A 57,671-nucleotide genomic window follows, 5' to 3' on the forward strand; every position below is an offset into this window, starting at 1 on the left:
TACCGGCCTGTCACGCCGGGGGTCGCGGGTTCGAGTCCCGTCCGCTCCGCCATTTTCGGGAAAGCATTTACTTTGGCAGGTTTTACTGCTCACTGATAAAACTTCTTTATCAACTTCATACTGTTGCAGGCATTCTGTTTGCGTTTCATCTATTATTCTTTCTACTTCTACTTCTACTTCTACTTTTCATTTACTTAGTTTTCCCTTGTTTTTCTTATAGTACTATAATCCATAGCTCTTTCATCTATAGTTATTGCACCTATGTTTTTCTCTCCTATAGTTTGTCGTTACCACATGAAAGCCTTTCCCCATATTAGGTATTACTATCCCTTAATGGCGCCTTACTGTTAGGCAACTGACTAATTCGTCAAAGCAGCAAACCACACGCTTTGTATAATATTGTGGCTGCGTGTCATCTGGACGTTAGATAATTTTATTCCCTTCACTTCATTGACTTAACTTAATCTTCTGCAATGCTTAAATTCATCTAAAGTATTATTCTAATAGTCAATTTTTCGACTACTTTCATGTGTATACGCACAACAAGACGCCTTAATTTTATGTGGTACAAATGAGCAATAATGAGCATAGACAATATCTACTCGCTGACAATCTCAGAGCAATCGCCGTTTCGTTTCTAACGGTTGTACTTGTTAGCGTTGTGCTCGGCCTACTGATGTTCTCAGTCATAAAAGAACACGAAGAGGCTCGTGCCGAAGATATCTTATCCAATGTGCGGATGGTATTTAAAGACGCTGAAGCGTCACTAGACTATTTAATCGCCAATTCTTATTATTCCTGTAGTGATGATAATCTAAACGAAATGCGACGCACGTTGTTTCGCTCTCGTTTCGTGAAAGAAATTGGTTTCTTTGGTGATGGGAAGTTATTGTGCAGCACCTATCTTGGGGTATTAAAGCAACCCATAGATGAAGCTGTTCCAGATTTTGTTACGGCATTGGGGGATGCATTTTGGATAAATACACCTTTAGAGTTGTTCGATAATCAATCTAAAGGCACCATTGCAAAGCGGGGGCGTTATAACGCCGTATTAGATTTAGATGGGGTTATCGGTCTGAATTTCGGTCGAGATTGGGCGCTTTTTTATAACGGTGAGCAACTTTACCATATGGCAGGCAGCCCCCGATTAACGCCTTCTATAACGGGGCGCGAGGGACGCAGTCTTAGTACCGACTATTTTTCCCTCAGAATAATTAAATGTGAAAAATATTACTCCGAAGTATGTCTAACCGTAGTACCTGATGAAGCCAGAATATTTAAAATTCACAAGGGCAAATTAGTGCTCTTTATCTGCATCATGTTAATGGCAGCTGCTTTATCCCATATGCTCACCTTCAATTACTTGCGACGCATACGTTCCTTAGAATCGCGGATAAACCGTGGGCTGAAATCAGGGAAGTTTTATTGTTTGTACCAACCGTTTGTAAACTTAGACACGGAAGAAGTCGTAGGCTGTGAGGTTTTGAGTCGGTTTGAAGATGAATATGGCCCTATCTATCCTGATGACTTTATTTCCCAAGTAAGAGATATTGGCAAAACATGGGAATTTACTACTGTGATGATAAAATCGGCAATGGATGAATTAAATCGATGCGCCAACATTCCTGAAGGTTTCAAGGTGTCGTTTAATTTATTCCCGTCAGATTTTATGCAAGATGAATTAATCGATTTGGATTGGGTGCTAGATTTAAATAACAAAAATTTTAAGCTTGTGCTGGAAATCATCGAAGATGAACAGCTTGCGACAAGCAGTGCAGCAAAACATATTAAAGCCCTTCGAAGTCGGGGGTTTTGGGTTGCCATCGATGACTTTGGCGTAGGTTACTCAAACCTTAGCCAACTGAAATCTCTAAGATGTGAGTTTTTAAAAATAGACCGTAGTTTCGTGATGGACATGGAAGATCACAGTATTCGTTCATCGTTGATACCCCATATCGTTAATATTGCTGACGAGCTGAAAGTGACCTTGATTGCTGAGGGAGTTGAGAACAATGAGCAGCGACGAGAACTTGTGAACATGAATGTGGAGTATGGGCAAGGTTGGTTATTTGGTAAACCGCAAACGGTTGGGAACTTAGCAAATACGATTGAGCTGTCTTTCAAAACCCATTAATCGGTTGGCGTGTCTGTCGTTCCGCGATACCATGCAGTTATTGTTAAAAGACGAAGAACGGCTGCATGCAGGACGTATTACATTGCCGCAAAATTTGTAAAATTTATCAAGAAGGCGACAACAGCACGCCTGTTTTAAATAACATTTCACTTTCTATCAATGCGGGAGAGCATGTTGCCATTTTAGGTAGCTCTGGCTCTGGAAAAAGTACCTTGCTGCATTTGCTTGGGGGCTTAGACACACCCACAAGTGGTGAGGTGTGGTTTAAAGGCGAGTCGCTTACTCATCTAAATGCTAAACAACTTGCCGCCTTGCGAAACAAAGAAATGGGTTTTATTTACCAATTCCATCATTTGCTAGGTGAATTTACTGCACTTGAAAATGTTGCTATGCCCCTTCGCATTGGCGGCGAAAGTGCGAGTAACGCTAATGCGAAAGCAAACGCCCTACTTAACGATGTAGGGCTTTCTCATCGTGCAGATCACTTGCCTAGCGCGCTCTCAGGCGGCGAACGCCAACGGGTCGCCATCGCCCGGGCATTGGTCACATCTCCTTCAGTTGTGCTTGCTGATGAACCAACCGGTAATTTAGATGCCACTACAGGGGAGCAGGTTTATCAGCTGTTAAAACGTTTAAGTGAGCAAAAACAAACTGCCTTTGTGATAGTAACGCACGATATTACCCTTGCTAACCGTATGGACAGAGTACTTCGCATTAAAGATGGTGAATTACTTAACGCAGTCACTAAGGAACAATCCTAGTGGCGCTGGCATGGCAACTTGCTAAACGATTTCGTCAAGCCAAGGTCCAAAATCGTTTCATCTCATTTATTTCTATGTCGTCTACCGTAGGTATAGGGCTTGGTTGTTTCGTGTTAATTACCTTGTTAAGTGTAATGAATGGTTTTGAGCGAGAGCTAACGCAGCGAATTTTAACCGTTATTCCTCACGGTGAGTTATATAGCACCGACAAGACCGGTATTGAGAACTTAGATGCGCAGCTTTACCGCCTGAACCAAGACCTCAGAATTGCCAAGGTTGAACCTTACACCCCTCTTACCGGCATGTTGCAATTCAAAGGTGAGTTAAAGGCGATTTCATTGACGGGCATTGCGGCAGACGCACAAAACACGTTTAGCCGGCAAGTAACGGACGAGCACTGGCAAAACTTCGCGCTAAACAGTGACAGTGTACTGATAGGTAAGGGAATTGCCAACAAGCTTAATATCGTGGTGGGCGATACCGTACAGGCACTTATTCCCGTCACTACGAAAGATTTACGCTTTAGTGCACCCACATCAATAACCTTAACCGTTGCTGGCTTTATGCATGTCGGAGGGGAGCTTGATAACCAATTGGGGCTGATGCACCTTGCAAAAGCTACCGCGGCCGCTGGCATAGAGGGCCAAGCATTGGGTATGCGCTTCACATTACACGATCCGTTTTCGGCCTATATCACCATGCGAGACATAGGTTATAGCTACCCTCAAGCGGTCTATATGTCTGACTGGACGCGAACCCAAGGTCATTTGTACAACGACATTCAGCTCGTTCGCACTGTTGTGTATATTGCATTGGTGCTGGTGATTGCCGTGGCCTGTTTTAATATTGTGTCTTCATTAGTAATGGCGGTACGAGAAAAACAACCTGCCATTGCGATCTTAAAAACCATGGGCGCAACCGATACACTAATCCGGCGCACGTTTATGTTTCAAGGTGTGCTAAACGGACTCATTGGCATAGTGGTAGGGGTAACTCTTGCAATTATTATTGCCCCTAATCTTTCTACTATTGTGAAGTTTTTAGAAGGTGTTTTTGGGGTGGAAGTGTTATCGGGCGATATTTATTTTATCGATTTCTTACCTTCTGCACTTATGTGGCAAGACGTGGTAGTCACCTGCGTGGTCGCCATTATTATGTCTGTATTAGCAACCTGGTACCCAGCCCATAAAGCGACAAAAGTGTCTCCTTCTCAATCCCTTCATTAACTGTATTACAGCATTAATATGCTTGGTCATTCACGTATAAATATGTATTGAGATTGTCAGTATAATGCAATTGTACAGTGTATTTGCGTTGGGTGATGGCAAGACCTATAAGCAATAAAAAAAGGGTTAGCGATGCTAACCCTTTTGTGTAGTTCGAAAGCGATGAAGGAATTAAGCGTTCTTGTCAAACTCGCTAAAATTCACATCTTCTTCTTTTTCACCAGCATGTTCATTGTAATAAATATCTTCATCAAGCCCACCTTCGCTTTTCGCAACAACACACGACACCATACAGTCACCTGTAATGTTAACTGCAGTACGGGTCATATCAAGTAAGCGGTCGACACCAATAATCAGGGCGATACCTTCAACTGGCAGGTTAACTTGCTGTAGTACCATGGCTAGCATGATTAAGCCCACACCTGGCACACCCGCCGTACCGATAGAAGCTAGGGTAGCGGTTAACACCACCATCATGTAGTCGCCCAAACTCAAATCAACACCATAAACTTGAGCGATAAATACGGTAGCCACACCCTGCATAATAGCGGTGCCATCCATATTGATGGTTGCACCTAAAGGAAGGGTAAAAGACGCGACTGAATTGTTAATACCCAATTTATTTCGCGCCGTTTCCATGGTGACTGGCAGCGTAGCGCTACTGCTTGAAGTACTAAATGCAAATAAAGCTGCATCGCGCATTTTCTTTAGTAGAACAACGGGGCTCAAGCCGCTTAAAAGTTTAAGCAATATTGAATAGGTCACTAAACCATGGATGATAAGCACGCCAAATACTAAGAAGAAGTATTTGGCCAAGCTAAAGATAGTGTCGCCACCAATGGTAGAGAACAGTTTAGCCATCAATACAAACACGCCGTAAGGCGCAAGATTCATGATGATGGTGACAAGGCGCATGATAACCGTGTTGATGTCTTCAAAAAACGCACTGACGCGTTTGCCTGCTTCGCCAGTCATCGCCATAGAAATACCGAATAACACTGCAAACACGATGATTTGAAGCATGTTGCCTTGCGCCATCGAGTTAATAGGGTTACTTGGAAACATATTAACGATAACGTCACCCAAACTTGGTGCAGTTTTCGCTTCAAATGACGTTTCAGTGGTTAGATTTAACCCTTCTCCTGGCGAAATAAGTAAAGCCATACTCATAGCCAGTGTGATTGCTATTGCAGTCGTGACAACATAAAGACCAACAGACTTAGCGCCTAACCGACCTAATTTACTCGGGTCGGACAGGGTACTGGTACCGCATATAAGCGAAACAAATACTAGTGGTACCACCAACATCTTTAAACTAGCGATAAAAATCTGCCCAAGGGTAGAAAATATACCATCTACAAAAATGCTATACGCAGAGAACTGGAAACCAAATACCGAAAACGTGAAATCTCCGCTATCATCGAACAATAGTTGAAGAAGCACACCTATCACGATACCGGCAATCATGCCGATAAAGATTCTGGTGGTTAAACTAAATTTATGTGCAGATTGAGACATTAAAATTCCCTGTACATTTTTATATTTTTATTTAGTGTGACAGATTCTATTGATTTTAAAACATAAAAAACGACCCAATTGTCATTTATAAAGGTTCAGGAACGAATTATGCGACAAATTACGCGCGTCTTGTCTAAGACACTCTGGCTATTTAGTACAATTTTCATACTAGCAGCATGTGGCGGAGGCGATTCAGTCTCTAGAGATGATAGCGATGGCTCCGATGATGGTGGTGATTCCTCCGCTACTGTTAATGTTGTATTAACCGTTCAAAACGCCAGCGGCGAAACCGACCGCAACCTAACCGCCGACAATTCTCTTACCGTTATTGCCACTGTTACCGATACCGACGGCGTTGCCCAAGCCGACCAACTTGTCACGTTTGCATTAAGTAATACCGACCTTGCGGTGTTCGGAAACGACACCGGTACAGCGCGAACTGACGTGAGCGGGGTAGCAAGAATTACCATTAATGCCAGCACTGCCTCAGGTGATGGTGAGATAACAGGTAGCTTGAGCAGCGGTGAAACTGGCTCTACTACTTTTTCGGCAGTAGGTAGCGCAACGGTTGACCCAGCAACCACGGTATCGTTGGCATTGCAAAATGCCGCAGGTGAATCAGACAGTGACTTGTCTTCAGAAAATAGCTTAACCGCAGTTGCTACGGTATTGAACAGTGAAGGTGAGCCACAAGAAGACTTAATTGTTACCTTCACACTAAGCAATGACGAATTAGCTGTTTTTGGAAATGATACAGGGACTGCCCGTACTAACGAGAGCGGTATTGCGAGTATCAGCTTAGCAGTTGGCACTGCATCGGGAGATGGGGAATTAACAGCGACACTTTCAACCCTTGAAAGTGACACGACTACCTTCAGTTCTACTGGAAGTGTTACCGTTAGCGAAGACCCTGCATCTTTACAATTATATGCAAGTGCGGTTCAGTTGGCCTCTAGTGGCTCTGACGATATCGAACTTATCGCATTAATTAAAAACGAACAAAGCGTGTTGATGGAAGGTGTTGAGGTTAACTTTTCTGCTAGCAATGAAGCCGGTGTCGAATTGCAATTAACCCAATCTACCACCACCGCCGATGGTACTGCCAGAGCGTTAGTGTCTACTCAGAATGATGCGTCGAATCGTACGGTAACGCTAACGGCTCAAACCGGCGCATTAGTTGAAACCGTTGATATTTTGATCACCGGCACCGAAGTTACTATTAATGGTGCAAATTCAGTTATATTGAATGACACCGCCGAATATACGTTGCGTGTTCAAGATTCTGATGGGGTAGCCATTGTTAATCAAACTATCCTATTAGAAGCAGCGAATGGTTCACTAAGTGAAACCTCGGTTAATACGGGGGCCGATGGTCAAGCGACTATCACTTACACAGCAACTACTTCGGGTGAAGATACGATCACTGCTTCGTCACTTAATGCCTCAGTAGAATTTGAATTAGAGGTTCAACAAGACGAATTTAGTTTTGTGGTACTGCCAGATGAAGAAATATCATTGAACGCCGCGGCCACAATCAGTGTTCAATGGCTACAAGATGGTACTCCAGCTGTGGGTAATAACGTGACATTTAGTGCTTCTCGCGGAGAGATTATTGGCGCAGCGCTTGTCACCACCGATGCTGAAGGTATTGCCTCTATCTCAATTGAGTCTGACAACGCCGGTTTTGCTTCAATTACTGCCACAGGTAGTGAGACTGGTAATGAGTCTACGGTGAATGCGGTTGCGCAAGTAGAATTTATCGCGGTTGAACCGTTCACCTTGATAGCTGATGCGACACCTGACCTGATTGGCCCTGATGGGCAAACCAGTACTATTACCGCAGTTGTCAGAGACCCTTCAGGTAACCTAGTTAAAAATACCGTGGTTAACTTCAACGTTGATGATGTATCTACTGGTTCTATTTCACCTTCTCAATCTACTACTGACAGTAGCGGTATAGCATCTACGGTATTTACCTCAGGTGCGCCTTCAAGTGAAGATGCCGTGATTATTCGCGCTTCTGTAGCAAGCGATGAAACGATTACTGACGAAGTGTATATGACCGTAGGGGATAGAGCATTTGATATCTCAATTGGTACTGGCAATGAAATTGAAGAGCCTGACTCCACCACTTACCTAAAACGCTTTGCTGTGTTTGTGTCTGATTCAGCCGGCCAGCCTGTTAGTGGCGTTGAGTTAACAGCTTCAGGTACGCCTGTTAAGTACAGCGAGAATGGCACATATTTTAAGGGCTTTTCGGAATGGGATGAGGACGAATCTATCCATGTTCTGTATGTCACTGCGACCTGCTTAAACGAAGACATCGACGGTGATGGGATTTTAGATACAGGTGAAGATAATAATAGTGACGGGTTCTTAACCCCCGGTATTGTAGGCACCTTAACGTTTGCTGATACAAGCGTAACTGATGAAAATGGTCAGGCCGAATTGGAGTATCGCTATCCGGCAAGTTACGGTGGTTGGTATAATATTGTGATTACTATTTTCGGTCAGTCTACAGGGAGTGAAGCAAGCCAAAATCACTATTACAGTTTAGGGATTTCTTCAGACGATTTGACCAATGAAGGGGCAGGTCTACCTGCGAACCCATTTGGATCTGAAGCAGACTGCAGTACTATTAATTAGTACTAATTCAACTATCACAAAAAAGCCGGCATAAGCCGGCTTTTTCATATGCAAAACAATAACTAATCTTGCTGGAATGGATACACAGAACCAAGCTTTAATAGCTGAGTAAGTTCATCCAGTGCAGTGCGTGATTCAATCAGTAACTGCGGGTCACGTAAATCGTCTTCAGTAAGTTCATCACGGTAGTGTTTATCTACCCATTTGTTAAGACGCGCAAACTGCATGTCGTTAATTAAGGTCGCTGGGTTTACCGCATCAAGTTCTTGGTCGTTCATGGCTACACGTAAACGCAAGCACGCAGGGCCGCCACCATTGCGCATACTTTGCTTTACATCAAAATAGTTCACCGATTTTATCGGCGTGCCCAAAGTAACTAGTTTGTCTAAATAACGCTTAACCGCATCGTTTTCTTCGCAGTCTGTGGGGGCAATAATCGTCATGTCACCGCTTGGCAGCGTGATGATTTGGGTATTGAAAAGATACGTTTTAATTGCATCTTGTACCGACACTTCATCAGTAGGCACTTCAATAAGATGAAGGGGGGAATCACCAAACTTAGTTTGTAGTTCTTTTAGCCCGGCGTCCTTTTTATAAAAGGCTTGGTCGTGGTAGAACAGTACGTTTTGGTTGCCCACTGCAATCACATCGTTATGGAAAACCCCTTGGTCGATAACATCAGGGTTTTGCTGCATGTATACCACGCCTTCTTCGCTTAACCCATGCAAGCGAGCAACAGCTTGGCATGCTTCTAGTGTTTGGCGGGCAGGGAATTTAGTGGGGGCGGGTTTACCAGGGTCGAAAGCGTGACGGCCATATACAAAAAGCTCTACTCCAGCGTGGCTGTAATCGGAACACAAGCGAGTATGGTTTGCTGCGCCTTCGTCACCAAAATGTTCATTATCTGGCAAATGTAAGTGGTGGGCAAAGTGCTTTTCGTTTGCGAAGGTCGCTTTTAAAATATTACCTGTCACTTGCGGCTCTAATGAACGATGAAACTTGTTTGTTAAGTTTGCAGGTGTAAAATGCACGCGACCATCCGCCGTATCAGCGCTTGGAGAGACTGTGGCAGCGTTTGCTGTCCACATGCTTGATGCAGAGCAACATGCTAAGAAAATCTCTCTAGATTGCTTTGCAGCGCTTTCTAGCACTCTGGCATCTGAACCAGAAAAGCCGAGTCGACGTAATGCTGCTATGTCTGGGCGTTCTTGAGGGGCAAGTACACCTTGCATCATGCCCATGTCAGACAAGGCTTTCATTTTTAGTAAACCTTGTTTAGCGGCTTGCTTGGGGCTGCTAACTGCATTGGCATTGTTCAGAGAAGCAACATTACCAAACGAGAGTCCGGCATAGTTGTGGGTTGGGCCAACAAGCCCATCAAAGTTAACTTCAAATTGCTTCATACTTTCCCTCTATTTGGTGTTTGAGCGTTTGACCGCTACCCTATAAATGCATAACCCATGATTTGGGGAGTATTTACAGTGAAGCTAACGTCTCTTTTTTTGTTAGCCGCGAATTAATAAGCATAATAAATGCCTGTTAATTACTAGGCGCAAAGGCATAATGGCTGGCATTATACGGTTTTTATGCGCCTTGCCAATCAAGGTGGTTGAAAAGTGAACAGGAATTGCACGCGATTGAAGCAATGGGAAGAATAACTATTAAGAAGATCTTGTTTTCCATTCACTTTGTCGATATATGTTAAAAAAGCACGGACACCCTAATGGCACAGTCTAGGGGTCCTTTATCTTTGAGAATGACTAAAATAGTCCTTTAGAATCAATAGGTTTAATTCAATTATATGGCAAAATCTCTAGTCATAGTCGAGTCGCCAGCCAAAGCGAAAACGATAAATAAATATCTTGGTAAAGATTTTATCGTAAAAAGTTCTGTCGGCCATGTTCGCGATCTGCCTACGAAGGCATTGGGCAAAGTTGAGCCCAAAAAGCCAGCGAAAGAACTAAAAACTTATAGCGAAGAAGACAAGCAAGAATACCTTCGCAGACACGAATATTTAAAACTTGTTGATCGAATGGGAGTGGATCCAGAACAGAACTGGAAAGCTCACTATCAGGTTTTGCAGGGTAAAGAAAAAGTGGTTAACGAGCTTAAACGCTTGGCCAAAGACGCTGACACTATCTATCTCGCAACGGATTTGGATAGAGAAGGGGAAGCTATTGCGTGGCACTTACAAGAGTTGCTGGGCAGTAAAGGCAAAACCTATCAGCGTGTGGTGTTTAACGAAATTACTAAAAATGCCATTCAAGAAGCCTTCTCAGATCCAGGTGAAGTAAACGTTGCTCGTGTGAATGCACAGCAAGCTAGACGTTTCCTCGACCGCGTTGTGGGCTTCATGGTGTCACCGCTACTTTGGAAAAAAATAGCACGTGGTTTATCAGCTGGCCGTGTTCAATCGGTAGCTGTTCGTCTAGTAGTTGACCGTGAACGTGAGATTAAAGCGTTTGTTCCAGAAGAGTTTTGGGATATTCATGCCGACTTAACCAGTGAGCAAAAAGCAGCGCTGCGTATGTTGGTAGCCAAGCATGAAGGTAAAGCGTTTAAACCGGTTAATAAAGCACAAGCAGACAAAGCATTAGAAGACTTAAATGGCGCTAAGTACTTAGTTGAAAGCCGTGAGTCTAAGCCTACGTCTAGCCGACCTTCAGCACCGTTTATTACGTCAACGTTGCAACAGGCCGCGAGTACCCGTTTAGGTTTTGGTGTTAAGAAAACCATGATGATGGCGCAGCGCTTGTATGAAGCGGGTTACATCACTTATATGCGTACCGACTCAACAAACTTGAGCCAAGAAGCACTCGATAATTGCCGCGCCTATATCGATGATAATTTTGGTAGCCAATACCTACCAGAATCGCCTAATCGTTATGGTAGCAAAGAGGGCGCACAAGAAGCGCATGAAGCGATTCGTCCTTCAAGTGTTAAGGTAAATGCTGCACATTTAGGCGATATGGAGCGTGACGCTCAGCGCCTTTACGAGCTTATTTGGCGCCAGTTTGTTGCGTGTCAAATGACGCCGGCTAAATACGATGCCACCACCATTAGAGTGGGTGCAGGTAATTACGAGTTAACGGCGAAAGGTCGTGTGTTGAAGTTTGACGGCTGGACACGTGTTCAACCACAGCTTCGCAAAAAAGGTGAAGAAGAGTTAATGCTGCCTGATGTTCAAAAAGGTGATGTATTAAACTTAAATGCGCTTGATCCCAAGCAGCACTTTACCAAACCAGTGGCGCGTTTTAACGAAGCGTCTTTGGTAAAAGAGTTAGAGAAACGCGGCATTGGCCGACCTTCCACATACGCAAGTATCATTTCTACCATTCAAGATCGCGGTTACGTTCGCCTTGAAAATAAGCGTTTTTATGCTGAAAAAATGGGTGAAATCGTTAACGACCGTTTGATGGAAAACTTTGATGACCTTATGAGTTTCGACTTCACCGCCAACATGGAGCAACAGCTTGATGATATAGCGGAAGGTAACAAAGATTGGAAAGACGTACTTAACCTTTTCTACAGCGATTTTTATGGCAAGTTGCTTAATGCCGAGAAAGCCCCTGAAGAAGGCGGAATGCGCCTTAATCAAGCTATTCCTGCTGGCATTACGTGTGACAAGTGCGGGCGTGAAATGAACGTGCGTACGGCATCTACCGGTGTATTCCTTGGATGCTCTGGTTATAACTTACCGCCAAAAGAACGCTGCACCAACACCATGAACCTGACACCAGGTGATGAAGTGGTGAAAGTAGATGACGAAGAAGAGTTAGAAACCGAAGCGTTACGTGCTAAGAAGCGCTGTCCAATATGCAGTACTGCTATGGACAGTTACTTAGTAGACGAAACCCGTAAGCTGCATGTGTGTGGTAATACACCAACCTGCGAAGGTACCTTAGTGGAAACCGGTACGTTCAAGATTAAAGGTTACGACGGCCCCATTATCGAATGTGATAAGTGTGGCAGTGACATGGAACTGAAAAACGGTCGCTTTGGTAAATACTTCGGTTGTACCAATGAAGAATGTAAGAATACGCGTAAGTTGTTACGTAACGGTGAGGCAGCTCCACCTAAAGAAGATCCGGTAGATTTACCAGAACTTCCTTGTGAAAAATCGGATGCGCACTTTGTATTACGTGATGGTGCTTCTGGTATTTTCATGGCGGCGCATAACTTCCCTAAATCTCGGGAAACGCGTGCACCAAAAGTGGAAGAACTGGCGCGCTTTAGAGATAGAATTTCTGAAAAATTCTATTATCTGGCCGATGCACCGCAAAAAGATCCGGAAGGTAACCTTGCTATCGTTCGCTACAGTCGTAAGACCAAGCAGCAATATGTGATGTCGGAAAATGAAGCGGGTAAAGCTACGGGTTGGTCTGCATGGTATAACGACGGTAAGTGGGAAACACAAGCCGCCAGTAAACCTGCTGCTAAAACCAAAGCGAAAGCCAAAAAGAAATAAAGAGATTTAGTATATGGCCTCGTTACAGGAACAGTTATTAAAAGCCGGCATAGCAGACAAAGGTTCTGCTAAGCAGGCGCGTGCTGAAAAGCGCAAAAAGAATAAGCAAAAGACAAAGAAAAATCAGGGTGTGGTGGACGAAGCAACTATTGCTGCTCAGAAAGCCGCTGAAGAAAAGAAAGCCCGTTCACGTGAGTTGAATCAGTTGCAACAGCAAGAGCGTGAGAAGCGCTCTGTCATTGCACAGGTGAAGCAACTCATTGATGTGAATAAACAGCCGCGAAAAGGCGATACCGTACTGAATTTCACGCATGACAATGTAGTGAAGCGTATGTACGTGAGCGCTGAAATGCACAAGCAAGTGACTAAAGGCCGCTTAACCGTGGTGATTTTAGGTGATGCTTATGAGCTAGTGCCTACGCCTGTAGCGGATAAAATTGCGCAGCGTGACGATAGCTTTATTATTTACCGTGCCGACTTAGACACCAGCGACAATGACGGTAAAGAAGAAGCACAAGATGATTGGTATGCCGACTACGACATTCCAGATGATCTGACCTGGTAACGAAATCCTTGCCTTGTATCCAAATAAAATGACGTGAAATTCTTTTTCACGTCATTTTTCTTTTTCCTTCTCACATTCCCCTTCAATTTTTATTTCACTGTTTTCGCCGTTAGTTTGTCATGGCGGTATTCTCGGGGCTGATTGTTACATCGGTGCTTGCGCTTTACCTGCACGGTTAACAATCTATTGAATTAAGCGCACTTAGCTAAATAATCATTAAGCCCAGCTAAATATTGATCTTTTTCGGTAGATGTTAGCCAGCTTGCTTTAAAGCTGTTTGCCACTAACGTACTTAGTTCCTCTTGACTAAATCCACCCTCTTGCTGCAGCGCAATAAGGTTTTCATTTAAATATGCACGAAAATAGGAAGGATCGTCTGAATTAATCGTTGGCATTAATCCACGTTCAAGCATGGTTTTTATTTCGGTTGAGGTTAGTGATTGCACCACGAATTGATTCGACACTGGGCAAATGGTTAAGCCAATATTTTTTTGTTTCACTAAGTCGCATAATGCGTCTGATGCTAAAATATTTACGCCGTGATCTATTCTGTCTACATCGATATCTTCTAATACTTGGCGAATGTGCTCTAGGGTATTGTGTTGGTTAACATCGCAATGCATAGTGAGTTTTAATCCCCACTCACGGGCTTTAGCAAACACCTCTGCAAATTTAGATGGTGGGTTATTGTGTTCATCTGAATCTAATCCCACACCAATAAGTTTACTCAAATGAGGTTCAGCCATGAGTAAGTGTTTCATAGCCGAGTCGGCCGACATATCACGAAGGAAACACAGTATAAGATTGCTTTGTACACCTAGCTTGGTATTAGCATCCTGTTGTGCGCGATAGATACCTTCAATTACAGTATCGAATGCTACGCCTCGGGACGTATGAGCTTGTGGGTCGAAAAAGAGTTCCACATACACAATGTGCTGCGCCGCCGCTTTTTCAAAATAAGCCATGGTAAGCGCGTAAAAGTCTTCTTCTTCAATTAATACACTCATCCCTGCGTAATAAATATCTAAAAAAGAGGGTAGATCATGAAAGTTATAAGCGGCTATCATTTGCTCTGGGGTTTCTGCACTCAGGCTTACGCCATTCTTCTGTGCTAATGCAAAGCTTAGCTCAGGCTCTAATGTGCCTTCAATATGAACATGGAGTTCGGCTTTTGGCATTTTTTGTATGAATTCTTGCATGTGGCCTCTGTGTTATTTTTAGAAAAACGCGCACAAAACGACGCATTAAGGCTGAAATACAGCTAGTTTAAGACGCTGTGTCATCTAGGTTTATGTGTAAATTCACATAAAAAGCAAAGCCAAACGATGCAAAAAACAAGCCTTAGTTAAAAAGTATTATAATCTATTGATTAGCTTAAGTTATTAATAGTAAAAGATAAATGACGATTTTAGTTTGAATTCATGACTAAGTGGTTAGTGGCCAATGATGAGTAAACATGTGCCTGAAGTGGTGCGAAGGGCACTAACGTTAATGGCGTCACGCGACAATAAGTGGCAGGTGCATCGAGTTAGTGCAAGGTTTTCATTTGCAATTATGCAAGAAGGCCTGCGACAAAGCAGACCTTCTCTTGTGAAATTCGCTATTGTATTTCTATATCAACATAGCCCGTTTTAAAATACTCTGGGCCGTGCAGTTCTACACAAGAAAGTTCATCGGCTGCTTTTTGCGCCATTAGATAAGCATCAGAGTGAGTGCTATTTTTTATAAGACCACTATGCGTGCGCGATGGCGGGCCAAATATGGGCCTACCAGAACATGTAATCGTATACTTCCAATCAGCTAATTGCGACGAAAAAGAAGTGCTTTTGGTTTCGGTTGAGTAAGTGTAACTGCTTGTTGTTTCTGTTGCTTCCCAGCTTTTTGATAAAGTCGAAGCGCTAAAATCAGCATAGTAAGGTAGGTCATGTAATAGCTTTTTGACCGATGTAAGTTCATTTCGACCAAGTTTACAATTGAAAACGTCATAGGTGTAAGCCACTTTATCGTCACCATTTAAGGTCACTAACGATTCCAAGAAACCTCTATTTCGTACGCCATTTTTGGTTTCTTTAAAATCGCAATTAGCATCTTCTTTTATCCTGATATTAATGTCAGGATAAGTTAAGTCCAAGTTCAGATACTTGTGATGGTAGTTAACGTTTAATTGAGGTGTGAAGTATTGCAAAATGTATTGATATTCTATTGATTCTAAATAGTTATCGGTTCTGAAGCTTGTGTTAATCCCCGATAATTTCAACAATTTTTTTGAGTAGTCGTTTATGCTTACATCGTTTATTTTATCAAGTAGGCCAGCAAACTCAGATATAGAATTTTTATGTTTGATTTGCGCTTCGAAATACGTATCTAGAAGTTGTCGATTTACATGCACACTTTCATTAGAATTCACAATTGCGTTTTTCGCTAACGCTAGAAAGCTGCGTTTTTTTGTTAGTGCAAATGCATTCATATATCCATCAAATGACGCTTGGCTGACAAAAATTGCTTTTTTGGCGAGTACTGCCTCGTTTCGGTACGCCCCCTTTTTATGTTGTGCGAGGTAGCGATCGAATCCTGCTACAGTATTTTTCTGTTTAGCCGCTTTGAAGTCAGCCTTATCAATGAGCGCATATCGTTTTGCCTTAAGCTTGTTTATTTTGTCTTGGGGAATACCAGCAAGATGTTCTTTGTTATTCAAAACTTTATTAATTGAGGTCACGGATGAACCTGACACTAGGCCAGCGTAGCGCTGATTTAGCCTTACGTTATTTTCTCGATGTGAAATAGCTTTTTGTGCATCAGCAAGCCGCGACAACAGTATCTTTTTGTAAATCCAACCTTCGCCGTTATAAACCCATCCGTCTTCTATTTTTTCGGAAATTATAAGCGTCCCCTTATTGTGCTTATTAATGATTTTTCCTCGAGTAGACGGTCTATTTCGTTGGTTGACGACAGGTGATTTCACTACAAACCCATAGTAATTATCTTCGCTTAACAATCGCTTTATGCTTTCAAGCTTTTCTATACTTTGAGCGTTGTTTATTGCTTTTATCAAAATGTCATGATCGATCAAGCTTATGTACGGCTTTACGTTTTTACTAAAGGTAGTGACGGCGTTGTTGGTTAATACGTCATGAATTTCATTCTTTGTGGTGAATATGTCACTTTTTATTGTTGCGCCAACGCGGTTTAACAAATCACTATCAATTTTGTTATTCACATAAAAGTCGCCGTCAGAAGCAGCCCCTACAACTATATAGGGAACAAGCACTGTCATCAGCACCATGCCGCCAGAGACTTCTGAATCGTGAAATACCGAGTTTTCAGGTATGTTCTTTTTGGCATCGGTAAAGCAAGGTTTTGAACGGTTAGTATGTGTTAGCACTACGCAATCAATAAACGTATCCCCATTCGTTATATTTTTTCCTTCATTTTGCTTTAGTAGCTTTATTAGTGCTTGCCGACTTATTTTCTTAGCTGATATATCGACAACGTCGATTTTATCCTTCGTAAGTTGAAAGATAACTTGCAGCTCTTTATGAGGAAGTTCTTCGTTAGCATATTGAGATTGAGTTTTTGCGCTAAGTGATGAAAGATTTTTCATTTGTGATGCATTGTTCGACGAACAAGACGCTATCAAAATGGTTGTGATAGTTACTATTGCTTTGCGAAAAATACTGCTGTTTTTCATAAAGTGGTTCTTGATGATGTTTTAGTTATCCACTTATTTAAACAAAATAGAAAAACACTGTCCTTCCTCAAATCGCGCATAATTGGGTTGTTTCAGCGTCCAAAATTAATCTAGCTGACTAGGTGTCGTGTAGGTGTGGTGACACTGGAAGTATCACCACACGCCGGTATGCTCAGTGTGAATTGACCTTTCAATGATAGGGTGCTTGAAGGGGTAAATACTAAAAACCCGGGTAACGTCTTGAATGGATACTTGTACAAACCGCTCCGCGCCAGCAAACCCTTCCAGTTTTGGGTGAGACCACAAGATGGATGCTTTGCCATTAACGAACAAGATATCCCCATTGCTATCATCAACAAAGCATAAACCAACACGTCCATCTGATTCGATGTTACCAAGGGTATTAAAAAACTTATTCCCACTAAAGTCAGGAAACAACAAGCTACTTTCATCTACGTCAATGAAGCCAGGCTTGCCGCCTCGATGCGATACATCGAGTCCGTGGCGAGGGTCGTCGGTAAAGTCATGGTGCCTTGAGGCAATGTAAAATGTATCCGCCCGAGCGATTAGCAAAGCATCTTTACTGGTTAGCGCACTGGAACGTGCATATTGAGTATTTGAATTTGTGCTTAAGCTGGCTTCCAGTGTAGGTGCCACATCACGGTGCAAGGTACCTCGAGGGTGAATATACTGAGGGCAGTTTCCATAACTTTGCTCTACTTGCACGCGTATAACACCACCCCGATTGTGCATTATTAGTCCGTTGAGCCTATTACGGCGGCGAGTGCTGAGTTGCAACCCAAGTAGCGCAATTTTACTGCCAGTATTACCATCTAACAATGCGACATCATTAATTAACCAAGTTACATTATCGTCTAAGGCAAGTGAAAGCTGAGTGGGTGATGGCGACTGAATATAGTGGTGGTCGTCAACAGTGGTATGGTCACCCCAAAGTGGTATAGCCCAGGGATGCCCCTGACTATCCACAAGGCCAGCCATCATGAATGGGCTATTGCAAAAAAAAGCGCGGTGCTGCGCTGGCATAAAAGGGCGTATGAAGCCTTTCATCTGCTCATCCATACGCTCAGCAACGCCTAAACGTTGCTGAATGCGATATTCCTCAGTATGAAAGACACTCGCATTACTTGAATTAACGCTGCTCATAACAGATCCTACAGCCTACATTCCACTATGGGAGAACTGGCCATAGGAATGAAATTAGCGAGCGATTCAATGCGGTTAACCCAAGCGCGAATAGCGGGGTAGGGTTGCAACGAAACACCCCCTTCAGGTGCATGGGCTATGTAACTGTACATGGCAATATCCCCAAGCGTCAGCGAGTCGGTAGCCAAGTATGATTTGGTGTCGGTTAAAGTATCTTCCATCACTTTTAGCAAGTTTTCAGTTATTGCTAATGCGCTGGCTACATCAATATTGGCACCAAATACATACTCAAGACGAAGTGCTGCTGGGCCTTTGGCAAGTTCACCTGAAGCCACTGAAAGCCAGCGTTGTACACGGGCCTTTTCAATAGGTGTCGCCCCCATCCAAGGATAAATACTGCCGTAAGTATCTGCTAAATAGACAATAATGGCGTTGGAGTCTGACACTGTGTGTTCACCATCAACAATCACTGGTACCTGCCCGAAAGGGTTCTTGGTAATAAAGTCTGTCGATTTGTGTGCGCCGTTAACCATATCAAGTTCGTGATTAATGTAGCTAATACCGAGCAGCGACATAAACAATTCCACTTTATGACAATGCCCAGATTTTGGGTTTCGATAATGAATAATAGGTGCGTCTTTCATTGTGCTATTTGGGGCATTTTTCGGTAATGAAGTCATCAACATTCTCCTTATAAATCAAGTTCTGTAAGGCTTGGAAAGTCATCGGGACGGCTATCGCCTTCCCAAGTCAGTTTTCGTTCATTGTCACTAATAGGGTGGTCATTAATACTGGCAATGCGGCGCTGCATTAAGCCTTCTGGGTTGAACTCCCAGTTTTCGTTGCCATAAGCCCTAAACCATTGTGCTGAGGCATCTTGATATTCATAAGCAAAGCGAACAGCAATACGATTATCAGTATGCGCCCACAGCGCTTTTACCAATTTATAGTTAAGTTCTCTGGCCCATTTTCGTGTTAAAAAAGCCTCGATTTGAGCCGTTCCGGTAATAAACTCAGCACGATTTCGCCACTGACAATCAGCCGTGTACGCTGCAGCTACTCGCACAGGAGAACGACTATTCCAAGCATCTTCAGCCAGGCGAATTTTTTCAATAGCAGTTTCTTTGGTAAAAGGGGGAAGTGGAGGTCTCATAAGCTCATCCTGTTTATTTATATTGCAGTGAGTATGATTGCTTGCTAAAAATAAATAATTACTCAATTTTGAAATTTATAATTTCATTATTTGAAATAATAAAAGTGTAGAATAGTTGGTAAACCCCATTAGGAATGAGTAAAGCGACTCGGTATGGATAGAATACAAGCAATGTCAGTGTTTGCGGAAGCAGCTAAGCTTGGCAGTTTTGTGAGCGCTGCCGAGCAATTGTCGATGTCGGCTCCGGCGGTAACGCGGGCTATCGCTACTTTAGAAGCACAGTTGAACACGCGATTGTTCCATCGTACAACTCGTCGTATTCGATTAACCGAAGCGGGCATACAATACCTTAATGACGTACAGAGAATATTGGCAGACATAGCACAAAGTGAAGCTGCAATTGCGGGTGTTCAGTTATTGCCAAAGGGTACGCTGAGTGTAACGGCGCCCGTGTTATTTGGTGAGCTTTACATTACACCTATCATTGCTCAGTTTTTACGAGACTTTCCTGAAGTAAATGTGCATGGCTATATGTACGACAACATTGTTGATCTACTCGACACAAAAATTGATGTGGCAATAAGAATTAGTCAGCCGAAAGACTCTGGTTTATATGCCACTACTGTGGGGTACGTAAGAAAGGTAACGGTAGCATCGCCAGACTATTTAGCTAATGCACCAAACCTAAAAACACCGGAAGATTTAAAACATCATACTTTGCTGTACCCGAGTGACTTCAAGGAGCCGCCGGTGTGGAATTTCAAACGTAATGGTAAAACGGTAGCCATCCGTTTACAGCCTAGATTTGAATGCAATCAAAATCGTTCGACAATTAGCGCCGCAAAATCTGGGCTAGGCATCACGCGCTTGATGTCTTATCAAGTAGCGGATGCAATAGAGAAGGGGGAACTAGTGAGTGTGTTAGATGAATTTAACGATGAAAAGTTACCTATACAAGTAGTCAGTCTTGAAGGGCGTCATAACCTAGAAAAAGTGAAGAAATTCGTAGAATATGTCAAAAGTGCCTTAGCAAAAGATGTGTACTTGAATTCTTAATCTCACGCTAATATTCAACAAGCTGATAAACAATCCGTTTAACAAGTTGTTCATTCGAGCTGTTCATAAGAGCTCGGCACAACCCTTTTTAAAAGCGCTGTACTTAAACGTTGAATTGCGATTGATACGTTACTTCTACTTACCCTGGTTAATACCCTCATTAATGACTTCGTTTCTTTCTCGTTCGTAGGTGTCATAGCTTTTTTGATACTGAGCTTCGCACTCTTCTCGTTGTGCGCCATAAAGTTTACGGCACTCTTGAAGACGGTTCTCTTGCGTAGCTTCGTACAAATCTTGCGACGTGCAAGCGAATAAAAACGGCGATACCGTTGCCACTACCGCGAGGGATGCGAGTTTGCGATTAAACATAAATTACCTTTGAGAAGAGAACTGCCACACTCGTGGCTAACAGGTATTTGTTATGACGGTTCAAATTCCATTTGGTTCATTGATTCACCCGTGCATTTTTTAGTGCTATCTTCATGCAGGTTTGATAAAAATAGCCCCATAAATAAAGAGTAAATAACCAGTCTTATGATTTCTTGGAAAGTATTAACATTTACTCAGCTCAATACCCATCAGTTGTTCGAGCTTATGAAGCTGCGAGTTGATGTATTTGTGGTAGAACAAACATGCCCATACCCTGAGCTTGATGAAAAAGACAGACATAGCGATACGCGGCATTTATTGGGCTTTACTAACAACAAATTAGTCGCTTATGCCCGTTTGATCCCTGCGGGGGTGAGTTATCCTGGGGTAAGTATTGGCAGAGTGGCTACCCATGCTGACTTCAGAGGCAATGGTGCGGGTATAAGCTTGTTAACTGAGGCGATAAAACAGTGTGAAAACCTGTGGCCGAATAAAGATATTGAAATTGGTGCACAAGAATATTTGTTAGCGTTTTATCGTAAGTTTGGTTTTGTGCAAACATCACAAATGTATCTGGAAGATGATATACCTCATGTGGACATGAAGCGTAAAGCCGTAGTTTGATTCAAGTATCGCCTGGGTATTTAGGGGGGGAGATAATTAGGGCTGGTAGTTAATTAGGGCGGGTAAACGCCCGCCCTAAAAAAAACGGTAATTATTGTTGCTTAGGTAGCATGTCTACCAATTCGTTAAGGTCATTTACTTTGTAATCGGGTGCAATAGCCAGTGGATACAATACCTTGCCTGGGCGGGCAATAAAGGCGGCTTGCCAACCGGCTTGTTTAGCGCCAGCAATATCCCAACCATGTGCAGCAACTAGCATCGCATCTTCGGGTTTAACCCCCATTTTTTCAGCGGCCCATGCATAAGTGCGAAGATCAGGTTTGTATAGGTTGATATCTTCAACACTTAAGCGGTGTTCAAAAAAATCCAGTAAGTCAGCGTTTTTAAACTGGGTATACACGCCTTTGTTTGAAGAGTTGGTCAAGCTTACCAGTGTATAGCCTTTGTCTTTTAACGCTTGTAAACCACTACGCACATCTGGGTGTGGTGGCAAACTACGAAGTGGGGTAACAATGGCCGTTTTCGCTTGTTCTTGAGTAAGCGAGATGCCTTCTATCTCAGCCACCATTAGCAATGACGCCACACCAATTTCACCGAAAGTGTGAAAACGTTGGGTGGTAGAGTCTACCAATGAGTGATGCAACATGGTTGAAAACCACAAAGGGAGTAGTTCATTACGCCCGCCTAATGCTTCTCCCACTGAGCTTCGCATTGCAGTCAGATCTAGCAGGGTTTCGTTCACATCGAAGAATATAACTTTTGGGGCTGATGGCTTACCCGTTTCCATGTTGCTGTCTGCAGGTTGTTGAGCATAGCTTGAAAATAACGGTAGTGTGAGTAGTACCGCAGTAATAAATCGTTTCATAAGGTGTCCTCTTCTAATGAGCAAGGTAAGTGAGCGAATAATAAGAGTGGGTTTTACCAATGATATAAAAATAGACGTTCATATTTTGAATGATTGCTCAAAACGATAAAGGAGATTGCAGTAGGGTTCAATAACTTTTTGAGTGTTTGTTCAAAATTGCTATGATGTAAATAGAAAAAATAGGAAATAAGCGAACGAAAGGTACCTGTGATGGCTAAAGCACAATTTGATAAAAACAGTATATTGGATAAAACGATTATGCTGTTTTGGCAGCAAGGCTACCATGGAACATCGATGCAAGACGTTACCGCTACCACAGGGTTAAAGCCGGGCAGCTTGTACAACAGTTTTGGCAATAAAGAGCAGCTGTTTATTGCCAGTTTGGAACGTTACGCACAGCGTAGCGCTGACAAAATGAAGCTTGCGATGTCATATGGCACAGGTGAGGGCATTGTTATGCTGCTGACCGACATGGTGGCAGCAAGAGGGAAGAAAGACTACGCAAGCTGCTTTATCATTAAAACCCAACTAGAACTTACCAGTACGGAGCCTAAGCTCGCTAAGCTTGCTGGAGACTATTTAAGCCGTACTAAAGCGCAGTACAAACTGGCGATTGCCAGCGAATACGGTGAAGCGCTGAGTGAGGTGTATGCCACGTCGGTCATGATGGCTATTTTCGGTATTCGGGTTTACGGATATCAGCAACCAAACGAGGCCGATGTGCTTGAAAGCCTCAGGCTGTCTTTACACTGGTTGCCTTGGACAAAGCACTAAATTAACGTCGCTAAGGCGATATCGGTTTGCCTAGTCAGTTCACCGTTAATCTTCCAGTGGTCAGGGCTCCAACCGGCTAAAAATCGATTAAAATCAGCGCAGGCAATAGGATATAGCGCTCGCCACTCCCGTTCTATTTCTTTATGTTGTGATTGGTATTTTGTGCCTATTAGTTGGCTGCTTAGGCACTCGAAATAGTAATCCAAACAATGAGTAGTGTGGGTTCGTTGATTGCTTTCACTTAATGCGCTGCCAATAAAATAAGCAACGTCTTTTATTCCTACACCTAATCCAGTGTATTGAAAATCCACACCACCGCATCGGGTAAAGTCGGGGGTAAAGCAAAAGTTGGCAACCTTGGCATCACCGTGTAATAAGGTTTGAAAGCGTGCTGATGAAAGTTGGGTCGACAATCTGCTAGCTTCCCGTTTTAAAGGCCCATCTACCATCGCTTGCCATTCATCTTGTCGTGTACTCAAATGCCAGTAAGTGCCTTCGGGCCAGACATTCGTGTCAACAATACCCATGAAGCGAGCATGAAATGCTGCCAGCCAACGCAATACCGATTGCGCTTGTTTTACACTTAGCGAAGTGGCACGTGTTGTCAATCCCCCGTTATCTAGATCATCCATTACTAAGATATGTGCATTGCTATCGTTTTCACCGCTAGCGGCTGCTAAGCACATAGGGGTTAAGCAGTCTGCGTTAGTGCTAGGTTGCAAACGGGTGTAAAAGTAGTGCTCTACCTGAAATGATCGGCATTTTCTAAGGTGACTGGTATTGGTTTGCCATCCTTTTGGGTGGCTAATTTGTGAAGAGGGTTGAACGCACTTGGCCACTACAGGTATTGAAGTGTTCTTAGCGTTATCAAACAGGGTTGCACGAAAGCATGCGCCATAACCACTCCATAGTGACTGAATCAGCACTGGGGAACGCACTTCTTTTTGAGTGGTTCTTTCTAACCAATCAATCAAGCTGGGTTTAACTTTATCCAACGTTTTATTCCCACTGTTCAGCAATATGAATGACCATTAAAAAAGCCGCAATTAAGCGGCTTCTTATCGTGTGTAAACAACCTTAGTTCCTAGTAATAACGCTAGTCAAGGATGACTAGCGCTATCACTAACTAGGGTTGCTAGTCACGCTCAGGCGTTTTCATCAACACTGGTTGGCAGTGTTGTTGGTGCTGATGCGGCGGCACTTGCCTTCGCAATAGCTGCGCTTCTACCCGATACTATAATAGCTGGGCGGCTATCGTCAGACTTAGCGGTAAGCGCCACGTCATTGAACGTGTCATCAACCGATGCTGGTGCTGCCATTGGCGCAGATGCATTAATACGACCACGGCTGCTAGCTGCTACACCTGTAGTAATAGGCTTAGATACCGCTGCTTTGGCTTTCTTAAGGTTCGCTTTTGGCGCAGGTTTAGGCTTAGGTTCACTTGCTGCTTTAGCAGAATCTTCACCTAGGTTAATTTCAACCTGTTTAGGTGCATCTTCAGCGGCAGGAGCAGGAGTAACATCAGCTTTAGCTGGCTTAGGTGCGTCCGCTTCACTTTTAGGCGAAGCTAGCTCGAACTGCATTTCGTCTTGAACTACTTCAGCTACTGGCGCTTCTGGCTTGGCCGATGCGGTTTCTGTTGTTGCAGGTTCTGCTTTTTCTTCCGACGGCGCTAGTACACCAGGCTTAGTGGCTTGAGTGTCTTCCGCTTTAGCCGCAGAAGGCGCTTCAGCATTATCGGTACTTGCATCAACAGCAGCAGGCTGGGCATTCTCATTTTGAGTGTGCGCAGTGTCTGCCCCAAGTTTACCAGGCATAGCCGCTTGCGTATCTTCCGCAGGGGGTGCTGATTCACTAGTATCGGCGGCAGGAGCCGTTGAAGCTGGTATTTCTTGTGACGATGTAGTTTCAACGTTTGCTGTTGACTGTTCACCTACTGGGGCGATGTTGTCATCATTAGACTGCTGCGCTTCCTTCTTGCGGCGCTGACCAGCTGCACGAACATGACGAGGAGAGCGACGCGAACGGCCACGGCTTTCATGTTTTTGCCCATTTTCATCAGTGTCGTTGTTCGATTGCTCTGAAGAAGATTGAGCATCTTGTTCAGTGGTCGACTCAACGTCAGCTGGCTGAGAGGCTTGTGTTACAGGCGCTGCTGATTCAGAAGCTGCTGGTGCATCAGTTGACTGAACTGGTGAAGTATTAACCTCTTCAGTTTCAGCAGGGGCTGCTTTAGCAGGTTTAGGCTTATCAACTGCAAGAGATTTAACTGGTTTGCTAGCCGGTGCTTCGTTTGACTGTGTATTGTCATCTTTTTTCACACGTACGCTGCGACGAGTATCTCTGCGTTTGCGGCGCTCAGCCACTTCTTGTTTCTTCTGCGCTTCTTGAGGCTTAGCATCTTGAGACTTCCTGTCTTGGGTCTTAGGTGCTTCGTCTTGCGCGTTATCTCTGCTTTGGTCTTGCTTAGGCTTCTGAGTCTCGTCACGAGGTTTACGAGGCTTACGAGGCTTATTGTTACTTGCGCGTGGCTTGTCGTCCTGCTCAGAACGTGGCGTACGCTGTTCTTGTTCGCCATCTTTGTTTTGAGGCTGGTTACGACGTGTGTTCTTTCTTGGCTTACGGCGACGATCATCACCATTGCGATTGCGAGACTGATTGCCACCACGATTATTGCGGCTTTCAGATTGCTTCTGCTTTTCTTTTTCTTTCGCTTCAGCTTCTGCTTTCGCTTTCTCGTCTTCACCACCAAGCACATCACCTAACCATTTACCTATGCGGGCAAATAGTGATGGTGAGCTTTCAGCTTTAGCTTCAGGTGTTTCTGCTTTAGGCGCAACAACAGGTGCCGCGGTAGGCGCAACTAGCCCTTTCAATGCTGGCTCTTCACGCTTAACCGGCACTGACGTTGTGGTTTCAGTTTCCGTTTCAACCGTTGGCATTAACTCTACTTCGTAGCTTGCGTCATCTAGAATATCATCTGGACGGCGGCGAGTGACTTGGTAGTGAGGTGTTTCAAGGTTGGCGTTAGGGATAAGTAATAAGTTAACCCCATGACGCTTTTCTAAGCTTTGAATTGCTTTACGCTTTTCATTAAGCAAGTAGGTTGCTACTGATACAGGAAGCTGTGCTTCAATTTGGCCTGTGTTTTCTTTAATGCTTTCTTCTTCAAGAATACGCAAAATAGACAGCGCTAATGACTCGGTACCACGAATGGTGCCGTGTCCTGAACAGCGAGGGCACACATGGTGCGCTGAATCACCCAATGATGGACGTAAACGCTGACGTGACATTTCAAGCAAGCCAAAGCGAGAAATACGGCCTAGTTGAACGCGAGCACGATCGCTGCGAACCGCGTCTTTCATGCGGTTTTCAACTTCACGTTGGTGACGTACTGGGGTCATATCGATAAAATCGATAACAACCAAGCCACCTAAGTCGCGTAAACGAAGTTGACGGGCAATTTCGTCAGCGGCTTCAAGGTTTGTATTTAATGCCGTTTCTTCAATATCTCCACCTTTTGTTGCGCGGGCAGAGTTAATATCAATAGAAGTAAGCGCTTCAGTAGGGTCGATAACAATTGAACCACCAGATGGTAAGCGAACTTCACGTTGGAAGGCAGACTCAATTTGGCTTTCAATTTGATAATGACTGAACAAAGGTACTTCGCCACGATAAAGCTTAACGCGGCTAGCGAAGTCAGGGCGCACTAGTTGGATGTGCTGCAGCGCTTGTTCGTAGATGCTGGTTTTATCAATTAAAATTTCACCAATATCGCGACGTAGATAGTCACGAATTGCACGTACAATTACGTTACTTTCTTGGTGAATTAAGAAGGGCGCTTCACGCTCTTCAGCCACTTTAGAAATTGCTTCCCAATGGGTAAGTAGTACTTTTAAATCCCACTCTAATTCTTCGTAAGATTTGCCTACGCCAGCGGTACGAACGATTAAGCCCATGCCATCAGGCAGGTCTAGTTTGTTCAAAGATTCTTTAAGTTCTGTACGCTCATCACCTTCGATACGACGAGAAATACCGCCAGCACGAGGGTTGTTTGGCATTAATACTAAGTAGCTACCAGCCAGCGATAAGAAAGTAGTAAGCGCTGCGCCTTTTTGGCCACGTTCTTCTTTATCAATTTGAATGATAACTTCTTGGCCTTCCTTAATAACATCTTTGATGTTTGGACGGCCTTCGAAACGGTAGCCTTTAGGGAAGTAAGTGCGAGCGATTTCTTTAAGAGGTAGGAAACCGTGGCGATCTGCGCCGTAGTCTACGAATGCCGCTTCGAGGCTTGGCTCAACGCGGGTTATTTTACCTTTGTAAATGTTTGCTTTTTTCTGTTCGTGCCCAGGACTTTCGATGTCCAAATCGTATAACCGCTGCCCATCAACAAGGGCAACACGCAACTCTTCTAATTGAGTTGCATTAATTAACATTCTTTTCATTGTATCTAACTCTGTTTTTAATACAGCCGTCCAGATACAAAATTAAAGTGACATGTACAAACCCTCACCGCGCAACCTCACGATTGTACGGGGACCTTGTTGTAACGCCGCATTATCCTTGAACTTACGCGGCATGTAACGTTTTTCGTTACTCGTTCCGCGTTTTATATTGTTCTTAAGGATGTCGGGAGCGACATACCCTTATCTCTATCTATCTTTTTAACAAACACCGCTCTTAGGCTGGCGCTTGTTTGTCAATTCAATTCTGTTAGCTAAACGGCGAACTTATTTTATGTTCGCAAACAGCATCTGAATTATCTAACGGCAGTGTAGTCGTTGCCTCTATAATTCTCGTTCCAGATATAAAATTGCGTGTTCATTGAATAATGCAATTGGAACGTGACGCTGTTCTTATGGATAACAAAAGTGGCGAAATAAACGGGTAACGAATTAACCTGCTCTAAATGCTCACTATGTTAAATGTTGTGTTTCACCGGCATGATTTGGCCGCGTAAAATACAGTTTTTATTATGGCATCAAAGGTTCAATTTAAGCAAGGTGTGAGGGGTAAATAAGCCCAGATAATGCGGTTTTTCTGTGCTAAATGCTCGTTTAGTATCAAAAGTAGTCAAAGGGTTTTATTTTTAAGGCACATCAAAGTTTCTGTATCGGTCTGCTTTTGCAATGCGTTATAATGGAGTTTATGAAAGAACAAACCCAACAATCAGTCCGTTTCGTTACCGTTGAACCCGATTTAGCAGGGCAACGTGTAGACAATTTTTTGCGCACCCAATTAAAGGGTGTGCCCAAAAGCATGATCTATCGCATTTTGCGTAAAGGTGAAGTGCGCGTAAATAAGGGCAGGGTAAAACCCGAATATAAACTCGTTGCCGATGATGTGGTGCGTATCCCACCAGTGCGAGTTTCTGAAGGTACACCTGGACCGTCGCCAAAACTCGATAAAATTGCAGCGCTTGAATCTCAAATATTATTTGAAGACGAGCGCATTATAGTGATTAACAAGCCTTCAGGTATTGCCGTCCATGGTGGTAGTGGTTTGAGTTTTGGTCTTATTGAAGGTTTACGGGCACTGCGTCCCGATGCCAACTTTATGGAATTGGTACACCGTTTAGACAGAGACACCTCTGGCTGTATTCTTATTGCTAAGAAACGCTCGGCGCTTCGTCATATGCATGAGCAGTTGCGTACCGGTAAAATGGATAAACGCTACCAAGCCCTAGTGGCGGGGCAGTGGCCTGACAATCGCTTTAAAGTAAAAGCGCCCCTTCGTAAGAATGTGTTGCAATCGGGTGAACGCATGGTGAGCGTAAGTGAAGATGGTAAGCCATCTGAAACCCGCTATCGCATATTGCAAAAGTTCGACACCGCTACTTTGGTAGAGGCTTCACCTATTACAGGTAGAACCCATCAAATCCGAGTGCACTGTTTACACGCTGAGCATCCTATTGCATGCGACCCTAAATACGGTGATACCGAGTTTGATGAGTCTATGCGTCAAAAAGGCTTAAATCGCCTATTTTTGCACGCACATAGCATTTCGCTAATTCACCCTGGCACAGAAGAGCGGGTTAAATTTACCGCACCGTTAGATGCCACGTTAACCAATACCCTTAAAGCCTTGTCATAAAGCTTTTAGGGTATTCGGTAAGTTTACTTATTAATTAAGTACTATTTATTTATATAGATTCTTTATATAGAAGGAACGCTGTAACTATGCGCTATAAGTTGGTTATTTTTGATTGGGACGGCACCTTAATGGACTCTGCCGATAAAATTATCAACTGTATGCAGATAGCAGCAAAACACTGTGACATGCCGGTTCCAAGTGCTGATGCGGTAAGTCACATTATAGGTATTAGCTTAAAACCTGCTATTAAGCAGTTATTTGGTATTAACGATGATGCCCTTGCTGAGCGCTTAGTACTGGCTTATAAAGAAGCCTTTGTAAGCCATGATGCTACGCCGTGCCCGTTGTTTAATGGTGTAGAAGATTTGTTATCAGCACTAAAGGCAAAGGGAGCTACCCTTGCTGTAGCAACAGGGAAAGCGCGAAGAGGTCTTGATAGGGCCTGGTCGCAAACCGAGACTGGCCACTTTTTTAGTGCGTCACGATGCGCTGATGATGCGCAGTCTAAACCGTCACCTGACATGCTACTGCAAATTTTAGACGAGCTAAATATTAGTGCGAATGATGCCGTCATGATTGGCGACACCACTTACGATATGCAAATGGCAAAATCTATTGGTATGCGCAGAATAGGGGTTTCTTACGGGGTGCATGCACAAGTTCACCTTGAAGCGTTGGCGCCTGAAACCATTGTGCATTCCATTGGCGAACTTCAGCAGTTTTTGCTCCGCTAGTTTGGCGTTCAATAGCAAAGCAAATCTTCATCCGCTAGGCCTTGGCAGTAGCTAGGTCTAGCAAATCGATATTAAAATGTTTGTCTAGCATATTATGTAGCAGCATAACGGGAAGCCCTATTAACGTATTCGGGTCGCGGCTGGTAATACGTTCAAACAATAAGGCCCCCATGCCTTCACATTTGAAACTCCCCGCACAATCAAGTGGCATTTCGGCTTCAACGTAAGCACGTAGTTGTGCTTCTTTATGGCTACGAAAATACACACAGGTTTCTTCAGCCCGAGTAATAGTGTCTAAATTGCTAGTAAGGATGTCGGGTAGGTCTTCGTCGTTTTCAGCTTTACATAAACTTATCGCGGTATAAAAATACACCGATTTTCCTTGGCACATTTTCAGTTGCGCTACGGCGTTTTCAACTGTTCCCGGCTTGCCTAGTATAATTTTGCCATCAGGACCTTCGACAGAAGCAACTTGATCGCTTCCAATTACAATTCTCCCTGGCTGCTGTTGGGCAATCTTTTTAGCTTTTTCGAACGCTAAACGTTTGCACAACGCAAGGGGTGTTTCGTCGGGTAGGGGAGTCTCATCTATATCTGGTTTGCTTATTTCAGCTTGAATGCCAATATTCGACAATAATTGCTGGCGGTACTTAGATGATGAAGCTAGAACGAGTGTGGTCATACTACAAAACCTCAATCTTACATTAAGTGTTAATTAACCGGTCTACGCGTTGTGTGTCCTCTTACGCAAGCCTGTGCTTATCCTTAAACACTGAACTCCTTTTTATCTGGCTTATTTTTCGAGTAACCCCAAAAAAAACCACCAAAAACCTTTAAATTACTCATAAAGAGTAATTACAACTTACCTTAAATATAGCGTGTTTTTATAAATGAGCGTAATGCCGTTTGCCAACTTGGTTTGTTTTGACAATACGCCATTTTACCAACCTTCCGCTATTTTAAACACATCATGTTCTTTTTACTTGTTATTTGGGGCTATTCCCTTAAAATTCGGTTTATGAAAAGAAGTACAAAATCGCTAAATTATTATACAAAAACGCCCATTAAATCTTTGACAGTGGGACGTGGAATCTATAGAATGCGCGCCCTATGCAGAAAGTGAAACTCCCTCATACGGTCGAACCGACCAGCAGCGCTATGAAACGTTCCGATTATCGGGGTGTTCTTGTGTCTGAAGATATGGAACGATTGAGTGGGGCAGTTGTCCGATGTAGTGAATATGTGAACGTCGATGTGCAGTTCAAAAAAGACGAGCAGGGTCTTACTGTATTTCACGGTCATTTAGACACTCAGGTAACACTTCTCTGCCAGCGGTGTAATGGTGAATTTGATACCACACTTGATGTGGATTTTTGTTTTACTCCAGTGCAGGGAGAAGAACGAAATGAAGAAGATCCAATACCCGAGGCTTACGAACCGGTAGAGGTCAACGACCACGGAGAAGTTAATCTGCTTCAGATATTTGAAGACGAGTTACTTTTATCTTTGCCCATCGTACCCCTTCATGCAGAGGAGGAGTGCTCAGTGTCTAAAGATGATATGTCATTTGGAAAGATTGAACCGGAACAAGAGCGAGAAAACCCTTTCGCGGTTTTGAAAGAACTTAAGCGAGACCAGGAGTAAGTTATGGCTGTACAAAAAAATCGTAAAACGCGCTCTAAGCGTGGCATGCGTCGTTCACACGATGCATTGACAGCGTCGACTTTGTCTGTCGACCCTACGTCGGGTGAAACACACCGTCGTCACCACGTGACAGCTGACGGTTATTACAAAGGCAATAAAGTAGTCGGCGCGTAATTCGGCGTCTACATTTTGTCTAAGCTAACCATCGCGTTAGATATCATGGGGGGCGATCATGGTCCCCCTGTTATCCTTTCTGCGGCTGTAAAGGCCATTGAACTTCATTCTGACGTTCATTTTTTGCTATGCGGCGACCAAGCCGTTATATCCCCAGCAATCCAAAATCTCACCGCTTCCCAACGAAGTCGGGTAACCGTATCTCATTGCGACCAAGTGGTTGAAATGGGTGAGGCGCCTACCTCTGCGTTACGCAATAAAAAACGCTCTTCAATGCGCCGTGTGATTGAATATGTTCAAAGCAACGAAGCCGATGCATGTGTAAGTGCAGGCAATACTGGCGCGCTCTTAACCTTATCGTTCTACTTATTAAAAACCTTGTCGGGTATTGATAGGCCAGCACTTATCAGCATGATGCCCACCGCGAGTCACCATAATGTATTCTTGCTCGATTTAGGCGCGAATGTGAATTGCACGCCTGAAATTTTATTTCAGTACGGTGTGATGGGTTCGGTGTTAGCGCAAGAAGCCGCGGGTATTCCTTCGCCGCGAGTTGCCTTATTAAACGTGGGTGAAGAAGATATAAAAGGAAATGCGTACGTAAAGTTAGCCGACCAACTATTTAAAGATGCACCAGGCATTAACTACATTGGCTATGTAGAAGGTGATGACATCTTTACCGATAAAGCCGATGTGGTGGTAACTGACGGTTTTACCGGCAATGTTGCGCTTAAATCCAGTGAAGGCCTAGCCAAGTTAGTCATTAATGAAGTGAAGCGCCAGTCACAAAAGAACTTTTATACGCGGCTAATGGCCAAAATTGCTTTTCCATTGCTCAAATCTATCTATAACAGCGTGAACCCCGACCAGTATAATGGTGCGAGTCTGATAGGATTGCGCGGCATTGTTATCAAGAGTCATGGAAATGCATCTAAAGACGCCTTTTATTACGCCATTGTGCAAGCAATGAAAGAAGCAAAGATGCGAGTTCCAGACAAGATAAAAACGAAGATAGAAACGGTTTTATTGGAGCAGCTTTGAGCAAATATTCTCGATTTATCGGTACTGGAAGTTATTACCCTAGTGATATACGAACCAATGCCGATTTGGAAGTTATGGTTGATACCAGTGATGAATGGATCACTGATAGAACCGGTATTAAAGAACGCCGAATTATAGGTGCTGAAGAAACCGCTGCGACCATGGGGGCAGAGGCAAGTAAGAAAGCCATAGAGATGGCAGGCATCGACCCTCAATCAATTGACATGATAGTGTGTGCTACTACGAGCGGACGCTATGCACTTCCTAGCACGGCCTGTGAAATCCAGCGCATTTTAGGTATTAACGGTATTCCTGCTTTTGATGTGGCTGCTGCGTGTGCGGGTTATTGCTACGCATTAAGTGTGGCCGACCAATACATCAAATCTGGCATGGCTAAGCGTATCTTAGTTATTGGTACAGATTGTCTTAGCCGTTTGATAGCACCTGAAGATCGCACTATGGTCATTCTTTTTGGTGACGCCGCGGGTGCCACTATTATAGAAGCCAGTGATGAGCCGGGTATCTTATCTACTCATATAAATGCCGATGGTTCTTACGGCGATTTACTTTACGTTGGAAACCCTACGCGTGGTGATGAAGCATCAGTACACGAAAATTGGGGCGTTATGCGCGGAAACGAAGTTTTCAAAGTTGCCGTGAACAAATTGTCTGAAGTGGTTGAGCAAACCCTTGCGGCCAACAATATGCAAAAATCTGATCTGGATTGGCTAGTGCCTCACCAAGCGAATTTCAGAATTATTAAAGCGACAGCCAAAAAATTAGATATGTCGTTAGACCAAGTGGTAGTGACGTTAGAAAAATACGGTAATACATCCGCAGCCACAGTACCCACAGCACTAGATACCGCTATTCGCGATGGTCGCATTAAGCGTGGGCAACATTTATTATTAGAAGCATTCGGCGGCGGTTTTGCTTGGGCATCTGCGCTGGTACGATACTAGTTTCTTCTATCAGTCTTATTGAATTCGTTGTATTCAAAAATTCGTTGTATACAAAAAATAATAAGGAACAACAATGACAAAAACAGCCTGCGTCTTTCCTGGGCAGGGCTCACAATCGGTGGGCATGCTTAAAGAGTTGGCCGACAGCCATCCTTCGGTTTTAGATACCTTCAAAGAAGCTTCAGACGTATTAGGTTACGATCTTTGGGATCTGGTACAAAACGATACCGATGGAAAATTGAACGAAACTCATATTACTCAGCCAGCTTTGCTTGCTGCTAGTGTTGCGACTTGGCGCGTATTAGAAGCACAAGGCATTGAAGTGAGCTATTTAGCGGGACACAGTTTGGGTGAGTATTCAGCCCTAGTATGTGGCGGTGCTATGTCTTTTGCTGATGCGATAAAGCTGGTTGAAGCTCGTGGTCAATATATGCAAGAGGCGGTGCCAGCGGGTGCCGGTGCTATGTATGCCATTATTGGCTTAGACGACAATACCATTGCCAACGTGTGCCACCAAACGGCGATTGCGACAGGCGATGTAGTGTCTCCGGTTAATTTTAACTCGCCAGGCCAAGTGGTTATTGCTGGCGAAAAAGTGGCCGCTGAGCAAGCTGCTGCGGCGTGTAAAGAAGCGGGTGCCAAGCGAGCTCTTCCATTATCGGTAAGTGTGCCTTCGCACTGCGAACTCATGCGCCCCGCTGCTGACAAGTTAGAAGATGCGCTGGCGTCAACAAGCGTTCATACCCCTGCAATCAATATCATTAATAATGTTGATGTGACCATTGAAACTGACGGTGCATCAATAAAAAGTGCGTTGGTACGCCAATTATATTGCCCTGTTCAGTGGACGCGTACCGTGGAGTATTTGGCTGCAGCAGGTGTTGAACGTATCATTGAAGTAGGCCCAGGTAAGGTACTTACAGGATTAAATAAACGCATTAATAAAAGTTTAGAATCCATTGCTGTAAACACCCCAGAAAGTGTGGAAGCATTAAAACAATAAGGAAACGCTATGAGTCAGTTAGAAGGCAAAGTAGCACTGGTAACAGGCGCTAGCCGAGGCATTGGTAAAGCCATTGCTAGTCAGCTTGCAGCGCAGGGTGCTACGGTTGTAGGCACCGCTACAAGCGAGAGTGGTGCAAGTGCAATTACTGAATATTTATCTGAATTTGGTGGCAAAGGTATTGCACTAAATGTTACCGATAAAGACAGTATAGATGCTATAATCAAGGAAATTAATGACACCTTCGGTGGCATTGATATTTTGGTTAATAATGCAGGTATTACTCGTGATAACTTGTTAATGCGTATGAAAGATGACGAATGGCAAGACATCATTAATACTAACCTTACAGCCATTTTTACGCTGTCAAAAGCAGTACTTCGCGGTATGATGAAGAAACGCTTTGGCCGTATTGTAAATATCGGTTCTGTGGTGGGTAGTTCGGGTAATGCTGGGCAAGCAAACTACGCAGCAGCGAAAGCAGGTGTTATTGGTTTTTCGAAATCTATGGCACGTGAAGTGGCTTCTCGTGGTATAACTATTAATGTTGTTGCGCCTGGTTTTATCGATACCGACATGACAAAATCATTGACGGACGATCAAAAAAGCGCAATTTTTAAAGATATTCCTGCTAACCGTTTAGGTGAACCTGATGAAATAGCAGCCACTGTTGCCTTTTTAGTGAGCAGCGGTGCAGCCTATATTACAGGCGAAACTATCCATGTAAACGGTGGTATGTATATGGGTTAAATTCACGAAAATTGTGAATTTAACTGTGTTTGGGGTGGATTTTCCCCGAACTTGGATGTAAAAATAGAACATTAAGAATTTGGGATGCCGCTGGTTTGACCAGAAAATTTGTTTAAACTGGTGCTTGCAAGCTTGTACCTTGCAAAATAAACTAGCGGCACTTTGACTATCTAGTGACGTTTAAGGGAAACCTAGAATTATGAGTAACATTGAAGAACGCGTTAAGAAAATTATCATTGAACAACTTGGCGTAAAAGAAGAAGAAGTAAAAGCTGAAGCTTCATTCGTTGATGATTTGGGCGCAGACTCACTTGACACTGTTGAGCTAGTAATGGCGTTAGAAGAAGAATTTGATACTGAAATTCCTGACGAAGAAGCAGAAAAAATTACTACTGTTCAGTCAGCTATTGACTACATCAATGCTAACAAAGACGCTTAAGTCTTCGTTACAGTAAATTAAAAAACGGCTCTCTTTAGAGCCGTTTTTGTATTCCCACCTTATTGGTTCCAATGCGAGGGCTTTTTGTGACAAAACGTCGCGTAGTGGTTACTGGTCTTGGCATGCTTTCACCTTTGGGTCTTTCTGTAGATGAGACTTGGCGTCGTCTGTTAGCAGGCGAAAGCGGTATTGGTGAAATCACCCACTTTGATTGCAGTGACTATTCCACCCGTTTCGCAGGTCAAGTTGATAACTTTGACCCGCAGGAATATATCGAAAAGAAAGAAACGAAAAAAATGGACAGGTTTATTCAGCTGGGTATTGCAGCGGGTAAACAGGCCATGGCTGATTCGGGCTTAACGATAACTGAAGAAAATGCACACCGTGTTGGTGTAGCTATTGGTTCAGGCATCGGTGGGCTAGAACAAATTGAACAAAACCACACTAAATTAATGAATAGCGGTCCTAAGCGCGTTTCTCCATTTTTTGTGCCTTCCACTATTACCAATATGATTTCAGGCTTTTTGTCTATCATGGAAGGGCTTAAAGGGCCAAACTTAAACGTTGTGACGGCGTGTACCACTGGTGTGCATAACATTGGTATTGCTGCGCGTACTATCGCGTATGATGATGCAGATGCCATGCTAGCAGGCGGTTCAGAAGCGTCTATTACGCCATTAGGTATTGCGGGTTTTGCTGCGGCACGTGCATTGTCTGCACGAAACGACGATCCTCAAGGGGCTAGTCGCCCTTGGGATAAAGATCGTGATGGTTTCGTGATGGGCGAAGGTGCTGGCGTAGTAATGCTAGAAGAATACGAAGCGGCGAAAGCCCGTGGTGCAACCATTTACGCTGAACTTGTTGGTTTTGGGATGAGTGGCGATGCCTATCATATGACATCACCACCTGCTGACGGTGAAGGTGCAGCGGCTTCAATGAGTAACGCTATTCGCGATGCAAAAATTGAGAGCAGCAAAATTGGCTACGTTAACGCGCATGGTACATCTACACCAGCGGGTGATATAGCAGAAGTAGCAGCGGTTAAGCGCGTCTTCAACGAACATGCGCATAACATGCTGGTAAGCTCTACTAAGTCGATGACAGGTCATTTACTTGGTGCAGCAGGCTCTGTAGAAGCTATTTTCACCATATTGGCACTACGTGACAAAATGGCACCGCCTACCATTAATTTGGATGAACCAAGCGAAGGATGCGATTTAGACTTCGTGGCGAATAAAGCAAAAATGTTTACTTCAGACTATGCGCTGTGTAATTCATTTGGCTTTGGTGGTACTAACGGTTCGCTTATTTTCAAACGAATTTAAGCCCGAGCACACGTTCGGACATCCGTAGTTATTGATTAAAGGCAGCGCAAGCTGCCTTTCTTGTCTGCGCACAACAACTTGGTATACTGCACGGCAGACGTTAATTATTAGAGCTAGTTGTGAAAATAGTCGCAAATACCGACACCGCATCTTCAACCCCTTCATCCGCCGATGCAATTGCCTTAAACGACAGGGCACTGAACTATGGTGATGGCGTTTTTACTACTATGTGCGTTAGCCAGGGGAAAGTAGAACTTCTGTCTTTTCATCTTGCTAGGCTCAATCATGATGCTAAAGCGTTAGCCATTTCCCTCGACATGACTGCACTTAGACAGGCAATTGATGTTTATGTCAGCGCACTTACCGAATCTCTTGAACACCTCAGCATTAAAAGAGTAATGAAGGTTCATGTGTCTTCAGGAGAGGGCGGTCGTGGGTACGCACGAGATAGCCAAGCTCCGGCCATTGTTCGGTTTTCCACCCATACGTATCCTGCGCATTATTCTGAACTTGCCGTTAGTGGTTTAACCCTAATAAACGCGAAAACACCTTTGGCCATACAGCCTTTGCTGGGTGGTATTAAACATATGAACCGGTTAGAGCAGGTATTGGTTAAGCGTGAAGTTGTTGAGGCGAATGCCGATGATGCCTTGGTGTTCGACACGCAAGGGCACCTTATTGAAGCCAGTGCGGGAAACGTATTTTTTCAAACCGATACTGGATGGCACACACCAAAGGTAAATAACTGCGGTGTAAATGGTGTTGTGCGCCAGTGCTTGTTAAGTACGTTGGAAAAAAATTCGGTAAACGAAAGCCTAACTAACGCTGATGTTATTGGCGACAACGCCTTAAACGTTTATGAAGGCGAATACACTCTGGCTGATATCGCTAATGCCACGGCAATGGTGATCACCAATGCCTTAATGGGCGTAATGCCAGTTAATAAAGTTGTGCTAAACGACGGAAAAACGAGTGATGAGTTAGCATTTAGTGCGTCTCATGAAGGGGCAAAGCGCCTTGCTAAGTTAGTATTAGATAAAATTCAGGACGATCATGCGAATAGTTATTAGCATTGGGATAATGCTAGCGCTTGTTGTGGGTGCAATTACCTTTGGTGTTTTATATGTAAATGGGCAAGCTTCATCGCCCATGTCGATTTCTCAACCGCAGCTTTATACGGTAGAAAAGGGCAGTAACGGATACAAGGTGGTAAGGGAGCTTCGGGCACGGGAGTTAATCGATAGCCCTGAATTAGCAACAAAACTTTGGCTCAAGTTTTTTGCTGCCAATACCCATGTAAAATCGGGTACATACCGCTTAACACCTGGGCTATCACTACGAGAAGTATTCGGTATATTAAGCCGTGGTGAAGAGCACTATTTTGCCGTGAGCTTGGTAGAAGGACTGACACTAAAAGAGTGGTTGGTTACGTTAAAGGCGAAAACTGAACTTATCAACGATGTATCGCTGGATCAGGTTGAAGAGACAATTAATATCACAAGCTCGGTAAATGAGGAAAAAGCGCCAATGCTATGGCTGAACGAAGCTAGCAGCGCCGAAGGCTTATTTTTAGCTGATACGTATTTCTTTACCGCTAACACTGCGGCCAGTAGCATTTTAAAACGCGCACACAAGGCCATGTTAGATTATGTCGAAACCCAGTGGCAGCAACGGCAAGAAGATTTGCCATTGAACTCACCGTACGACGCCCTAATATTGGCAAGTATTATTGAAAAAGAAACCGCAGTGAGTGCAGAACGAACCAAAATAGCGGGGGTATTTGTAAACCGACTGCGGAAAAATATGCGATTACAAACCGATCCCACTGTTATTTACGGTATTGGTGATACGTATGATGGTAATATTACCCGTAAGCACCTTCGTACGCCCACACCTTACAACACGTATACAATTAAAGGTTTGCCGCCCACGCCTATCGCGATGGCGGGTAAGGATGCCATTTGGGCCGCGTTAAACCCAATGGAAACCGATGCCTTGTATTTTGTGGCTAGAGGTGATGGTAGCCATGAATTTTCATCTTCGCTGGCAGCCCATAATGCAGCTGTGCGAAAATATCAGTTAAATCGAAAATAATAAGTCCAGCAACGAATAATTATGAACGGAAAGTTTATTGTAGTAGAGGGCCTTGAAGGGGCCGGAAAAAGTTCAGTGATTGGGCTTATCGTAAAGCATTTGCAAGAAGCACGTATTGCGGTTGAGCAAACACGCGAGCCTGGCGGTACGCCTATGGCCGAGGCGATACGCGAGTGTGTTAAACACGATTGGGACGAAACCGTAGCCGAAGAAACAGAATTACTGTTGATGTACGCCGCCCGGGTACAGTTATTAACTAACCGTATACTTCCGGCGTTAAATGCAGGGCAGTGGGTAGTAGGTGACAGGCATGATTTGTCTTCACAAGCCTATCAAGGCGGTGGCCGCGGCGTGAGTGCTGATACTATGACTGCCATTAGCAAAATAGCGCTTAACGGTTTTAAACCTAATTTGACCTTGTACTTGGACGTTGAGCCAGCCATAGGGCTAGAACGCGCTAGAGGCAGGGGAGAGCTAGATCGTATTGAACAAGCAGGTTTGGCCTTTTTTGAGCGCACCCGTGAACGGTATTTAAGCTTAGCAGCACAAGACGACAGTATTGTGGTGATTAATGCCATGCAAGCTATGGAAGATGTACATAAAGACGTGATAACCGCTGTGCAGGAGTACCTTTCTTAATGCAATCTGGGCAAATGCTTCCTTGGTTCACGGATACCTATAACGAATTGCTTGTACGCTATTTTAATAACAAGCTGCACCATGCGCTGCTATTCATTGGCGCTAAAGGTATTGGTAAAGCAAAATTGGTTGCTGGGCTGTCGGATACGCTGTTGTGCAAAAAGCCAACCCCTCAAGGTGCGTGCAATGCATGCCAAAGCTGCCATTTGCGTCTTGCTGGTAATCACCCCGATTTTTACGTGTTAGAAAGCGAAAAACAATTGGGCGTGGATAAAATTCGTGAAGGTATTGCCAAGTTAAGCGGCACGGCGCAAATGGGGGGTAATAAGGTATTGGTGATCCCCGTGGCCGATAGCATGACAGAAGCGGCGGCCAATGCACTCTTGAAAACGTTAGAAGAGCCCACCAATAATACTTACTTGCTGCTTATCACTGACAGCCTGAATCGAATAATGCCCACTATTTTGAGTAGATGTGAAAAACATTCACTTGGTCTGCCTGATGTGCAAAGTAGTTTGGACTATTTACAGCAACAAGGCGTACAAGATGCGAGTGAAGCGTTACTAGAAGCCTATGGTTATGCGCCACTTCGTTTAGAAGCAGCACTTAATAGCGAAAGCGATTTTAATTATCGTACCTTTACCGACGGTATGGGCGCACTACTTGCTAGTTCAGGAAGTCAGCAACTTTTAGCACTGGCTAATAAATGGCAAGGTGACGCTGTTCAGGTAGCAACATGGTGTCAACATATGGCGCATAAATCGTATGTAGAACGCCAGCAAGCGCAAGATTACGCACGTTATCGTGCTTGCGTAGACGCAGTAAAAACCTTACAGCACCCAGGGGTGAATAAGTCCATGGTGTTGGTAAGTATTTTGAAACAATTTCAGCGCTAGGCCAGGTTATTATTGGGTTAGCCGTAAAAAAGATAGGTATATTTTGTTCGTAGATTCACATTGTCATTTAGACAGATTAAAGCAATCGCCAGAAGCATTGGCAGAAACTCTTAACTTTGCTCGTACCCGCGGTGTAGAGCACTTTTTATGTGTGTGCGTATCGGTGACCGATTACGACAGCATGTTAGAAACCGTAAAGGACTTCGATGACGTTTCTGTCTCTTGTGGCGTACACCCCCTTCACCAAGAAGATGCATGTACTTATCAAGAGTTACTTGAAAAAGCGCAAGACGATGCGGTAGTGGCCATTGGTGAAACAGGCTTAGATTATTTTTATAGCCCTGAAAGCAAAACGGTTCAGCTAACGTCGTTTGTTGATCATATTAAAGTCGCTAACGAAACGAAAAAACCACTTATTATTCATACCCGTGATGCCCGTGACGACACCATTAATTTGCTGCGCGAACACAAAGCTAGCCATACAAAGGGTGTGCTGCATTGTTTTACCGAATCACTTGAAATGGCGCAGGCGGCCATTGAAATGGATTTCTATATCTCTATCTCAGGCATAGTCACCTTTAAATCCGCCAGTGAATTACAAGAAGTTGTAAAGGCGGTTCCCCTTGAGCGCTTATTAATTGAAACCGATTCGCCTTGGCTTGCACCAGTGCCTCACAGAGGTAAACAAAATCAGCCTGGCTATGTGGTAGAAGTTGCAGAATTCATTGCCGAATTAAAAGGTATTTCGGTGAAGGAATTAGCACGCATTACCACCGAAAACTTCTATACCTTGTTTTCGCTTGTCCAACGTAAAGCCGCTTAAGCGATCGGAGAATTTCAAAAATGCCGCAGTGGCGTACAGGGTTAACAAAAAGCTTACACGCTAGCAGAAGCATGCCTGAGAGCCGTTATTTTCAGTTGGCAACCGCTGATAAAGATGGCGTGCCGTATTGCAGAACCGTGGTGTACCGAGGCTTAAGTGATGACAACAAGCTGATTGTTATTTCAGATACCCGTACCGAAAAATACAACCAGTTGTCGCAACAAGCGAAAGCACAAGGTTGTTGGTATTTTTCGAAAACTCGTGAGCAGTATCGATTCAGTGTAAATGCGACTATTGTGACTGAAAACGAAGATAGGGCGTTAATAGAGGCGCATTGGGCAAAATTGTCTGATGCTGGTAAGAAGCAGTTTCTATGGGGCGACCCCGGTACGCCAAGAAACAACGGGTTGCCGCTTCAAATTGCAGGCGACTATTCTGTCGCTCCTGAACATTTTTGCGTTATTTTGTTAGATATTTTCAACGTGGACTATTTAAATTTACGCGGTAATCCACAGTATCGAGAGTTACATCGTCGTGACGAAATGGGTAACTGGGTAAGCCAGTCTATTGTCCCTTAATGCAACTCATTGAACGCTAGCAATTAAATAAAGAAACGCCAGCAAATTTGCTGGCGTTTGTGATTTTATCACTTAGCAGTATTCGCTTATTCGAAAATTTTCGAAATCGGCGTATCACCCTTAAACAGGTAAGTGGTTATGTTATCAGTGTTACTACGATTCACTGCTTCGACGATAGCCGTTGCCACATCTTCTCTAGGAATGACAGCATCATCTTGGTTGTCAGGCATATCGGTAGACACCAGATGTGTACCTGGCTCGTTTAACAGTGTGCCTGGGCGTAAAATGACATAAGGCACACCGCTATTCATTAGGTGCTCGTCAGCCATGTGTTTAGCGACTAAATAAGGCTTAATGCTAGAGCTTACTGCGTCTGGATCGCCAGCCCCTATTGAACTTACCATCACAAATTTAGGCGTATTAGCTGCCTTAGCGTAATTTGCTGCATTTCGCGCAGCCCAAAGGTCGATAAGAAGCGTTTTATCATCGCCCGAATTACCGCCGCTGCCGGCAACGAATACAACGCAGTCTGCACCTTCGAAATGTTCAGAGAAGTCTTTTTCAAGATCTTGCTCTTTAACCACAAGGTTTTCGTTTTCAACGTCGTTTAGCTTTTCGGGGCTTCGTACAGGCGCCACCACGTGGTGTCCTGCTTCAAGTAATTTTCCAGTAGCCTGTTTACCAATTTGGCCTGATGCGCCAATGACAAGTACCTTAGCCATAAATGTTACCTCCATGATTGAATATGGTTATTCATAAGCGTGGGAGGGGATTTCGATCACACCGTACGATGAGTTTCATCATGGTGCGCTAATTGACAAAAAGGCATTAATTGATTAACTAGGGAGCACGGTGGTTAGCATAGTTTGTAAAAATAGGGGCTTAAGCAGCAGGTTCACATAAGGCTATTTCACAACGGCATTGCGCCCATCAGCTTTACCTTTGTAGAGTTTTTTATCAGCAGCGTGTATGCATTGCTCTACACTATCGCTTTCACGAATGTCTGCAATTCCCGCGGTGATAGTCACATTCACATCATACCCTTCACAGTGAAAAGACGCTTTCTCTACCGATTTTCTTAATTTTTCGCCTACCCAATAGCATTCACGGACGTTAAGCTGGGGCAGTAGAATGAGAAACTCTTCGCCACCCCAACGACAAATAACGTCGGAATTTCTCAAATTCGTACGCAACAGTTCTGCCACCTTAACTAGTACAAGATCGCCTACATGGTGACCGTAAGTGTCGTTAATTTGTTTAAACCAATCGATATCCACGATAAGTAACGAAAAGGCTTGTGCATAACGCTCGTAACTGTCCCAAGCCTCGTGAGCTCGGCTGGTAAAGTAGCGCCTATTTTTCAGCCCGGTTAACGGGTCTTGGCTTGATATCAGCGTTAATTTTTCTACCACGTCTTCAAGATCTTTGGTTTTTTCTTCTACCATTTTTGCAAGCGCAACCGAGCGATTTTTAAGCGTTTGAATACGCCACCACACAAGTAGCGTTAAAAGCAGAAAAGCGGATGCAAAAATGGCACTTCGCCATACGGGTTTTTCCCACCATGGTGGAACAATACTGATTTGGAGCTTGGCCTCATTTGGGCTCCATACTTTTTCTTTGTTCATCGCTCGAATAGTAAGTGTGTAATTCCCGGGATCTAAATTGGTGTAGGTCACCCCGCGGCGGCGATGGTCCGTAAACCGCCACCTATTATCAAACCCTGATAATTTATAGGCATAACTCACCTCGTTTGCGCGAGTAAAATCGAGCGCGGCGAATTCGACAGAAAATGAGACATTGTCGGAATTGAGTACTAATTCATCCACATTGGTACTTGGGAAAAGGTTTTCAGCTCCTTTACTATGCTCATCAATAATTTCTATATGCGAGATATTGACCTTGGGCGACCAAGGCTGCTGTTTAATATCAGTGGGCTTGAAGCGAGTGAGTCCCTGTGGACTGCCCATAAATATAGTATCGTCACCGGTTTTTACGGCGGAGCCTATGTAGTAGCCAGATTCGATGACTCCATTTTGTGCCCCAAAATATGAAATCGACGATAGGGTAGAATCGATATGGGCGATGCCGACCGTTGTGGAGATCCAGAGCGCATTTTCTTGATCTTCAATAATTGCGCCAATTGAGAGGTTACTTAAGTAACTGTCTGCTTCTATCTGGGTAAACGACACGGTGGGCTCATCGTTATCCTCAACCACCATAAAATAGATACCGTTCGCCTGCGTGCCAACCCAATAGCCGCCACGAATAGACCGAGAAACCCACGTCACCACCGCGCCGTCAGGGAAATTCGTGCTATTTTCACCAATATTGCGAATTTCACCCGTAAATTTATTGGCAAAATATAAGCCCGATATGCTTGCCAGCCATGCACTTTCATTATCTTCAAATATGATACGAGTGGTGAGTGAGATTGGCCATTGTCGAATCACCCGGTTCTCGGAAGGGCGATACACAAAAACGCCATCGCTATAACCGCCATACCAAACGTCACCATCGGCATCCACGTTAAGGGTATAACCTGCCTTACCCTCCAATGCCACTAAATCCAATTTTTCAGTGGCGGTATTAAGTTTCGCTAGCCCCGCGCGAGTAGATAGCCAAACCGAGTCTGACGGTTTATCGTAATGCACGGTTAGTAGCTTGTTTGAAGATACCTGACCTTCAGACTTAATCTTCGAAGTATAGGGCCCGTTAACCTTGCCAGATTGATAATTGTAATGCCAAAGGTTGTCATGTGTAGCAAGCCATAAGGAACTATCTGTGTGGGTAGCAATGCCAGAAATATTATTACTAATAACAGCACTGGTTGAAAAGTTGGCCAGTACAGGGTGGTAAATAGAAAAACCATTATCGCGCGACCCCGCCACAACTGTGCCCGCGTCTGTTTGATATAGCGATGTAATGTAATTATTCGCGAGATTCGATCGAGAAACCGATAATGACACAATCTCTGATGCTTCTTTAGCGGGAATAATATCCACGCCGCTACTCGTAGCAACCCAAATATTACCATTACGCTGAAATAAAACATTCAGCACATCATTAGATGAAAGGCCGTTAATTTCATCAAAACAGGTAGACGCGGAAAAATCGTTGTTCGTGAATAAGGGGTACCGGCAAAGACCGTTAGCGCCGGTGCCAATCCACAAGCTTTCGTCAGCAGCGAGTGCCATCAACGTTAATTTTTTGCCCGCCAGTTGTTGAAGCTCTAAGGTATTAAACGCTGAATTAAGCTTGTATAACCCTGATGTAGAACTAAGCCAAACATGACTATTTCTATCAATAACGATGTCGGTGAGTGTACTGGTCACGTTCTCTAGAACAGCAATTTGAACCAGTTTATTTAAAAGCGTTGAAAAGCGATAAAGCGCACGGCCACTAATAACCCAAACGTTACCACTCTTATCGATTTTTATGCGTTTGATTGAGCCGGCTTTTATTTCGCTGGAAACCGAAATAGGGAAGTGTTCGAACGTTGCCGTTTCGATATGAAACTTGCTTACACCAGCAATAGAACCAATCCATAAGTATTCTTTGTCTAACGAAGATTCTATTTGAAAGGTAGTAACAGTGTTGAGCCCATCAGACTTATCTTTCTGCCATTTACCGAAATGCTTAAATTCGTTTCCATCAAACCTGTCGAGCCCCGACTGTGTCGCCAGCCAAATATAACCGTTTTTATCTTCCGCAATATCTAAAACCGATACCTGCGATAGGCCTTCTTCGATTGAAAAACTTTTAAACACGGGCATAGGAAAGTCTGCGGCACGAGATGTGGCCGCAAAGGAAAAAATAATAGGGAATAGCATAGTGGCGGTAACCAGAAATCTTACCACTACAAACTTCATAAATACGCTCGGGAAGAAGGAATCAAGCGTTACGATATACTAGGGTTAAGCTAGTAAAAATGGGACATAAGTATTAATTTTGCAAGTACAAGATATAAGTGCAGATAAAAAAGAACCCCGATTATCGAGGTTCTACTATTAAATCATTTAGTTGGCTAAAAATTACCAGCCACACTGACGGGTAGCATTTTGCTCATCTAACCAGGTTTTTAAGGGTGCAAAGTAGTCAGCAATGGTACTTGCATCCATTTCAGGTGAACCAGTAAGGGTTTCTAACGCATTTTGCCATGGCTGGCTCATGCCCATTTCAAGCATGGCGTTTAGTGCTGTACCCGCTTCTTCACTGTTGTAAATAGAGCAGCGATTAAGTGGACCTTCATCACCTGCAATATCACATAACGCTTTATGGAATTGAAATTGCAAAATATGTGCTAAGAAATAGCGCGTGTAGGGCACGTTAGCAGGAACATGATATTTAGCGCCTGGGTCAAACGCATCAGCAGGTCTGTCTATCGGTGCTTTTACGCCTTGGTATTTTTCTCTTAATTCCCACCAAAGTGTATTGTATTGCTCAGGTGAAACTTCACCAGCCATTACTTTCCAGCGCCATTGATCGACCATCAAACCAAATGGAATAAAGGCAATTTTATCTAGCGCTACCTGCATTAGCATGCCTATGTCGTTAGATGCATCTGGAATCTCGTCAATCAAACCAATTTCTTTAAGGTACTTAGGGGTAATCGACAAGGCAATGGTGTCGCCAATCGCTTCATGGAAGCCATCGTTAGCTGAACCGCGATACAGCAAAGGCTGGTCTTTGTAAGCGCGCTGATAATAGTTGTGACCCAGTTCATGATGAATAACGTTGAACTCTTCCCCCGTTTTTTGGATACACATCTTAATACGCAAATCGTCTTTATCGTCTAGGTCCCATGCTGAAGCGTGACACTGTACGTCCCGACCTTCAGGTTTTTGGAACATAGAACGTTCCCAAAACGTATCAGGCAGCGGCGCAAAGCCCAGTGAAGAAAAGAAAGATTCAGCCTGTTTCACCATCTTTATTTCATCATAGCCCTGCGCAACAAGTGATGAGGTAACGTCGGGTACTGACATTTCTTGTTCAGGTTTCACGATATCGTAAACATTGCCCCAGGTTTGCGCCCACATATTGCCCAACAAGTGCGCTGGAATAGGTTGGTCTTGCGGAACCAATTCTTCACCATAATGCTCACCTAACTTAGCACGAACGTGACAGTGTAACGATTCATAGAAAGGCGCAACTTGCCCCCACAATCTATCAAGCTCTTTCGGAAAATCGTCGGCTGGCATATCGTATTTACCGCGCCATAGTTCGCTAACGTTTTGAAAGCCTAATTCAGCAGCGCCTTCGTTGGCCAAATTGACCTGTTGTTCATAAAGCGGCTTCATAGGTACTGACACTTCACGCCAACCTTTCCAGTACTCTAGTAAGGTGTCGGCATCGCGAATAGTCGCCATTTCACTACTCATTTCTACCAAGCTTTTACAGGTGCCATCTTCCATGCAGTACTGGCCAGAACCATACATTGCACTAAGCTCAGAACCAATTTTAGCAAGTTGCTCTGCTTTCGCCGGATCTGACGGAGGTGGCATGGTAAGCCCGTTTTTGAGCAAATTGAGTTGACGACGGGTATCTTCATCTACTTCAACATCGTTAAATTTAGCCGCTTCTTTAGCTAATACCGCTACTTTGGTAGACAGCACTTCATTAAAATAGGCACTTACCGCGGCGGTATCAAAATTGATGTTAGTGGCGTAACTCCACTCGGCATGTGCGGCTGGCACCTGCATTTTACTAATGTCGTTTTGCGCATTAATAAGGAATTCTTGCGCATCTTGCGCGGTAGGGGCCGCAGGTGTGGTTTCAGTTTTGGTAGTAGCTTCACCGCAACCTATTAGCGTAATGCTAACGAGTGCTGCGACGATAGTGCGTTTAGTTGAAAACATAAGTTTGCTCTTGTCGTTGTTGTTTTTATGTATTGGGAAGTACATATATTTTAGCGTTATATTTTGGAGTGGCTTGTGGGTTTTGTAAAATAAAATTAATACTGGAAGCAATATATAGCTTAACGTGAGGCCGGTTAAGGCAATGTCTATCTCTCGAGAGGCAGCCTTATGAACAAACCGCTAATGAAAAAATTTCATCGGTACTAATTTCATCGGTACTAATTTCATCGGTACTAATTTCATCGGTACTATATGGTAAGTATCAAGCCTATATTGTATTCAATGAATACCTTACTTCATGTACGCAAAGTCGTATAAAAGAGAATGTTATGGATAAATACAAAAATAAATCAAGGCTTAAAGAGTCTACGGATGGCTTAGATTTCGTTAGAATGCAAACAGAAGTTGGTTTAATTGATTCAATGTTAAGGTCTAAGACGCTTACCGCAATTGTTGTTGTGAGTATTTTACTTTTCACTGGCTTCTTTTATTTTCTGTTTAAAATTGCTATCTCAGGGATTTAAATGAATTTTGATGTCAGCTTTAGATTGCTAAAGCTTAATAAATTGCAAGCTCACACATTAGAAAGAGAAGTTCCACGCTCATCTTTCAAGTATGTTGATAGTAAAAGTTGTTACGTTGGAGTGATCCCACTAACCGAAGATATCTTCGACCCTTTAATGATTTTTTTCGAGCGCCAACAAATTAATATTGCAGATTGTGATATTTTTCTATCGGTATTTAGTGGCAAAGATACTGACATTATTGATGTGCCTTCCTCGGTCAACAAGATGCTAAAGCATATCAACTGTAAATTAGTGTTTTCTTACACGGCAGCAGGTAATGATTGATTAACCCGTTCGGCGCCCAAGATTGGCCGCAACGATCCGTGTCACTGCGGTAGTGACCTTAAATTTAAGAAGTGCTGCGGTAAAAACTAACTCAGCATTTTTCGATTGTTAACAGAGCCGAGTGTGCGACTATGAGTAAATGGAAGTTTAAGTATAGCCCTCAACGCCCCACAACACCTATCAGCTACTGGGTTCATAAATGTGTGGGAGAGGACGGCACTTACCGAGCAACGAGGTCGGAGTTTGGGGCCAAATAACCATTGGCTTAGTCGTTTTCCTGCCCGTTTGAAATCGTGGAAAAAACGAGAGACTATTATTTTGGCAGTAAAAAAAGCGCAAAAAGAAATAGAATCTTCGGGAATAAGCTTCTAACGATGCCGTTATGTTCAGCATCATTAGTGCTATTGTAAGTGAATTAATGGCATGTCGTGGTTCATAAGGTTTAATGATGAGATGGATTTTGTTGGGGCTATGCGTCGTTGTACTACTTGGCTTTGTTATACCAGAACCGCGAACTATTCCCGTAGATAACGCCAGTCCCGCTGATTGGAACAAAGACACTTTTTGGTATGAACCCTGGGGCACTTCAGGGGTCCACAAAGGTATCGATATCTTTGCTCAAAAGGGCACGTCGGTGCTGTCATCCACGCATCAACTTATTATCTATCAAGGTCAAAAGCCAAAAGGTGGCAATATCATACTTGCCTTAGGGCCTAAGTGGCGGCTGCATTATTATGCACATCTTGATTCAATAGAAATTGACGGTATTACCCTTGTTTCCAAGGGGACCAAAATCGGTACGGTTGGTTCAACAGGCAATGCCCAAGGTAAAGCGCCTCATCTGCATTATAGTATTGTTTCGTTATTTCCTTATTTTTGGTTGGCTGATGAATCGACTCAAGGTGCTAAGAAGGCGTATTATTTAAATCCAATATCGTACCTAAGCGCAGCTGATTGATTGAAAATGGAGATATAAATGAGTAGTACAGGCCTCTCAGATACTGGCGCTGAATATAAAACAGCATACGAAGAAGAGCATGTGTATGCAGGTTTTGGGATTAGATTTGGCGCATCAATTATTGATACATTACTTTTATTAGCGATTACTTTCCCACTACTGCATCTAATTTATGGCAAGGGATATTGGACCGCTGGGGACTCTGTTGTAGGTATAGTTGATGTCTTAATTAGCTACGTTCTACCGTTAATTGCCACAATATTATTTTGGGTATATAAATCGGCCACCCCAGGCAAAATGGTGCTTAAAGTAAAAGTCGTTGATGCTAAAACGGGAAGTGCGCCCACAATACGCCAGTCTGTAATTCGCTATATAGGGTATTACGTTTCTCTATTACCCCTAGGCTTAGGCTTTCTATGGGTTTTATGGGATACCAAAAAGCAAGGATGGCATGACAAAATGGCTGGCACTGTTGTTATTCGACCTAAAAATAAAGGTGTTGAACCGGTCAGTTTCGATGAAACTTGAGCAAAAAATCCCGCCCGTAGCCGTCTTTTTACTGTCAGCCTTTTTTATGGTGGTGACGACTAAAGTCGCCCGGAATGTGAGTGTTGAATATCAATACAAGTTTGAGACGCTAATTCTATTTCTATTGTTGGGTGTTGGAATAGCGGTTATAGGTGTCGTTTCGTTCAAAAAACACAAAACCTCGGTACATCCTATCAAAACCGAACGTGTTGTTAGCTTGGTGACTTCAGGTGTGTATCAGTACAGTAGGAACCCCATGTATCTAGGTATGTTGTTGTGTTTGGTGGGTATTGGGCTTTACACGGCCAACCCAGTTAATGTTGTCTTTATTCTGCTTTTTGTGTGGTACATGAATAAGTACCAGATAATACCCGAAGAGGCATTTCTAACGGATAAATTTGGCGCCAGCTATACAGAATATAGGAAAACGGTTCGAAGATGGCTGTAAGCAAATTCGGCGTACTTATCACTCTTATCTTTTGCACCGCCTTAATAGCAGCGGCTTTTCTCAATTTATTACCTGTAGAAGTGGTATACCTTTACATTACTATCAGCACGATAACGTTTGCCATGTATGCGTTTGATAAGTCGGCCGCTCGCAAAGGAAAATGGCGTGTACCAGAAACTCGTCTTCATCTTTTAAGTTTACTTGGTGGTTGGCCTGGGGCGTATCTTGCCCAACGAAGATTAAGGCACAAGTCGGCTAAAGTTTCATTTAAGCGAGTTTATTGGGCTACGGTGACGCTAAATTCCTTTGCGTTTATTTGGCTTTTTAGCGAACAAGGTCAACATTTCATCAATGCTATTTTGAGGTAAATAACGTGCCCTTTTCTTGTGGGCATTGAGCGGGTAAGATTAAAAGTTAACCACGGACTAAAACTAAAAAAATAAAGGAATATGTTGTGTTCAGATCGGTCATTACGATTGCAGTATTTTTACTTATTTTGGTGCCTTCACACTCGTACTCAAAAGTACGTGGGGAAACTACGCACCTAAATATTCATTCTGAAATACTCGATGAAGAGCGTGAGTTGTTCATACACTTACCCAATAATTATCACCGGCCGAATAAGCTACATTATCCCGTACTTTATTTACTTGATGGTCAACGAAATTTCAGCCATGCAGTAGGTACTCTAGACTTGCTCAATCAATCGAATATGGCGCAAGAAATGATAGTAGTTGGTATCGCAAATACCCATCGCACAAGAGACTTCACCCCAACCTATGATGAGAATTATAACGAGTGGGGTATATCAGGTGGTGCCGATAACTTCCTAGATTTTATCGAGAAAGAGCTCGTGCCATACATTAACGAAAACTATCGCGCCAACAACTACAAAGTAATATCAGGGCATTCGTTAGGTGGGCTATTGTCGGTGTATGCCTTACAGTCTAGACCCCATTTGTTCCAAGCTCACTTTGCCTTCAGCCCAAGTTTATGGTGGCAAGAACAGATTATCTTTGACGACGCCGAAACCTTCTTTTCCGATACTTCTGAATTGAACATTTATTTGTATATCAATATGGGCAGCGAAGGCGGCAATATGCTGAGCGCTTACCAGCGCTACAACGAATTGCTAAACACACATAAGCGAAAAGGTTTTAGTTACAACACAGATTTAGATACCTCAGAAAGCCACAATACCACCGCGCTTGCTGGGCATTCGTTGGCTTACCAAAATCTTTACACGTCGCTGCAGCCATCAAAAGAAGTGTTAAGTGGCGGGATACCAGCAATTAAACAGTTTTATAAAGCACAGTCTGAAATGTACGGTTATGACATTAAGCCCAGTTATCGCGCCATTAACAGTGTGGGATACAAAGCATTATCTGAAAAAGAGTATTCATCGGCTATTGCGATATTTCAAAGCAATGTCGACAGCTACCCTTATAAAGCGGATGCCTACGACAGCTTAGCAGATGGGTTTGAAGCTAGTGGAGATTTACAAAAAGCACTAGAAATGAGAGCGCTCGCGATAAAGAAAAGCACGGCTGAAAATGTTGAAAACGGCGCTTATAAAACCCGTCATGCGAATCTACTCAAAAAAATTCAGGACAAAAAGCTTTAGTACTTTCTCTTTACGCGCGTTGAACATAATTTATAAAGGAAAACGTTGTGGTAGTAATCTATGGAATTGATAAGCACTTAAACCCAATTAAAAGCCAGTTGTCTGATGTGATCCACCGTTGTATGCAATCTGTTTTGGGTATGCCGGAAGACAAACGCGCTCATCGCTTTATTCCGCTTGCCAATGAAGACTTTTTCTATCCTGATGGCAGAACAGATAGCTATACCGTTATTGAAATTAACTTGATGAAAGGGCGCAAGCCCGACACCCAAAAAGCACTGATTAAAGGGCTTTTTGAAGCAATCGAGTCTCAATTGGGTATTAGCACGGTAGACGTTGAGATAACGATTAAAGAACAAGAAAAATACCAATGGGGTTTTCGTGGTATTACCGGCGATGAAGCGTCAGATTTAAAATACAACGTTGATGTGTAAACTAGGCCTGCGCTCATACTTACACAAAGCCACATTATGGCTATCTCGTGCCTTATATAGTAATAAATATAAATTTTAGGTAATTTGAAGTATTACGATTAACGCCTTAAACGATAAATACCATTCAATTTCGTAACCTTTCAATAGCAGTAAAAAAGGATTGTCGATGACAACAAGAATATTAAAAACCATGTCTGGGGCAATGTTACTCACAGCACTCTTTTCACTCGCAGCATGCAGTGCAATAGTCAGTAACAACACAGGTAAACAAGCTCAATCTAGCAGTTTAATGGATTTCCTTTACCCTGATGAAGAAAGCCGGGTTAAGCACCAGCCTGAAATTCCCACGCTACAATTACCGGTAAAGGTTGGGCTCGCATTTGTTCCTTCAAGCAATTGGCGCCGAGATGGCCTGCATGGTAAAGATCAAGTAGAGCTTCTAGAAAATGTTAAGCAGTCTTTCCTTCAATACGAGTATATCGATCGCATTGAAATCATTCCTAGTGAGTACTTAAGCGGGGGAGAAGGTTTTTCAACGTTAGAGCAAGTAGGAAGGTTATATGATGTTGATGTAATGGCGTTAGTGTCTTACGACCAAGTTACTCAGTCACTCGAAAATAACGCGGCGTTACTGTATTGGACCATTGTAGGAATGTACGTTATTCCAGGGAATGAAAACACGGTTCAGACCTTTGTGGATACTGCAGTTTTCGATATCAAAAGTAAAAAGATGCTGTTCAGAGCGCCAGGGGTAAGTAAGCTTGAGAAGCGTACCACCGCTGTAGGTATTGACGATACGTTGGCCGAAAAATCTTTAGAAGGGTTTGGTATAGCCGTTGACGATATGTCTACAAACTTAGATGCTGAACTTGCTCGATTTAAAACCAGAGTAAAAGAAGAAAAGATTGCGAAAGTAGAACATAGAGAAGGCTACAGTGGCGGCTCACTTCAGGTTTTTTGCTTACTGTTTATGGGCGTCATGTTATTTAGAAAAATGACTTTGCGGTAACACACTGCCAAGGAGTGCAGATTGAACGTCACCAAGCAACATATTAAAGACGCAGTAAGCGCCAATATTCTTTCATCAGAGCAGTCTGAACAGTTGATCGCGTTTTTGAATCAGCAAACGAGTACCACTGCCAAGTTCGATTTCACCCATGTGTTGTATTATCTTGGTGGCTTAATTGCCATTGGCGCAATGACACTGTTTATGAACCTTGGCTGGGTATCGTTTGGCGGAATCGGTATTGTTTTCATCAGCTTATTCTATGCAGCTGTGGGAATTAAGTTAGCTAACGTTTTTAAGATGAAAGGATTTTTTGTGCCGGCGGGCCTATGCGCTACCTTTGTTGTTGTGCTAACCCCGTTGGCAGTTTTTGGTGTTCAGCAGGCTTTAGGCGTTTGGCCTGACGATACCGTTTACCGCGACTATCACAGGTACATTCATTGGCACTGGTTGTATATGGAGCTAAGTACGTTGGCGGTGGGTGTTGTCATTGCTTGGAAGTATAAATATCCATTTTTAGTCATGCCTATTGCGGTTACGCTATGGTATTTAACCATGGATGTCTCGGTGATGTTGTCAGACGGGGAATACAGCTGGGAACTAAGAACAATAGTTTCTATGTACACAGGTCTTCTTATGATAGCGCTCGGGTTTTGGGTAGATGTACGTACAGCAAACAAAGCCGACTATGCATTTTGGATATACTTATTTGGCGTTATTGCGTTTTGGGGAGGGTTATCTTCTCAACATTCTGACAGCGAGCTTTCGAAATTCTTCTACTTTCTCATTAATTTCGTGATGATATTTATCGGCGTACTCTTAATTAGAAGAGTGTTTGTCGTATTCGGGGCTATTGGGTGTACAGGATACGTAGGCTATTTGGCAGCAGAAGTGTTCGCAGATAGCTGGTTTTTCCCTATTGCGTTAACGTTTTTGGGGTTGTTTGTGATTTACCTAGGTATAAAATGGCAAAAGAACGACGCGGCTATTACCGCGAAAACACGTAAAATCTTGCCCAAGGCAGTGCAAACACTGTTGGATTCTAAACATCTCTAGATTAGCCCGTGTTAAATGCACAAGCTGATACTCGATGAGGAACCTGTTCATAAATTAGCGTGTTTTTAAATTAGCGGTAAATAGGCCAGCCAAAGATTTGGCTGGCATCTATGCACTTTGTGGTTGGTTAATACTTTCTTCGTTTTAACCCTGTCTCCGCCAATATTTTCGCTGAAATTTCTTCTATTGAATATTTGGTACTGTTTAAGAACGGAATTTTTTCTTTTCGGTACAAGTTCTCAACTTCTCGTAGCTCCATTCTGCATTGCTGTAATGACGCATAGCGGCTATTTGCTTTTCGCTCAGAGCGAATTTGATGTAGTCGTTCTGGCTGAATAGTGAGCCCAAAAAGTTTGTCTTTGTAGCGGCGAAGCGCCGTAGGCAATTTAAGCATGTCGCCCATGTCATCTTCGGTAAAGGGGTAGTTTGCCGCCTTAATACCAAACTGCAGGGCTAAGTATAAGCTGGTGGGCGTTTTACCCGAGCGCGAGACGCCTACTAAAATAATGTCGGCTTCGTCGTAATCTTTCAGGTTAGAACCGTCATCGTTGGCTAAGGCATAGTTAACCGCCTCAATACGAATGTCATAGGTGGTTTCGTGAATGCTGTGAGTGCGATGTTTTTCTGGTTTTGAGGGCACACCAAGCACTTTTTCCAGCGGCGCCACGAATTGATCGAGGAAATTGTAGTTAATACCTACCGATTTTGAAATTATCTTGCGAACATCTACATTCACAATTGTATAAAAAACGAGCGGCCTTTCTCCTGTGTCTTGAAAACTTTCAGATATTTTGTCCAAAACCTTGTTGGCTTCTTCCTCAGTTTCAACAAAAGGAATGGTATTGTGATTGAATTCAACAGGGAACAAAGACAGCAGGGCGTGGCCAAACACCTCTGCTGTAATGGCGGTACCATCTGAAATATAAAAAGCTGTGCGCACAACAAATCCTTAACATTGTCGTAATTTTATTACAAAAGTAATAAAGAGTTTACTTTCCGATTTCCCCCATTCTAAGATGATTTCGTCGAAAAGCTATATGGTTATTAATGATGACTTGATGTAACGCAAGCCTGCTTTACTTGGTACTCGTTAATATTAATAAGCATTAAGCGCGTTTGGATATACGCAGTCGACACGTATTTTACCAATGTTGGGCATGTGGCCCGCCATTGCTTATACCCTACTCAAAAATAAGCTGGAGGCTTCGGCAGTGAAAGAATTCGTACTTTGGTATCAAGAACTGGGCATGCATGATGTAGGTCGCGTAGGCGGCAAAAATGCATCTTTAGGCGAGATGATTTCTAACCTAGCTAACGCCGGTGTACAAGTACCGGGAGGTTTCGCCACAACTGCAGAGGCTTTTAATGAATTTCTAGAGCAAAGTGGTCTAGAGGCAAAGATTCATAACGTATTAGATACACTCGACGTTGAAGATATTGGTGCGCTTAACGAAGCGGGCAAAGATATTCGTCAATGGATCATCGACACGCCGTTTCAACCTGAGCTAGAAGAAGCAATTAAAGAAGCGTTTGTTAAATTGCAGGGTGATGCAGGCGACGAAGCATCGTTTGCAGTTCGTTCATCAGCTACCGCAGAAGACATGCCAGATGCGTCGTTTGCCGGTCAGCAAGAAACTTTCCTAAACGTGAAAGGTTACGAGTCTGTATTGGTAGCCATTAAACACGTATTCGCCTCGCTATTTAACGACCGTGCTATTTCGTATCGTGTACACCAAGGTTACGACCATAAAGGCGTAGCATTGTCTGCTGGTATTCAGCGCATGGTTCGAAGCGATATTTCATCGTCGGGCGTGATGTTCACTATCGACACAGAGTCGGGCTTTGAGGACGTAGTATTTATTACGAGTTCATACGGCTTGGGTGAAATGGTTGTGCAGGGTGCGGTAAACCCAGATGAATTTTACGTACACAAACCAACCCTTGATAAAGGGCTTCCAGCCATTGTTCGCCGTAACCTAGGCAGCAAGCTAGTTAAAATGATTTACTCAGACGATGAGGCGCATGGAAAGCAAGTGTCTATCGTTGATATCGACAGCACTGAGAGTAAAGCGTTCTCACTGAACGACGAAGAAGTGATGGAGCTAGCAAAGCAGGCGCAAATCATTGAAAAGCACTACGATCGCCCTATGGATATCGAATGGGCCAAAGATGGCGTAGACGGCAAGTTATATATTGTTCAGGCACGCCCTGAAACGGTTCGCAGCCGTGAAGATTCTCAAAGTATTGAGCGTTTCCAACTTAAAGGTCAAAGTAATATCGTATGTGAAGGCCGTGCTATTGGTCATAAAATTGGTGCAGGCGTAGCGAAAGTACTTGGCTCTATTGAAGAGATGGACAAGATTCAAGCTGGCGATGTACTGGTTACCGACATGACAGACCCAGATTGGGAACCTATCATGAAAAAGGCGTCTGCCATTGTCACTAACCGAGGCGGTCGTACATGTCACGCAGCGATTATTGCTCGTGAGCTTGGTATTCCAGCGGTAGTAGGGTGTGGTAACGCCACTGACAGCATCGAGAACGGCGATAAAATTACCGTGTCTTGTGCAGAAGGTGATACAGGTTATATCTATGGTGCAGAGCTAGAGTTTGACGTAGTGACCTCACGTATCGACTCTATGCCTGACTTACCACTAAAAGTAATGATGAACGTGGGTAACCCAGACCGCGCCTTTGATTTT

Annotated in this window: 52 protein-coding genes (1 of these 52 running past the window's edge); 36 read left to right on the forward strand and 16 right to left on the reverse strand. The window is 43.6% G+C overall.

Going from position 1 to position 57,671, the window contains the following annotated elements:
• Positions 1-571 precede the first annotated feature (571 nt).
• The 3 genes from AAC006_RS07520 to AAC006_RS07530 all read left to right on the forward strand — a co-directional run bounded on the left by AAC006_RS07520 (position 572) and on the right by AAC006_RS07530 (position 4,121).
• On the forward strand, positions 572-2,134 hold the full coding sequence (locus AAC006_RS07520; RefSeq protein WP_126872168.1) for an EAL domain-containing protein: 1,563 nt from the start codon (positions 572-574) through the stop codon (positions 2,132-2,134).
• Positions 2,135-2,199: 65 nt separating this feature from the next.
• Positions 2,200-2,895, forward strand: coding sequence for a lipoprotein-releasing ABC transporter ATP-binding protein LolD (gene lolD / locus AAC006_RS07525; protein WP_126872169.1), 696 nt, complete (start codon positions 2,200-2,202; stop codon positions 2,893-2,895).
• On the forward strand, positions 2,895-4,121 hold the full coding sequence (locus AAC006_RS07530; protein WP_126872170.1) for a lipoprotein-releasing ABC transporter permease subunit: 1,227 nt from the start codon (positions 2,895-2,897) through the stop codon (positions 4,119-4,121). Before lolD ends, AAC006_RS07530 begins: the two co-directional genes overlap by 1 nt.
• 171 nt (positions 4,122-4,292) lie before the next feature.
• Here the strand turns inward: AAC006_RS07530 and AAC006_RS07535 are convergent, their stop codons facing one another.
• Positions 4,293-5,639 carry a dicarboxylate/amino acid:cation symporter gene (locus AAC006_RS07535; RefSeq protein WP_013784488.1) on the reverse strand — a complete coding sequence of 449 codons (1,347 nt, stop codon included), beginning with the start codon at positions 5,637-5,639 and terminating at the stop codon, positions 4,293-4,295.
• Between the two features lie 108 nt (positions 5,640-5,747).
• Here AAC006_RS07535 and AAC006_RS07540 point away from each other — a divergent pair, with 108 nt between their 5' ends.
• On the forward strand, positions 5,748-8,285 hold the full coding sequence (locus AAC006_RS07540; RefSeq protein WP_339891062.1) for an Ig-like domain-containing protein: 2,538 nt from the start codon (positions 5,748-5,750) through the stop codon (positions 8,283-8,285).
• Positions 8,286-8,347: 62 nt separating this feature from the next.
• On the opposite strand, the gene astB is transcribed toward AAC006_RS07540, so the two are convergent.
• Positions 8,348-9,688: an N-succinylarginine dihydrolase gene (gene astB / locus AAC006_RS07545; RefSeq protein WP_288389682.1), complete on the reverse strand. Its 1,341-nt coding sequence runs from the start codon at positions 9,686-9,688 to the stop codon at positions 8,348-8,350.
• Positions 9,689-10,086: 398 nt separating this feature from the next.
• Between astB and topA the strand changes: the two genes are divergently transcribed.
• Positions 10,087-12,753 carry a type I DNA topoisomerase gene (topA, locus tag AAC006_RS07550; protein ID WP_013784485.1) on the forward strand — a complete coding sequence of 889 codons (2,667 nt, stop codon included), beginning with the start codon at positions 10,087-10,089 and terminating at the stop codon, positions 12,751-12,753.
• Between the two features lie 13 nt (positions 12,754-12,766).
• Positions 12,767-13,318, forward strand: a complete 552-nt coding sequence (locus tag AAC006_RS07555) for a DUF2058 domain-containing protein (protein ID WP_208805067.1) — start codon at positions 12,767-12,769, stop codon at positions 13,316-13,318.
• Positions 13,319-13,509: 191 nt separating this feature from the next.
• Here the strand turns inward: AAC006_RS07555 and add are convergent, their stop codons facing one another.
• From add to AAC006_RS07580, 5 genes are all read right to left on the reverse strand, one after another.
• Complete coding sequence (add, locus tag AAC006_RS07560) at positions 13,510-14,517, reverse strand: adenosine deaminase (protein WP_208805069.1); 1,008 nt, start codon at positions 14,515-14,517, stop codon at positions 13,510-13,512.
• A gap of 401 nt (positions 14,518-14,918) precedes the next feature.
• On the reverse strand, positions 14,919-17,006 hold the full coding sequence (locus AAC006_RS07565) for a hypothetical protein (protein ID WP_339891063.1): 2,088 nt from the start codon (positions 17,004-17,006) through the stop codon (positions 14,919-14,921).
• A 153-nt stretch (positions 17,007-17,159) separates the two neighbouring features.
• Positions 17,160-18,170, reverse strand: a complete 1,011-nt coding sequence (locus tag AAC006_RS07570; RefSeq protein WP_013784476.1) for a pyridoxamine 5'-phosphate oxidase family protein — start codon at positions 18,168-18,170, stop codon at positions 17,160-17,162.
• An 8-nt stretch (positions 18,171-18,178) separates the two neighbouring features.
• On the reverse strand, positions 18,179-18,850 hold the full coding sequence (locus AAC006_RS07575; protein WP_013784475.1) for a glutathione S-transferase: 672 nt from the start codon (positions 18,848-18,850) through the stop codon (positions 18,179-18,181).
• Positions 18,851-18,861: 11 nt separating this feature from the next.
• On the reverse strand, positions 18,862-19,323 hold the full coding sequence (locus AAC006_RS07580; RefSeq protein WP_013784474.1) for a nuclear transport factor 2 family protein: 462 nt from the start codon (positions 19,321-19,323) through the stop codon (positions 18,862-18,864).
• A 153-nt stretch (positions 19,324-19,476) separates the two neighbouring features.
• Here AAC006_RS07580 and AAC006_RS07585 point away from each other — a divergent pair, with 153 nt between their 5' ends.
• Positions 19,477-20,379 (forward strand): LysR family transcriptional regulator, encoded by a 903-nt coding sequence (locus AAC006_RS07585; RefSeq protein WP_126872180.1) that lies wholly within the window; start codon positions 19,477-19,479, stop codon positions 20,377-20,379.
• Positions 20,380-20,514: 135 nt separating this feature from the next.
• On the opposite strand, the gene AAC006_RS07590 is transcribed toward AAC006_RS07585, so the two are convergent.
• On the reverse strand, positions 20,515-20,748 hold the full coding sequence (locus tag AAC006_RS07590) for a hypothetical protein (protein ID WP_126872181.1): 234 nt from the start codon (positions 20,746-20,748) through the stop codon (positions 20,515-20,517).
• Between the two features lie 165 nt (positions 20,749-20,913).
• Here AAC006_RS07590 and AAC006_RS07595 point away from each other — a divergent pair, with 165 nt between their 5' ends.
• On the forward strand, positions 20,914-21,372 hold the full coding sequence (locus AAC006_RS07595; RefSeq protein ID WP_126872182.1) for a GNAT family N-acetyltransferase: 459 nt from the start codon (positions 20,914-20,916) through the stop codon (positions 21,370-21,372).
• A 91-nt stretch (positions 21,373-21,463) separates the two neighbouring features.
• Here AAC006_RS07595 and AAC006_RS07600 read toward each other — a convergent pair whose 3' ends face one another.
• The gene (locus AAC006_RS07600; protein WP_126872252.1) at positions 21,464-22,159 is read right to left on the reverse strand and encodes a haloacid dehalogenase type II; all 696 of its coding nucleotides are present in this window, start codon (positions 22,157-22,159) and stop codon (positions 21,464-21,466) included.
• A gap of 288 nt (positions 22,160-22,447) precedes the next feature.
• Between AAC006_RS07600 and AAC006_RS07605 the strand changes: the two genes are divergently transcribed.
• Positions 22,448-23,011, forward strand: coding sequence for a TetR/AcrR family transcriptional regulator (locus tag AAC006_RS07605; protein ID WP_126872183.1), 564 nt, complete (start codon positions 22,448-22,450; stop codon positions 23,009-23,011).
• Here AAC006_RS07605 and AAC006_RS07610 read toward each other — a convergent pair.
• Complete coding sequence (locus AAC006_RS07610) at positions 23,008-24,006, reverse strand: oxidoreductase family protein (protein ID WP_126872184.1); 999 nt, start codon at positions 24,004-24,006, stop codon at positions 23,008-23,010. The genes AAC006_RS07605 and AAC006_RS07610 overlap by 4 nt on opposite strands.
• Before the next feature lie 150 nt (positions 24,007-24,156).
• Positions 24,157-27,459, reverse strand: a complete 3,303-nt coding sequence (rne, locus tag AAC006_RS07615; RefSeq protein WP_126872185.1) for a ribonuclease E — start codon at positions 27,457-27,459, stop codon at positions 24,157-24,159.
• Positions 27,460-28,162: 703 nt separating this feature from the next.
• Here rne and rluC point away from each other — a divergent pair.
• Both rluC and AAC006_RS07625 read left to right on the forward strand, forming a co-directional pair.
• Positions 28,163-29,107 carry a 23S rRNA pseudouridine(955/2504/2580) synthase RluC gene (gene rluC / locus AAC006_RS07620; RefSeq protein ID WP_126872186.1) on the forward strand — a complete coding sequence of 315 codons (945 nt, stop codon included), beginning with the start codon at positions 28,163-28,165 and terminating at the stop codon, positions 29,105-29,107.
• Between the two features lie 86 nt (positions 29,108-29,193).
• Positions 29,194-29,841 carry an HAD-IIIA family hydrolase gene (locus tag AAC006_RS07625; protein WP_013784465.1) on the forward strand — a complete coding sequence of 216 codons (648 nt, stop codon included), beginning with the start codon at positions 29,194-29,196 and terminating at the stop codon, positions 29,839-29,841.
• 34 nt (positions 29,842-29,875) lie between these two features.
• On the opposite strand, the gene AAC006_RS07630 is transcribed toward AAC006_RS07625, so the two are convergent.
• Positions 29,876-30,523 carry a Maf family protein gene (locus AAC006_RS07630; RefSeq protein WP_013784464.1) on the reverse strand — a complete coding sequence of 216 codons (648 nt, stop codon included), beginning with the start codon at positions 30,521-30,523 and terminating at the stop codon, positions 29,876-29,878.
• Between the two features lie 428 nt (positions 30,524-30,951).
• On the opposite strand from AAC006_RS07630, the gene yceD reads away from it, so the two are divergent.
• From yceD to AAC006_RS07700, 14 genes are all read left to right on the forward strand, one after another.
• A complete protein-coding gene (gene yceD, locus AAC006_RS07635; RefSeq protein ID WP_013784463.1) occupies positions 30,952-31,485 on the forward strand; it encodes a 23S rRNA accumulation protein YceD in 534 nt (177 codons plus the stop codon).
• Between the two features lie 3 nt (positions 31,486-31,488).
• Positions 31,489-31,659, forward strand: coding sequence for a 50S ribosomal protein L32 (rpmF, locus tag AAC006_RS07640; protein WP_013784462.1), 171 nt, complete (start codon positions 31,489-31,491; stop codon positions 31,657-31,659).
• A 15-nt stretch (positions 31,660-31,674) separates the two neighbouring features.
• Positions 31,675-32,700 (forward strand): phosphate acyltransferase PlsX, encoded by a 1,026-nt coding sequence (plsX, locus tag AAC006_RS07645; RefSeq protein ID WP_057792382.1) that lies wholly within the window; start codon positions 31,675-31,677, stop codon positions 32,698-32,700.
• Positions 32,697-33,662 carry a beta-ketoacyl-ACP synthase III gene (locus AAC006_RS07650; protein WP_126872187.1) on the forward strand — a complete coding sequence of 322 codons (966 nt, stop codon included), beginning with the start codon at positions 32,697-32,699 and terminating at the stop codon, positions 33,660-33,662. Before plsX ends, AAC006_RS07650 begins: the two co-directional genes overlap by 4 nt.
• 73 nt (positions 33,663-33,735) lie before the next feature.
• On the forward strand, positions 33,736-34,665 hold the full coding sequence (gene fabD, locus AAC006_RS07655) for an ACP S-malonyltransferase (protein WP_126872188.1): 930 nt from the start codon (positions 33,736-33,738) through the stop codon (positions 34,663-34,665).
• A gap of 9 nt (positions 34,666-34,674) precedes the next feature.
• A complete protein-coding gene (gene fabG, locus AAC006_RS07660) occupies positions 34,675-35,415 on the forward strand; it encodes a 3-oxoacyl-ACP reductase FabG (RefSeq protein ID WP_013784458.1) in 741 nt (246 codons plus the stop codon).
• 199 nt (positions 35,416-35,614) lie between these two features.
• Entirely contained in the window at positions 35,615-35,854 is a 240-nt protein-coding gene (gene acpP, locus AAC006_RS07665) for an acyl carrier protein (protein WP_013784457.1), read from the forward strand.
• An 86-nt stretch (positions 35,855-35,940) separates the two neighbouring features.
• Entirely contained in the window at positions 35,941-37,179 is a 1,239-nt protein-coding gene (fabF, locus tag AAC006_RS07670; RefSeq protein WP_013784456.1) for a beta-ketoacyl-ACP synthase II, read from the forward strand.
• Between the two features lie 119 nt (positions 37,180-37,298).
• Positions 37,299-38,249 (forward strand): aminodeoxychorismate lyase, encoded by a 951-nt coding sequence (pabC, locus tag AAC006_RS07675; protein WP_013784455.1) that lies wholly within the window; start codon positions 37,299-37,301, stop codon positions 38,247-38,249.
• The gene (mltG, locus tag AAC006_RS07680) at positions 38,233-39,273 is read left to right on the forward strand and encodes an endolytic transglycosylase MltG (protein WP_041452546.1); all 1,041 of its coding nucleotides are present in this window, start codon (positions 38,233-38,235) and stop codon (positions 39,271-39,273) included. The genes pabC and mltG overlap by 17 nt, the downstream gene beginning before the upstream one ends.
• A gap of 21 nt (positions 39,274-39,294) precedes the next feature.
• Positions 39,295-39,912 (forward strand): dTMP kinase, encoded by a 618-nt coding sequence (gene tmk, locus AAC006_RS07685; protein WP_013784453.1) that lies wholly within the window; start codon positions 39,295-39,297, stop codon positions 39,910-39,912.
• Entirely contained in the window at positions 39,912-40,808 is an 897-nt protein-coding gene (locus AAC006_RS07690; protein WP_013784452.1) for a DNA polymerase III subunit, read from the forward strand. The genes tmk and AAC006_RS07690 overlap by 1 nt, the downstream gene beginning before the upstream one ends.
• A 43-nt stretch (positions 40,809-40,851) precedes the next feature.
• Positions 40,852-41,631, forward strand: coding sequence for a TatD family hydrolase (locus AAC006_RS07695; RefSeq protein WP_126872189.1), 780 nt, complete (start codon positions 40,852-40,854; stop codon positions 41,629-41,631).
• A 20-nt stretch (positions 41,632-41,651) separates the two neighbouring features.
• Positions 41,652-42,209, forward strand: coding sequence for a pyridoxamine 5'-phosphate oxidase family protein (locus tag AAC006_RS07700; RefSeq protein WP_013784450.1), 558 nt, complete (start codon positions 41,652-41,654; stop codon positions 42,207-42,209).
• A gap of 86 nt (positions 42,210-42,295) precedes the next feature.
• Here AAC006_RS07700 and AAC006_RS07705 read toward each other — a convergent pair whose 3' ends face one another.
• The 3 genes from AAC006_RS07705 to AAC006_RS07715 all read right to left on the reverse strand — a co-directional run bounded on the left by AAC006_RS07705 (position 42,296) and on the right by AAC006_RS07715 (position 48,064).
• Positions 42,296-42,931: an SDR family oxidoreductase gene (locus AAC006_RS07705; RefSeq protein WP_126872190.1), complete on the reverse strand. Its 636-nt coding sequence runs from the start codon at positions 42,929-42,931 to the stop codon at positions 42,296-42,298.
• 183 nt (positions 42,932-43,114) lie between these two features.
• Positions 43,115-46,078 carry a ligand-binding sensor domain-containing diguanylate cyclase gene (locus AAC006_RS07710; RefSeq protein WP_126872191.1) on the reverse strand — a complete coding sequence of 988 codons (2,964 nt, stop codon included), beginning with the start codon at positions 46,076-46,078 and terminating at the stop codon, positions 43,115-43,117.
• Positions 46,079-46,240: 162 nt separating this feature from the next.
• A complete protein-coding gene (locus tag AAC006_RS07715; RefSeq protein ID WP_013784447.1) occupies positions 46,241-48,064 on the reverse strand; it encodes a M2 family metallopeptidase in 1,824 nt (607 codons plus the stop codon).
• A 329-nt stretch (positions 48,065-48,393) separates the two neighbouring features.
• On the opposite strand from AAC006_RS07715, the gene AAC006_RS07720 reads away from it, so the two are divergent.
• The 10 genes from AAC006_RS07720 to AAC006_RS07765 all read left to right on the forward strand — a co-directional run bounded on the left by AAC006_RS07720 (position 48,394) and on the right by AAC006_RS07765 (position 54,969).
• Positions 48,394-48,588, forward strand: coding sequence for a hypothetical protein (locus tag AAC006_RS07720; RefSeq protein ID WP_013784446.1), 195 nt, complete (start codon positions 48,394-48,396; stop codon positions 48,586-48,588).
• A complete protein-coding gene (locus AAC006_RS07725; protein ID WP_013784445.1) occupies positions 48,589-48,915 on the forward strand; it encodes a hypothetical protein in 327 nt (108 codons plus the stop codon). It begins immediately after the preceding gene.
• Positions 48,916-49,363: 448 nt separating this feature from the next.
• Positions 49,364-49,873: a M23 family metallopeptidase gene (locus tag AAC006_RS07730; protein ID WP_013784444.1), complete on the forward strand. Its 510-nt coding sequence runs from the start codon at positions 49,364-49,366 to the stop codon at positions 49,871-49,873.
• An 18-nt stretch (positions 49,874-49,891) separates the two neighbouring features.
• Positions 49,892-50,401: an RDD family protein gene (locus AAC006_RS07735; RefSeq protein ID WP_013784443.1), complete on the forward strand. Its 510-nt coding sequence runs from the start codon at positions 49,892-49,894 to the stop codon at positions 50,399-50,401.
• Complete coding sequence (locus AAC006_RS07740; RefSeq protein WP_013784442.1) at positions 50,391-50,849, forward strand: isoprenylcysteine carboxylmethyltransferase family protein; 459 nt, start codon at positions 50,391-50,393, stop codon at positions 50,847-50,849. Before AAC006_RS07735 ends, AAC006_RS07740 begins: the two co-directional genes overlap by 11 nt.
• A complete protein-coding gene (locus AAC006_RS07745; RefSeq protein WP_013784441.1) occupies positions 50,840-51,217 on the forward strand; it encodes a DUF1294 domain-containing protein in 378 nt (125 codons plus the stop codon). Before AAC006_RS07740 ends, AAC006_RS07745 begins: the two co-directional genes overlap by 10 nt.
• Before the next feature lie 86 nt (positions 51,218-51,303).
• A complete protein-coding gene (locus AAC006_RS07750; RefSeq protein ID WP_013784440.1) occupies positions 51,304-52,473 on the forward strand; it encodes an alpha/beta hydrolase-fold protein in 1,170 nt (389 codons plus the stop codon).
• Between the two features lie 47 nt (positions 52,474-52,520).
• Positions 52,521-52,907, forward strand: a complete 387-nt coding sequence (locus AAC006_RS07755) for a tautomerase family protein (protein WP_013784439.1) — start codon at positions 52,521-52,523, stop codon at positions 52,905-52,907.
• Between the two features lie 166 nt (positions 52,908-53,073).
• Positions 53,074-53,916 carry a rhombotarget lipoprotein gene (gene rhlP / locus AAC006_RS07760; protein ID WP_013784437.1) on the forward strand — a complete coding sequence of 281 codons (843 nt, stop codon included), beginning with the start codon at positions 53,074-53,076 and terminating at the stop codon, positions 53,914-53,916.
• A gap of 21 nt (positions 53,917-53,937) precedes the next feature.
• Entirely contained in the window at positions 53,938-54,969 is a 1,032-nt protein-coding gene (locus tag AAC006_RS07765; protein ID WP_126872194.1) for a DUF2157 domain-containing protein, read from the forward strand.
• 127 nt (positions 54,970-55,096) lie between these two features.
• Here the strand turns inward: AAC006_RS07765 and AAC006_RS07770 are convergent, their stop codons facing one another.
• Positions 55,097-55,909, reverse strand: coding sequence for a pyruvate, water dikinase regulatory protein (locus AAC006_RS07770; protein ID WP_063458448.1), 813 nt, complete (start codon positions 55,907-55,909; stop codon positions 55,097-55,099).
• 271 nt (positions 55,910-56,180) lie between these two features.
• On the opposite strand from AAC006_RS07770, the gene ppsA reads away from it, so the two are divergent.
• A protein-coding gene (gene ppsA, locus AAC006_RS07775) for a phosphoenolpyruvate synthase (protein WP_126872254.1) crosses the window boundary here: on the forward strand, positions 56,181-57,671 show its 5' portion. 882 nt of this gene lie beyond the right edge of the window; only the first 1,491 of its 2,373 coding nucleotides appear in the window; it begins with the start codon at positions 56,181-56,183; the stop codon falls past the right edge of the window.

The organism is uncultured Alteromonas sp. (assembly GCF_963976965.1).
In the GTDB taxonomy this organism is placed as follows: domain Bacteria; phylum Pseudomonadota; class Gammaproteobacteria; order Enterobacterales; family Alteromonadaceae; genus Alteromonas; species Alteromonas naphthalenivorans.

Excerpts from the sequence above, each read along its gene's own strand:
- AAC006_RS07520 (WP_126872168.1), top strand. The coding sequence starts at position 572 with ATGAGCAATAATGAGCATAGACAATATCTACTCGCTGACAATCTCAGA.
- lolD (WP_126872169.1), top strand. The coding sequence starts at position 2,200 with ATGCAGGACGTATTACATTGCCGCAAAATTTGTAAAATTTATCAAGAA.
- AAC006_RS07535 (WP_013784488.1), bottom strand. The coding sequence starts at position 5,639 with ATGTCTCAATCTGCACATAAATTTAGTTTAACCACCAGAATCTTTATC.
- AAC006_RS07540 (WP_339891062.1), top strand. The coding sequence starts at position 5,748 with ATGCGACAAATTACGCGCGTCTTGTCTAAGACACTCTGGCTATTTAGT.
- astB (WP_288389682.1), bottom strand. The coding sequence starts at position 9,688 with ATGAAGCAATTTGAAGTTAACTTTGATGGGCTTGTTGGCCCAACCCAC.
- topA (WP_013784485.1), top strand. The coding sequence starts at position 10,087 with ATGGCAAAATCTCTAGTCATAGTCGAGTCGCCAGCCAAAGCGAAAACG.
- AAC006_RS07555 (WP_208805067.1), top strand. The coding sequence starts at position 12,767 with ATGGCCTCGTTACAGGAACAGTTATTAAAAGCCGGCATAGCAGACAAA.
- add (WP_208805069.1), bottom strand. The coding sequence starts at position 14,517 with ATGCAAGAATTCATACAAAAAATGCCAAAAGCCGAACTCCATGTTCAT.
- AAC006_RS07565 (WP_339891063.1), bottom strand. The coding sequence starts at position 17,006 with ATGAAAAACAGCAGTATTTTTCGCAAAGCAATAGTAACTATCACAACC.
- AAC006_RS07570 (WP_013784476.1), bottom strand. The coding sequence starts at position 18,170 with ATGAGCAGCGTTAATTCAAGTAATGCGAGTGTCTTTCATACTGAGGAA.
- AAC006_RS07575 (WP_013784475.1), bottom strand. The coding sequence starts at position 18,850 with ATGACTTCATTACCGAAAAATGCCCCAAATAGCACAATGAAAGACGCA.
- AAC006_RS07580 (WP_013784474.1), bottom strand. The coding sequence starts at position 19,323 with ATGAGACCTCCACTTCCCCCTTTTACCAAAGAAACTGCTATTGAAAAA.
- AAC006_RS07585 (WP_126872180.1), top strand. The coding sequence starts at position 19,477 with ATGGATAGAATACAAGCAATGTCAGTGTTTGCGGAAGCAGCTAAGCTT.
- AAC006_RS07590 (WP_126872181.1), bottom strand. The coding sequence starts at position 20,748 with ATGTTTAATCGCAAACTCGCATCCCTCGCGGTAGTGGCAACGGTATCG.
- AAC006_RS07595 (WP_126872182.1), top strand. The coding sequence starts at position 20,914 with ATGATTTCTTGGAAAGTATTAACATTTACTCAGCTCAATACCCATCAG.
- AAC006_RS07600 (WP_126872252.1), bottom strand. The coding sequence starts at position 22,159 with ATGGAAACGGGTAAGCCATCAGCCCCAAAAGTTATATTCTTCGATGTG.
- AAC006_RS07605 (WP_126872183.1), top strand. The coding sequence starts at position 22,448 with ATGGCTAAAGCACAATTTGATAAAAACAGTATATTGGATAAAACGATT.
- rne (WP_126872185.1), bottom strand. The coding sequence starts at position 27,459 with ATGAAAAGAATGTTAATTAATGCAACTCAATTAGAAGAGTTGCGTGTT.
- rluC (WP_126872186.1), top strand. The coding sequence starts at position 28,163 with ATGAAAGAACAAACCCAACAATCAGTCCGTTTCGTTACCGTTGAACCC.
- AAC006_RS07625 (WP_013784465.1), top strand. The coding sequence starts at position 29,194 with ATGCGCTATAAGTTGGTTATTTTTGATTGGGACGGCACCTTAATGGAC.
- AAC006_RS07630 (WP_013784464.1), bottom strand. The coding sequence starts at position 30,523 with ATGACCACACTCGTTCTAGCTTCATCATCTAAGTACCGCCAGCAATTA.
- yceD (WP_013784463.1), top strand. The coding sequence starts at position 30,952 with ATGCAGAAAGTGAAACTCCCTCATACGGTCGAACCGACCAGCAGCGCT.
- rpmF (WP_013784462.1), top strand. The coding sequence starts at position 31,489 with ATGGCTGTACAAAAAAATCGTAAAACGCGCTCTAAGCGTGGCATGCGT.
- fabD (WP_126872188.1), top strand. The coding sequence starts at position 33,736 with ATGACAAAAACAGCCTGCGTCTTTCCTGGGCAGGGCTCACAATCGGTG.
- fabG (WP_013784458.1), top strand. The coding sequence starts at position 34,675 with ATGAGTCAGTTAGAAGGCAAAGTAGCACTGGTAACAGGCGCTAGCCGA.
- acpP (WP_013784457.1), top strand. The coding sequence starts at position 35,615 with ATGAGTAACATTGAAGAACGCGTTAAGAAAATTATCATTGAACAACTT.
- mltG (WP_041452546.1), top strand. The coding sequence starts at position 38,233 with ATGCGAATAGTTATTAGCATTGGGATAATGCTAGCGCTTGTTGTGGGT.
- tmk (WP_013784453.1), top strand. The coding sequence starts at position 39,295 with ATGAACGGAAAGTTTATTGTAGTAGAGGGCCTTGAAGGGGCCGGAAAA.
- AAC006_RS07690 (WP_013784452.1), top strand. The coding sequence starts at position 39,912 with ATGCAATCTGGGCAAATGCTTCCTTGGTTCACGGATACCTATAACGAA.
- AAC006_RS07700 (WP_013784450.1), top strand. The coding sequence starts at position 41,652 with ATGCCGCAGTGGCGTACAGGGTTAACAAAAAGCTTACACGCTAGCAGA.
- AAC006_RS07705 (WP_126872190.1), bottom strand. The coding sequence starts at position 42,931 with ATGGCTAAGGTACTTGTCATTGGCGCATCAGGCCAAATTGGTAAACAG.
- AAC006_RS07710 (WP_126872191.1), bottom strand. The coding sequence starts at position 46,078 with ATGAAGTTTGTAGTGGTAAGATTTCTGGTTACCGCCACTATGCTATTC.
- AAC006_RS07715 (WP_013784447.1), bottom strand. The coding sequence starts at position 48,064 with ATGTTTTCAACTAAACGCACTATCGTCGCAGCACTCGTTAGCATTACG.
- AAC006_RS07720 (WP_013784446.1), top strand. The coding sequence starts at position 48,394 with ATGGATAAATACAAAAATAAATCAAGGCTTAAAGAGTCTACGGATGGC.
- AAC006_RS07725 (WP_013784445.1), top strand. The coding sequence starts at position 48,589 with ATGAATTTTGATGTCAGCTTTAGATTGCTAAAGCTTAATAAATTGCAA.
- AAC006_RS07730 (WP_013784444.1), top strand. The coding sequence starts at position 49,364 with ATGAGATGGATTTTGTTGGGGCTATGCGTCGTTGTACTACTTGGCTTT.
- AAC006_RS07735 (WP_013784443.1), top strand. The coding sequence starts at position 49,892 with ATGAGTAGTACAGGCCTCTCAGATACTGGCGCTGAATATAAAACAGCA.
- AAC006_RS07740 (WP_013784442.1), top strand. The coding sequence starts at position 50,391 with ATGAAACTTGAGCAAAAAATCCCGCCCGTAGCCGTCTTTTTACTGTCA.
- AAC006_RS07745 (WP_013784441.1), top strand. The coding sequence starts at position 50,840 with ATGGCTGTAAGCAAATTCGGCGTACTTATCACTCTTATCTTTTGCACC.
- rhlP (WP_013784437.1), top strand. The coding sequence starts at position 53,074 with ATGACAACAAGAATATTAAAAACCATGTCTGGGGCAATGTTACTCACA.